The following is a 57,214-nucleotide window of genomic DNA, read 5'->3' on the forward strand; positions in this document are numbered from 1 at the left end:
GCACCATCACCGACGGCACGGAATGGGGCCGCGAATCGGAACTGGCCTACACCATACAAAGCGGCCCGTTGAAGAGCTTCAACGTCAAATGGCGCAACGCGAGCATCCGCAAGAGCTTCAGCACCAATGAGTTCGACGAGAACCGGGTGATCATCAACTATCCGATCAGTTTGTTGTAAGGGCATCCCACCACGAAAATCCAAAACACCAAGCCACATCGGAAGTGGCTTATTCAAAATCGTCGAACATGCTTTCGTTGCCGGATAATCTTATAACCAATCTAACGCCCTTCTATTATTAAAACGACTTAAAACCTGTTAGTTCTAACAGTAGATGGCCACCCACCAAATTTCTAATATCTGCCTAACGCAACATTCAGCAGATGACAACCATGGAAGGAAATACTATGAGCTGGTGGCAGATCGATACACTGATTATGTTTTCTTATGGCTTCGTCCACTCCTGCCTGACAACCCGGCCGGCGATGAAACTTTACGAAATATTTTTCCCGGAATGGAGTTGGAACATCGGTATGTGTGTGTTTTCTGCCGCCACACTGGCGCTCGGCATCATTTACTGGCAACCCTCTGGGCATTATATCTATGTCTTGATTCCTGGCAGCCCGCTGTTTCACTTTGCAGCGTTATCAATGGTGACTCTATTGGGCCTCACTATTTACTGCTTTCGTTATACCTCCACATTTTGGCAGTGGCTCGGTGCTCACCAATTAATTGCCAAATTAAGAGGTCAAAAAGCCCCTGCGCCTTACCGAATGAACGTACAAGGCATCAAACGATACATACGTTTCCCCCATCATACTTTTCTGATGTTGTTTTTCTGGGCCCACCCGATCATGACCTACGACACATTGCTTTTTTCGGTCGGCACCACGATCTATATGTATTTGGGTACATGGCACATGGACAAACGTCTCGAGTCCATTTTTGGAAATGAATGGCGAGCTTATAAAAAAGTGACTGGATTAATGCTGCCGTCACCTAAGGCATGGTCACGACTTTTTGCAGATCTTCGTCAACCGCGCAATGCCATTTAACGCTGTGCTGCACAGTGCTTTTAAATCTCTCTGCAAGGACGCAAGCCATGTTTGAAAAAGAGCTCAGGCCGTATCAGGATCGATTGGCCCAACACCCGATTTATGACTCTATTCGTTCGGTCGAACACGTCAGAATATTCATGAGTCGCCATGTATTTGCAGTATGGGACTTCATGAGCCTGGCCAAGCGCCTGCAACGCGACTTCACCTGTGTCGAACTACCCTGGATGCCGGTGCTGAATGAAGATAGCGCACGCCTCATCAATGAAATCATTACCGGCGAAGAATCGGACATTGGCCATGATGGCCAGCCGGCCAGTCATTTCCGTCTGTACCTCGATGCAATGGGCGAAGTCAGTGCGCCCACTGAAAAAATCGAGACGTTTATCAGTCAATTCTCCCGTTCTTATGCCCTAGGGAAGTCACTAAACCAAGCCCGCGTTCCCGCTTACGTACAGACGTTTGTTAAACACACTATTAAGACCGCACGCAACGCCTCGACTGCCGAAGTGGCCAGCAGCTTTCTTTTTGGCCGCGAAGACCCGATCCCCGAAATGTTCAAGACCTTAATGGAACGCTGGGGGCTAACGGCTCAACAAGCGCCCAAGTTGACTTTCTACCTGAATCGACACATCGAAGTGGACAGTGGCGACCACGGACCAGGTGCACAAAAAATGTTGTCTCGATCAATCATCACGCCGCAGGTGCGGGAAAAAGCACTGCGGGCGGCCATTGACGCTATCGAGCACCGAATCAGGTTATGGAACGGTATCTATCGTGAAATAAAAAAATCGGATGCATGTGCCTAACCACTCATGGACAGAGAGGAGCACCTCATGCCCACGCAACGAGAGCTTAAGGTTTCAGTAAGCACTACCGACTGGGACGCCAAGGCCTATCAGCAATTCTCCCGACTTCGACAACGACCGGTCAACGAATTGCTCGACCGTGTCGATATCAAAAACCCCAAACGCATCTACGACCTGGGGTGCGGCACAGGCATTGCGACGCAGGTTTTGGCCAAGCGCTGGCCCCGAGCGCACCTGTTGGGTATCGACAGTTCGGAGCAAATGCTTCAGGAGGCCAGGTGTTTGCCGATCAAGGCCCGGTGGAAGCAGTGCGACCTACAAAACTGGCAACCCGAACAACCCGCCGATCTGCTGTTTGCCGCCGCCGTGCTGCATTTCATCGACGATCATCCACAGCTGTTGCCTCGATTGCTCAAGCACTTGAACCCGGGCGGCTGTCTGGCGGCGCACATGCCCGATTGGCGCGATGCGGTGTGGTATCAGCTGATGCTCGACACCCTCGACAGCGGCGGCCACAACGGTCAACCGCTAGGGACACCGCAGCTACGTGAAAGCATGGCGCGGCGGCCGCTGTTGTCGCTGGAGGACTACTACCGTTTGCTGGCGCCGCTCTGCGCCACGCTGGATATCTGGGAAACCGAGCAGCTACAGGTCGTTGATGGCAAGTCGCCAATTTATGACTGGATCAAGGTGTCGGCGTTGCGGGCGGTGATGCAGGGGTTGGAGGATGACGAACAGGCCAGGTTCATCTATCACTTCACGATGCGGGTGCATGCGCATTACCCCCAGGAGGGAGATGGGCATACGTTGTTTCCGTTCAAGCGGGTTTTCATAGTTGCCACTGTGTAAGCCATGGCATTGCCATCGCGAGCAGGCTCACTCCCACATTAGACTGCATTTCAATGTGGGAGTGAGCCTGCTCGCGATGGCGTCAGCACATACACCAAAAAAAACTGGAGTGTTACTCCCGCGACTCAACCCCCAACTCATCCCAAACCGACTCCGCCAAGTGGAACGTCGCATTCGCTGCCGGGATGCCGCAGTAGATCGCGCTCTGCATGATCACTTCCTTGATCTCGCCACGGGTCACGCCGTTGTTGGCGGCGGCGCGCAGGTGCAGTTTGAGTTCTTCGTTGCGGTTCATGCCGATCAGCATGGAAATGGTGATCAGGCTACGGGTGTGGCGCGCCAGTCCCGGGCGGGTCCAGATGTCACCCCAGGCGTGGCGGGTGATCATCTCCTGAAATTCCGAGTTGAACTCGGTCAGCGCGTTCAGGCTGCGGTCGACGTGAGCGTCGCCGAGTACTGCGCGACGGACTTTCATGCCCTCGTCGTAACGTAGTTTCTCGTCCACAACAATCCCCTTAATGAGCGTTCAAAAACGCCAGGACCCGCTCGCTGAATGCGGCGCTGGCCTGGACGTTGGACAAGTGCGCAGCATAGAACTCGGCGTATTCGGCGCCCGGCACATGTTCTTGAATGAAGTGTCCGCCAGACGGCGGCGTGACCGCGTCTTCAGTGCCGGCGATCACCAGCAGCGGCGCCTTGATCGAAGACAACTGCTCACGGAAGTCGGCATCACGCACCGCCGCGCAATTAGCCGCGTAGCCTTGAGGCGAAGTGGCGGCCAGCATGTCAGTGATCTGCTTCGCAGCAGAAGGATTGGCGGCGGCAAAGTCCGGAGTAAACCAGCGCGCAATCGAAGCATCACGCAGCGCGACCATGGCGGCCGGACCGTCGCGCAGTACGGTTTCAATGCGCGGGTTCCAGATCGACGGATCGCCGATTTTCGCGGCGGTGTTGCACACCACCAGTTTATTCAATCGATCACCGGCATTGATCCCCAGCCATTGGCCGATCAAACCGCCCATCGACAGACCACAGAAATGCGCGCGTTCAATGTGCAACGCATCCAGCAGCGCCAAGACGTCGCGGCCCAGTTGCTCGATGCTGTACGGGCCCGGTGTCACCAGCGATTGGCCGTGGCCACGGGTGTCGAAACGCAACACCTGGAAGTGTTCGGTGAACGCTGCAATCTGTGCGTCCCACATGTGCAGGTCGGTGCCCAGCGAGTTGGACAGCACCAACACCGGTGCATCTTCAGGCCCATCGAGTTGCGGCCCTTGAATTTGGTAGTGCAGTTCGCCCTCGGCGAGTTGTACAAAAGCCACAGCAATCTCCTTCAGGCAGTCAACGCAGAATGTTCAGCCACCGCCCGCTCGACCCAGGTCTGGGCCTGGCCGAGGTAATGGGCGGGGTCCAGCAGACGATCAAGTTCAGCAGCAGAAAGCTCGGCAGTCACTTGCGGCTCGTCACCGAGGACGGCGCGCAGATGACGCTGTTCAGCCACCGCACGTTTGCAGCAGAGTTCCAATAGATGATGCGCGGTGTCGCGGCCGACTCGTTGGGCGAGCACGATGCTCACCGCTTCGGCCAGCACCAGGCCTTGGGTCAAATCAAGGTTGCGAGCCATGCGATTCGCGTCCACTTCCAGTCCCTGCGCCACCAGCAATGCTTGCTTTAGGCTGCCGGACACCAGGCAGCAAATCTCTGGCAGGGTTTCCCACTCGGCATGCCATAGACCGAGGCTGCGTTCGTGTTCCTGCGGCATCGCGCTGAAGAGTGTCGAGAGTAAGCCCGGCACACGCGTCGCCGCACCGATCAGCACTGCTGCACCGACCGGGTTGCGCTTGTGCGGCATGGTCGAGGAACCGCCCTTGCCCGGCGCCGAAGGTTCGAAGACTTCGCCCGCCTCGGTTTGCATCAACAGGCTGATGTCGCGGCCGAGTTTGCCCAGGCTGCCGGCGATCAATCCCAGCACCGAGCCAAACTCCACCAGACGATCACGCTGGGTGTGCCAAGGCTGATCCGGCAAGGTCAGTTGCAGTCCCTCGGCCAATGCTTCAGCAATCGGCATCGCCTTTGCACCCAGGGCCGCCAGGGTTCCGGAGGCGCCGCCGAATTGCAGCACCAACAGACGTGGCTTGAGCTCTTGCAAGCGTTGACGGCTGCGAGTGACCGCGCCCAGCCAACCGGCGATTTTCATGCCGAGGGTGACCGGTGTTGCATGCTGCAACCAAGTGCGGCCGGCCAAGGGTGTGGCGACATGACGTTCGGCTTGAGTTGCGAGGGTGTCGCCCAGTTGCGCCAGATCACTTTCGATCAGCGCCAGCGCCCCGCGCAATTGCAACACCAGCCCGGTGTCCATCACGTCCTGGCTGGTCGCGCCCAAATGCACATAGCGTTCGGCTTCGGCATCACTGGCCGCGATCTGCTTGCCCAACGCCTTGACCAATGGAATGGCGGAATTGCCCGCGGTGGCAATCGCCTCGCCGAGGGCGGCAAAGTCGTAAAGCCCGGCCTGACACGCGGCTTCAATGGGGGCGACAGCCGTTGGCGGAATCAGCCCGACACGCGCCTCGGCCCGGGCCAGCGCGACTTCGAAATCGAGCATGGCCTGTACGCGGCCTTGATCGCAAAACACCTCACGCATATCGCGCGCAGTGAAATAGGCATCGAACAATTGATTGCCCGGTCGCTCGTTCATAAACAGTCCCTGGAGGCGCGGGCCCGTCAGGCCCGCGCGTAAAGATCAAAGGTCGTGGTGCAAATACTTTGCCTGTTTCGGCAGACGCAAACTGAACAGGAACGCCACCGCCATCATCACCGTAACGTACCAGTAGAAGGAGTTTTCCATGCCCACGGCTTTCAGGCTCAAGGCAACGTATTCCGCCGAACCACCGAAGATCGCGTTCGCCACCGCGTACGCCAGGCCGACGCCCAGTGCGCGTACTTCCGGCGGGAACATTTCGGCTTTTACCAGGCCGCTGATCGAGGTGTAAAAACTCACGATCGCCAGCGCCACAGTAATCAGCACAAAGGCCATGAACGGACTGCTGACACTTTTCAGGCTCAACAGAATTGGCACGGTGCACAAGGTGCCGAGGGCGCCGAACCAGAGCATCGAGTTACGCCGGCCGATCTTGTCGGCGAGCATGCCGAACAACGGCTGCATGCACATATAAAGGAACAGTGCGCCGGTCATGATGTAACTGGCGGTCTTGGCCGGCATGCCAGCGGTGTTCACCAGGTACTTCTGCATGTACGTGGTGAACGTGTAGAAAATCAGCGAGCCGCCGGCGGTATAACCGAGCACGGTAATGAACGCGGCTTTATGGTCGCGGAACAACGCACTGATGCTGCCGGCGTCCTTGTTTTCGCGCATTTCCTTGCTGCTGGTTTCTTTCAGCGAACGACGCAGGTACAGCGAAATCAGCGCCGCGCACGCACCGACCACGAACGGAATCCGCCAGCCGTAGGCGCGCAATTCATCCTCGCTGAGAAACTGTTGCAGAATCACCACCAGCGACACCGCCAGCAACTGCCCACCAATCAGCGTCACGTACTGGAACGAGGCGAAGAAGCCGCGCTGGCCCTTGAGCGCGACTTCGCTCATATAGGTTGCGGTAGTGCCGTACTCCCCGCCTACCGATAAACCTTGAAGCAAACGCGCGAACAGCAACAGGATCGGCGCCCAGACTCCGATGCTGTTGTAGGTCGGCAGGCACGCGATGAGCAACGAACCGAAGCACATCATCAGAATCGAGATCAACATCGAATTCTTGCGCCCGTGCTTGTCCGCCAGCCGGCCGAAAATCCAGCCGCCGATAGGGCGCATCAGGAACCCGGCGGCGAATACGCCAGCGGTGTTGACCAACTGCACCGTAGGGTTGTCGGACGGAAAAAAGGCTGGTGCAAAATAGATCGCGCAAAAGGCGTAGACGTAGAAGTCGAACCATTCCACGAGGTTGCCGGACGAAGCGCCGACAATGGCAAAGATCCGCTTGCTGCGTTCTTCACCGGTGTAGTGAGCTGTAATAGCCGTGGGCGTTGTCATTGTTTTTCACTCAATGGGGACAGTGAGAGTCTAGACACACTTCGTAACAATCCCGTTCCCAAGTTGGCAATGCTGTCCCCTGTAGGAGTGAGCCTGCTCGCGATTGCGGTGTATCAGTGCCATCAATGCTGAATGACACTCCGCTATCGCGAGCAGGCTCACTCCTACAGGGCTTTGCGGTGTTCTCAGTAATCGAAGAACACCGTCTCCGCGTCAGTGCCCTGCAAAATCACATTCCACTGATAAACACCCGACGCATCCTGCTTCGCCAGCAATGTACTGCGGCGCTCGGCCGGTACACATTCCAGCAGTGGATCCGCCACGTTGGCCGGTTCGCCATCGAAGTAAATCCGCGTCAGCAAGTGCTTGACCAACCCGCGCGCAAACACCAACACCACCAAGTGCGGCGCCTGGGTCGAGCCTTTCAGGCCTTCAACCGTACCCGGCTTGATGGTGGTGAAACGAAAGCGCCCTTCGGCATCCACCGGCACCCGGCCAAAACCTTCGAAGTTCGGGTCCAGCGGTTTATCCTGATCATCTTCCGGATGGTCGTACTTGCCGGCGGCGTTGGCCTGCCAGACTTCCAGCATCGCGTCGTTGACGACATCGCCGTTGCCATCGATGACTTGCCCGGTGATCGCCACGCGCTCGCCGAGGGTTTTCTCCACGGTCAGGTCTTCGCGGTTCAGCCAGGTCAGGCCAATGTGGTAATACGGCCCGACGGTGTGGGACGTGGTCGCGTTCAGCGTCATCTTATTTCTCCATCGGCGTGGCATCGCGGCCGCGCAAGACGATGTCCCAGCGATAACCGAGGGCATAGGAAGGGATGGTTTTTTCCAGATCGAACGTGGCGATCAAACGCTCTTTGGCGCTGGTATCGGGCACGCAGTTGTAGATCGGGTCGTAGGCCAGCAGCGGGTCGCCCGGGAAATACATTTGGGTGACCAGGCGCGTCAGAATGCTCGGCCCGAACAGCGAGAAATGGATGTGCGCCGGGCGCCACGCGTTGTGGTGGTTGCCCCACGGATAGGCGCCGGGCTTGATGGTCTGGAACTGATACCAGCCATCGGCGTCGGTCACGGTGCGGCCGGTGCCGGTGAAGTTCGGGTCCAGCGGCGCGTCATGCAGGTCGCGGACGTGGTTGTAGCGACCGGCGGCGTTGGCCTGCCAGATTTCCACCAGAATCCCCGGCACCGGCAGACCGTTTTCATCCAGCACGCGACCGTGAATGATGATGCGTTCACCCAGTGGCTCGCCCTGGTGCTGAACGGTCAGGTCGTTGTCCGTCTCGTTAACGCGATCGGCGCCGATGGTCGGGCCGGTGATTTCCGACAGCGAGTGCGGCAAAAACACCAACGGCTTGGACGGCGAGCGCAGGTTGGTGGATTGATACGTCGGGTGCAGGTAGTCGGGCTGAGTGCCCTCCTGCGGGCGGCGGTAACCAGGCTTGTCAGTCATTTCGCTTTCCTCTGTTCTTATTTCTCGACGCGGCGTGTCAGACGCGTTCGATCGCCAGGGCCAGACCCTGACCCACACCGACGCACATGGTCGCCAGACCTTTCTTGCCACCGGTTTTTTCCAGATGATGCAGCGCAGTCAGCACCAGACGCGCACCGCTCATACCCAGCGGATGGCCCAAGGCAATGGCGCCACCGTTCGGGTTGACCTGCGCCGCGTCGTCCGCCAGCCCCAGTTCACGCAACACTGCCAGGCCCTGGCTGGCGAAGGCTTCGTTCAGTTCAATCACGTCGAAATCGCTGACCGCCAAGCCAAGACGCTCGGTCAGTTTGCGCACCGCCGGGACCGGGCCGATGCCCATCACCCGAGGCGCAACGCCGGCACTCGCCATACCCAGCACTTTGGCGCGGGCGGTCAGGCCGTGTTTTTTCACCGCTTCGGCGGACGCCAGAATCAACGCCGCCGCACCATCGTTCACGCCCGAAGCATTGCCCGCGGTGACGGTTTTGTCGGGGCCGTTGACCGGTTTGAGTTTGGCCAGCATTTCCAGTGTGGTGTCGGCGCGCGGATGTTCGTCCTGCGTGACGACTGTTTCACCCTTCTTGTGGGCAATTCGCACTTCAACGATTTCTTCGGCGAAAAATCCTGCGGCTTGCGCGGCGGCTGTGCGCTGCTGGCTGCGCAGTGCAAAAGCGTCCTGGTCTTCACGAGACACTTCGTAATCGTCGGCCACGTTATCGGCGGTCTGCGGCATAGCATCCACGCCGTACTGCGCTTTCATCAACGGGTTGATGAAACGCCAGCCGATGGTGGTGTCTTCCAGTTTCATGTTGCGCGAGAACGCCGCGTCGGCTTTGCCCATCACGAACGGTGCGCGGGACATCGACTCGACACCGCCGGCAATTGCCAACTCCATTTCGCCGCTGGCGATCGCGCGGAATGCGGTGCCGATGGCATCCATACCCGACGCGCAGAGGCGGTTGAGCGTGACGCCCGGAATGGTTTCCGGCAGCCCGGCCAGCAGCAACGCCATGCGGGCAACGTTACGGTTGTCTTCGCCGGCCTGGTTGGCGCAGCCGAAGAACACCTCGTCCACCGCGTTCCAGTCCACCGACGGGTTGCGTTCCATCAGCGCCTTGAGCGGCACAGCGGCCAGATCGTCAGCGCGAACCGCCGACATACCGCCGCCGAAACGGCCGATGGGGGTGCGAATGGCGTCGCAGATATAAACGTCACGCATCAGGCTTCTCCGGGTGCTTGGCCGTGGGCGGCAGCAGTGCGAGCTTCCAGATCCCTGAGAGCAGTGAGTTCGATCTCAGTGGGCTCGGCCGTGTTTTCAACCGTGTCGGCGAAGCGAATCGCCCAACCGGTGGCGGCGACCACTTGCTCACGGGTCACGCCTGGGTGCAGCGCGGTGACCACAAATTCATGGGTGCCGGCTTCCGGTTCCATGATGCACAGGTCGGTAATAATGCCCACCGGACCGGCGCCCGGCAGACCGAGACGCTTACGTGAATCACCGCCTTCGCCATGGCCGACCGATGTAATGAAGTCGAGTTTGTCGACAAACGAACGCGCCGACTGCTTGAGGATGATCAGTACGCTTTTGGCCGAACCGGCAATCTCCGGTGCGCCACCAGCACCCGGCAGACGAACTTTCGGCGCATGGTAATCGCCGACCACGGTGGTGTTGATGTTGCCGAAACGGTCGACTTGCGCAGCGCCGAGGAAGCCGACATCAATGCGCCCGCCCTGCAACCAATAGCGGAAAATCTCACCGGTCGGGACCACGGTGTCGGCGGTTTCCGCCAGCTCACCGTCACCAATCGACAGCGGCAATACGCTTGGCTTGGCGCCAATCGGACCCGATTCGTAGATCAGGACCACATCTGGCGAGGAGGTAAGACGCGCCAGGTTGGCCGCTTTCGACGGCAGGCCGATGCCGACGAAACACACCGAACCGTTCTTCAAACGGCGAGCAGCGGCAACAGTCATCATTTCATTGGTGGTGTAGGTCATTACTTGGCCTCCGAAGCAGCGGCCAGCTTGGCCTGGAACTCGCTGAAGTCAGCGCAGCCGTGGATGTATTCGTTGATCCACGCCGTGAAGGTTTCACGGTCGCGGGCAATCGGGTCCCAGGCTTGGTAGAAACGGTTGTCACGCTCGGTGTAACCATGAGCGTAGGAAGGATGCGCGCCGCCAGGTACATGGCAAACTGCGCTCAAGGCCCAGGTCGGCAGTACGCAAGCGTTCATCGGGGCATTGAGGTCGTCGACGATTTCTTCGACGGTGACGATGCAACGCTTGGCGGCCAGTGCGGCTTCTTTCTGCACACCGAGAATGCCCCACAGCAGCACGTTGCCTTTGCGGTCGGCTTTCTGCGCGTGAATGACCGTGATGTCCGGACGCACCGAAGGCACGGCTGCCAACACTTCACCGGTAAACGGGCAGGTGACGGTTTTGATCAGAGGATTGACCTTCGGCAGGTCAGAACCGGCATAGGCCCGCAGCACCGCGAACGGTAGGCCAGAGGCGCCAGCGACGTAGGCATTGGCCAGGTCGGCGTGGCTGTGTTCTTCGATCTCCAGCGCGTGCGGCCACTGCTTTTCGACGGCATCACGCAGACGGTGCAGCGATCCCACACCCGGGTTGCCGCCCCAGGAGAAAATCAACTTGCGAGCACAACCGGCGCCGATCAACTGGTCGTAGATCAGGTCCGGGGTCATGCGTACCAGTGTCAGGTCTTTCTTGCCCTGACGAATGATTTCATGACCCGCCGCCGTAGGGATCAAGTGAGTAAAGCCTTCGAGCGCGACTGTATCGCCGTCGTTTACGAATTGCTTCACCGCGTCGTGCAGCGAAAGGATTTCAGCCATGGGGCAGGCTCCCGTTTTGTTATGAACCGACAGTGGAAGAAAAAGGCGCGATGCGCAGCGCCGGAGTGCCTAGAGATTAAGCCCCTGAAAAACACCAAACAATCCGATAATCGACTATGTGTTCGTTTATCGAACATATTGTTGTCTCGCTATCGATAACATCAAAAGCATCGCGAGCAGGCTCACTCCCACAGTTGACCGCGTTCCCCTGTGGGAGCGAGCCTGCTCGCGATGAGGTCATCAAGCTCACCAAAAATCCTGGATCAGCCCCTCAAGTCGCATCCGCATGACTGACCATGCCCTTGATCACCACCGCCGTGGTCGCCAACGCCGCCGGAATCACCAGCGCCGTCAGCACTTGCTCGAAATTCCAGCCCAGCCCTAGCAATGTCGCGCCCATCCACGCACCGAGAATCGCGCCGAAACGGCCAATTCCCAGCATCCACGACACGCCAGTCGCCCGCCCTTGGGTCGGGTAAAAACGCGCCGCCAACGATGGCATCGCCGATTGCGCACCGTTGACACACATGCCCGCCACCAGCACCAACGTCGCCAACAGCGTAATGTTGCCCAGGCTCTGCCCCACCGCGTAGGCAAACACCCCGGCCAGCAGGTAGAAAATGCCGATGACTTTGTGCGGATTGAACCGGTCCATCGCCCAACCCACGCCCACCGCACTCAGCACACCGCCAAACTGGAACAGTGCACCAATGAACGCTGCCTGCTCCATGCTCGCGCCGCTGTCACGCATGAGCGTCGGCAGCCAACTGGTCAGCAGGTAAACGATCACCAGGCCCATGAAGTAGGTCAGCCACAGCAATAATGTGCCGGTGCTGTAAGTGCCCGAGAAGATCACCGCGAACACGTTGCGGGCTTTTACGGTTTTCTGTTCCGGCACGCTGAAACTCGAAGCCTGAGCGACAACGCTCGGGTCGATGGGCGCCAGGGTCTTGCGTACTTTGTCAGTGCCGCGATTACGAACGACCAGGTAGCGCGCCGATTCCGGCAGCCAGAACAACAGGACGACCGCGAGGATTAGCGGCAGAATCCCGCCGATCAGCAGCAGGCTGTGCCAGCCGAACGCAGGGATCAGCTTGGCCGAGATAAACCCGCCGCCGGCCATGCCGAGGTTGAAGCCGCAGAACATGCTGGTCACCAGCAGGGACTTTTTGCGCTCCGGGGTGTATTCCGACAGCAATGTCGTGGCGTTCGGCATGCCGGCACCAAGGCCCAAGCCGGTGAGAAAGCGCAGCACCAGCAATTGATCGACATTGGTGCTGTAGGCCGACGCCAGACTGAAGGCACCAAACAACAACACCGCGCCGACCAATACGACTTTACGCCCGAAACGGTCCGCCAACGGGCCAGAACCCAGTGCGCCGAAGACCATGCCGATCAACGCAGCACTCATGACAGGGCCAAGACTGGCGCGGTCGATGCCCCAATCCTGCGACAACGCAGGCGCAATAAAGCCCATGGCCGCCGTATCGAGGCCATCAAGGAAGACAATCAGGAAACACAGGATCACCACTCGCCACTGATAGCGCGAAATGGGTTGAGCATTGATGAAGGACTGCACGTCGAGGCAGTTACCTACAGCAGACTGGGGCTGGTTCATTATTTTTATTCCACACAAGAACGCAGTCGGACATTTGCCAGCCTGGGCCGGCGCTGCCGCGACAGTAATGATCCTGGGGAAAGACCGTCAATTCGATAAACGCAAGTCTGTGCGTTTATCGAACAGCTTAGACAGAGGGCTTGGAACGGGGGCTTAGGCGAAGAGCTGCGCGCTGAGGTCGCGGCTGGCACTGAGCAGTCCAGGCAGGAATCGTTGCTCCAGCTCATTGCGACTGACACGGCCGGCGTGGGTGCTGACGTTCAAGGCGGCCACCACCTGACCAGAAGCGTCGTACACCGGCACGGCAATCGAGCGCAGGCCCTGTTCCAGTTCCTGATCGACGATGCACCAGCCTTGTTGCCGCACTTCTTGCAGGCATTCGAGCAGCGCCTCGGGCGTGTGCAGGGTGCGGCTGGTCTTGGCTTGCAGCTCCGCATGATCGAGGTATTCGCGCAACGAGGTGTCATCCAGCGCGGCGAGAAGAATCCGCCCCATTGAAGTGCAATAGGCCGGCAAGCGGCCGCCCACTGAAAGGTCGACCGAAATCAGCCGTTGAGTCGTTGCCGAACGGGCGATGTACAAGATGTCATCGCCTTCCAGCGTGGCCATGTTGCACGCCTCATGAAGTTGCTCACTCATGCGGTCCAGGTACGGCTGGGCCGACACAGCCAAAGGCGTCGAAGACACGTAGGCATGGCCCAGGGTCAGCACTTTGGGCAGCAGCGAATAGGTACGACCGTCGGTGGTGGCGTAGCCGAGTTTGATCAAGGTATGCAGGCAACGTCGCACGGCCGCGCGGGGAATTTCTGTGCGATGACTGATCTGGGCAATGGTCAGATGCCGCTTGCGCTCTTGAAACGCTTGCACCACCGCCAGGCCACGAGCCAGAGAGGTCATGAAATCGGGGTCGCCGGTCAGGGCCTGAATTCGCTTGGCAGGTGAGGCGACAATCGGCGGCGCGACTGAAGTGAAGGAGTTGCGCATTTGATCGTTCATGACAGGTCCTTTCCGAGGCGGATCAGCAGTTATTACACGCGGCCCCTGCTTCATCAGACAAGACAGGGATCGCCGAGATTGGGCGATTATCGAACCAAAGACCGATAATCGCAATCAACCCTGCACCCGGCCCAGCCTGTTCACCGCTGATTTTCGCGCTGACCACTAGATGCTTTTAATTGTGTTCGATCACGGACTTGAAAAGTCATGTATTCGGCCTGACTTATCGACTTCATGGCACCAGAAAGACATCACTGCAAAGTGACATCATCGGCCACCTTATTAACGTAGAAAGTTGTGAGAAACAAAACCGTCACACACGAAGAACTACTTTTAACTCTCAAATGATAGTGTTCTTCGAATCGACCGCTATAATACACCTCAGTGGTAACCCGATTTTTATGTACTGGTTGCACCACTGGACAGCCCGGTATTCTACCGTTGCTGCCCGCAGCAAGCGCTTGGCGCTCATTCATATGCTCCGCCAACGTCCTCGCTGAAACAGGTAACTGATGCTACGTCAGCTGTTTTTCTCTGGTGCCGTGGCCGCCTGCAACAAGGAAGTATTGTTCGCATGCCGTAAAACGATGCTTTTGGCATTGTCCCTTCCGCGAGTGTGGTCAATAGATTCGATGCAGCGCGTTTCACCAGAATTAATCTCAACTCATACAGGTAGCACTGTGACGAAAGACGAACTGCGCGCGGAACTTGAGCGCCAGGAACAACGTTACAAGGAAGTTTACGGCGGGGAAGTCACCACCTACGCCGCCCAGCCCGAACCGGAACGTAAACCCTGGCGTAAACGCGCCACCGTTCAGGATCAGGCGTTCACTCAGGAATTGCAGAAGATGGAAAAGGAACTCAAAGCCGAAGAGCCTTGACCGCCTCGGTCCAAATCCTTTCAAGGGTCTGCGTCTGCTCCCGTTAAAAGCGGGTTGCATTGATGAAGCCTTTCGCGCCCGCTACACGCGGGCAGCGGCTACCTCACCCATCGGATGAGGTAAATGGCTCCTTTCTGACCCTCTTCTCAGATATTTCCCACAGGCGTTTAAACCTCTCGACTTCACGAGAGAAACCCTTGCGCCTGCTGTATTTCCCTATGAATTCAATGAGTTGCAAAACCCGGTAAAACGCTGGGAGATAGGCTATCGCCACAAATTAATTCGTTGAAGAATGTTACCGATGAGAAGCAAGTGCATTGATTAGCAGTCTTTTCTGGCATAATCGCGCCCCCTTACGACCGGGTCAGAAAACCTTCATGATCGATTTATTCAGCGGACTTGATGCTTGGGTGCTTGTGAGCCTCTTGCTCGCCCTGGCCTTTGTCCTCGCCTTCGAGTTCATCAACGGCTTTCATGACACCGCAAACGCGGTGGCTACTGTTATCTACACCAAAGCCATGCCGCCTCATCTGGCGGTGTTCTTTTCCGGTGTGTTCAACTTCCTCGGCGTGCTGCTGGGCGGTGTTGGCGTGGCGTACGCCATCGTCCACCTGCTGCCGGTAGAACTGCTGATCAATGTGAACACCGGTCACGGACTGGCCATGGTGTTCTCGCTGCTTGCTGCCGCCATCACCTGGAACCTGGGCACCTGGTACTTCGGTATCCCGGCGTCCAGCTCCCACACCTTGATCGGTTCGATCCTCGGTGTCGGCCTGGCCAACGCGTTGATCAACGACATTCCGCTGGCCGATGGCGTGAACTGGCAAAAGGCGATCGATATTGGTGCCTCCCTGGTGTTCTCGCCAATGGCCGGCTTCCTCGTCGCAGCACTGGTGTTGATCGGCCTTAAATGGTGGCGTCCACTGTCCAAGATGCACAAGACGCCGGACCAGCGCCGCAAGCTCGACGACAAGAAGCACCCACCGTTCTGGAACCGCCTGGTCCTGGTGATCTCGGCCATGGCCGTGAGCTTCGTGCACGGTTCCAACGATGGCCAGAAAGGTATCGGCCTGATCATGCTGGTATTGATCGGTATCGTGCCGGCGCAGTTCGTACTCGACCTGAGCAGCACGACTTACCAGATCGAACGGACTCGCGATGCGACCCTGCACCTGAGCCAGTTCTACAAGCGCAACGCCGACACCCTGGGTGAATACCTGGCGCTGGGCAAAAGCATAGAGGGTGATCTGCCGGAAAAATTCCGTTGCAACCCGCAACAGACCGAACCGACCATCACCGCCCTGCTCGGCACCCTCAAAGGTGTATCGGACTACCACTCGTTGTCGTCGGAAAGCCGCATCGAAGTACGTCGCTACCTGCTCTGCCTGGATGACACGGCAAAAAAAGTCGCCAAGTTGCCTACCCTCAATGCCCGTGAAAAGGCTGATCTGGACAAACTGCGCAAAGACTTGACCACCACCACCGAATACGCCCCGTTCTGGGTGATTCTGGCGGTTGCACTGGCGTTGGGCCTGGGCACAATGGTTGGCTGGAAGCGCGTGGTACTGACCATCGGCGAGAAGATCGGCAAGCAAGGCATGACTTACGCCCAAGGCATGTCGGCGCAGATCACCACCGCGTGCATGATCGGCCTGGCCAACATCTTCAGCCTGCCGGTGTCCACCACCCACGTGTTGTCCTCGGGCGTGGCCGGTACCATGGTCGCGAACAAAAGCGGCCTGCAAGGCGGCACGGTGAAAACCATTCTGCTGGCCTGGGTCCTGACCCTGCCTGCGACGGTGGCCCTGTCGGCCGGCCTGTTCTGGCTGGCGTCGAAGGCGCTGGGTAGCTGATCCATCGCTGAATCATGAAAAAGCCCGACCATTGAGTCGGGCTTTTTTGTGGGCGCAATTTCAAATTCAACGGAGAACCCTTGTAGGAGTGAGCCTGCTCGCGATGGCGGCGGCACATCCAGCATTAACGTGACTGACACACCGCTATCGCGAGCAGGCTCACTCCTACAAGGGTTTTGTATTGCCAGATATAAATTACAGGAAAAAAAAAGGGCAACCGAAGTTGCCCAAAATGCCTTGCGTGCTCATTACATCCGGAAAGAACTAAGATTTGCGCTTGTGCGAATCTTTCCAGATAAAAATTCCTAATCCTGCGAAAAACATAACCATGAGGCTGACAGTCAGCACTCCGGCGAACACCACGTTGTCGAAAAACATGACTGGCCTCCAGGACTTGCTCTGTTGCGATAGGGCTAAGTTAACTAAACAGGCAGATGAGAAAATTGACCTGGATCAATGTCGCCCGAGACCGGACGTAAAGGAGGGAAAATAACTGACCTGCATCAAAAGATGCAGGGTACTTCAACGCTTTTTCGGCTTGTTCTTCGGTTTCTTCTTGGTTTTACCCAATGGCATCGCCTGCTCAAACGCCTGACGAACTTCGTTCAGACGTTTTTCATTAAGGTCGTGAACCCGCTTGGCGCGTTCAGAATTGAGATCAATCAGCTTATCGTCTTGGCTCATGGTGCTCTGTGCATCGTTTGACAGGGTTGCCCTAATAATGCGGTCTGACGGCCGCGCTGACCAGCCGCAACCTCAAATCTGAATATCGACCCACAAGCCCTGACGCGGCTGATCTTCCATCAACGGCGCCACCGGTACCGTGTTGTCGGCATTCAGTTCGTCACCGGGAATCGCCAGATGTTCCTCCGGGTCTTCATCGGCCTCGCGACGGCGACGCTCGCGCTCCTGCTTGCGTCGCTGCTCCTCGCGCAGCTGAAAAGCGGCTTCCTCGGGATCGCGCTGTTGCAAGTCGATCGTGCTTTCGTTGGAACTCTCCTGCACCGGCACCACCGGCGGAATATCCGGGCGCTGACGAATCGGGTCCTGCTGTGAGGTGATCGGCACGGCACTCAAGGGGAGCATCGGTGGCAGCATGATTATTAGTCTCCTGTCAGCAGGCTGTCGGCCGCGAGGATGGCGACTTGAGCCATCGGTCGCAAACTGTGACCCGTTTGACACGAATGGGTGCCCTGGCCTGCGGGCATGGTTTCGTTGGGCTAACGTAAGACTGCGAGTTTTTATGAGAGTCCTTTGGCCCTGAAGGTCTCATTCCGTTAAGATAGCCCGCTTTTTCAAGGTGGGAGTCAGGCAGCATGGCGCAGCAGTATCAACCGGGGCAACGCTGGATCAGTGACAGCGAAGCCGAGCTGGGTTTAGGCACCGTTCTGGCACAGGACGGCCGCTTGTTGACCGTGCTCTACCCGGCCACTGGCGAAACTCGCCAGTACGCGCTAAGGAATGCGCCCCTCACCCGCGTGCGGTTTTCACCCGGTGACTCGATCACTCACTTCGAAGGCTGGAAACTGACCGTCCAGGAAGTCGACGATGTCGATGGCCTGTTGGTCTACCACGGCCTCAACGCGCAGAACGAAGGGGTCACCCTGCCGGAAACCCAGCTGTCGAACTTCATTCAGTTCCGTCTGGCCAGCGACCGTTTGTTCGCCGGGCAGATCGACCCGCTGGCCTGGTTCTCCCTGCGGTACAACACCCTGGAACACACCAGCCGCCAATTGCAGTCCGCTCTTTGGGGCCTCGGTGGCGTACGTGCGCAACCGATCGCGCACCAATTGCACATCGCCCGTGAAGTCGCCGACCGCATTGCGCCACGCGTTCTGCTGGCGGACGAAGTAGGCTTGGGTAAAACCATCGAAGCCGGTTTGGTGATCCATCGCCAACTGCTCTCGGGCCGCGCCAACCGCGTGCTGATCCTGGTTCCCGAGAACCTGCAGCACCAGTGGCTGGTCGAGATGCGCCGCCGCTTTAACCTGCAAGTCGCGCTGTTCGACGAAGAACGCTTCATCGAAAGCGATGCCGCCAACCCGTTCGAAGACACCCAGCTCGCGCTGGTCGCACTTGAGTGGCTGGTCGAAGACGAAAAGGCTCAGGATGCGCTGTTTGCTGCCGGCTGGGACCTGATGGTTGTCGACGAAGCCCACCACCTGGTGTGGCATGAAGACAACGCCAGCCCGGAATACACGTTGGTCGAGCAGCTCGCCGAGACCATTCCCGGCGTGCTGTTGCTGACTGCGACCCCGGAACAACTGGGTCAGGACAGCCACTTCGCCCGTCTGCGCCTGCTCGACCCGAACCGTTTCCATGACCTGGCCGCCTTCCGCGCCGAAAGCGAAAACTATCGCCCGGTAGCCGAAGCCGTTCAGGAGCTGCTGGACAAAGGGCGCCTGTCGCCTGAAGCACACAAGACCATTCACGGTTTCCTCGGCAACGAAGGCGAAGCCCTGCTGGCCGCCGTGAACGACGGCGACACCGAAGCCAGCGCCCGCCTCGTTCGCGAATTGCTGGATCGCCACGGCACCGGCCGCGTGCTGTTCCGTAACACCCGCGCCGCCGTGCAGGGATTCCCGGAGCGCAAACTGCACCCGTACCCGCTGCCATGCCCTGACGAATACCTCGAACTGCCACTGGGCGATCACGCCGAGTTGTACCCGGAAGTCAGCTTCCAGGCCCAGCCGGACGCCAGTGAAGAAGAACGCTGGTGGAAATTCGACCCGCGCGTCGAGTGGCTGATCGACACCCTGAAAATGCTCAAGCGCACCAAAGTACTGGTGATCTGCGCCCACGCCGAAACCGCCATGGACCTGGAAGACGCCCTGCGCGTACGTTCCGGGATTCCGGCCACGGTCTTCCACGAAGGCATGAACATCCTCGAACGTGACCGCGCCGCCGCGTACTTCGCCGATGAAGAATTCGGTGCACAGGTGCTGATCTGCTCGGAAATCGGCAGTGAAGGTCGCAACTTCCAGTTCTCGCACCACTTGGTGCTGTTCGATCTGCCGTCGCACCCGGATTTGCTGGAGCAGCGTATCGGTCGTCTGGACCGAATCGGCCAGAAGCACACCATTGAACTGCACGTGCCGTATCTGGAAACCAGCCCGCAAGAGCGCCTGTTCCAGTGGTATCACGAAGCGCTCAACGCGTTCCTCAACACCTGCCCGACCGGCAACGCCTTGCAGCATCAGTTCGGCCCGCGCCTGCTGCCGCTTCTGGAAGAGGCTGACGACGGCGAGTGGCAAGCACTGATCGACGAAGCCCGCACCGAGCGTGAGCGTCTGGAAGCTGACTTGCACACCGGCCGCGACCGCTTGCTGGAACTCAACTCCGGCGGTGCCGGTGAAGGTGACGCACTGGTTGAAGACATTCTTGAGCAGGACGATCAGTTTGCCCTGCCGATCTATATGGAAACCCTGTTCGATGCATTCGGCATCGACAGCGAAGACCATTCGGAAAACGCGCTGATCCTCAAGCCGAGCGAAAAAATGCTCGACGCCAGCTTCCCGCTCGGCGACGACGAAGGCGTGACCATCACTTACGACCGCAATCAGGCGCTGTCTCGCGAAGACATGCAGTTCATCACTTGGGAGCACCCGATGGTTCAGGGCGGCATGGACCTGGTCTTGTCCGGCTCGATGGGTAACACCGCCGTGGCGCTGATCAAGAACAAGGCGCTCAAACCTGGCACCGTGTTGCTGGAACTGCTCTACGTCAGCGAAGTGGTTGCCCCGCGTTCGCTGCAACTGGGCCGTTACCTGCCACCGGCCGCCCTGCGCTGCCTGCTCGATACCAATGGCAATGATCTCTCGGCCCGCGTGTCGTTCGAGACCTTGAACGATCAACTGGAAAGCGTACCGCGCGCCAGCGCCAACAAGTTCATCCAGGCTCAGCGTGATCAGTTGACGCCACGGATCAATGCTGGCGAAGAGAAGATCTTCCCGCGTCATGCCGAGCGTGTTGCCGAGGCGCAGCGTCGTCTGGCGGCTGACACCGAAGAAGAACTGGCGCGCCTGACAGCGTTGCAAGCCGTCAACCCGACCGTACGCGACAGCGAACTGGTTGCCCTGCGCAAACAGCGCGAGCAAGGGTTGGCCATGCTTGAAAAGGCTGCACTGCGACTGGAAGCGATTCGGGTGTTGGTAGCGGGTTAATCTTCCGCATCTACTCCGTCAATAAAAAAGGCCCGCAGCGATGCGGGCCTTTTTTATTGTACGAATTCTTGGTCTTGTCAGTTCAAGATTTCAAACTTCCAAGCAGAGCTTTCTAATAATTACGCAGGACGTTTCTGACAACCGAATAGGACAATTCGTTACAACCATAGAGCAGCAACAAATACATTTAACGCCGCCTCTTCTCCACGCCCAAAAAGAACTTTCCTACTCAACTCTCAGACCCATTCTTACTATTAACATACTAGTATAAAAACACAGACCGCCGCACCAGGCGCGAGCGATACACGTAGCACACGCTACTGACAACCATAAAATATTTTAGGATTTTACAATGAGTAATGGATTAACTCTCCCTCCCCTCAACATTACAGCTGCAGCACCAGGATATTCCCCACCACGAGGAGTCACTTGGCCCGCACCAAACCCTGCACTGATTTTTACCGCTCAACAACAAGAACGCAACGCTTTCTATGGCCAAGGTATGTGGCGGGAGATGATCATAAAGATCACCAACGAACAAAAGTCCTATATTAAAAATGGAGTTGCCACCAGCATAGTTCAATCCATAATCCGTGACATGCAAGCCATTCCATTTGCTGACAACTATATTTGCTTGAATCCGAATTTGTCGCCTGCTCAAGCGTTGCATTATGCAACTAACAACTTTAAAGCGGGATCTGTTCCGGAATCCGTAGGATTGTCTGCGGGACTTTTAACTCCATTGGCTGCCTTTGGCCATTTCCTTTTTGGAAAAGGAGCCACAGCCGAAACGAACATCAATAGCTTGAGCTTGAATCTCTCTAGCACGACAATTCCAATGCTGGAGTCCGCGTTTGCTTCTGCTCCAGTCGGCAAAACAGCAATCGCAATTGATAAAGTGCCTTTTGACACATTTCCAAATTCTTGGCTGACTGGCGCATGGCTTGGTAACATCACGCTAAAAATTGAAGGTACCATCACGAAAAATGAGAGTGGAAGGATAAACTTTAATGGTGGAGCCCGATCTTATCACGATGTATTTGACGGTAATTTAGGTACGTGGCGCTCATTGATAGGTGAAGCTTCTACCAGCGTGCTCGCTGTAGTTGAAAAATACTTAAATGCACAACCGTACCAAATAGCCATCAAGGGAACCCACGTAATCACCATTGATCGTTAGCTTCAACAATACTTAATTACAAAATAGATCCTCCGACCATTTAGCTGCATCAAAAACCAACACTCACTCAAATCGGTCGCGTGCAGGCTGCGCGACCGGCAACGCATTCTTAACAAGGATCTTTATGCGCCCGTATCAACGCTTACTGACGGCTATCGCTCTATTTATAGGAGCTTGGATCTGCTTATTATCAGTAGCGGTCCAAGTCCCCCCCAATATAAACGATTTATCGGACAAAGAAGGTTTGTCCGCGGCAATTATGCTTACGGTGGCACTCCAAGGCATCGGAATCCTAGCAATCGCCTGCGTAGTTGTAGGAATGCTTACTTCAATATTTATCAGACCCCGGTCATTTGGCCTGAGGCTGTTCGTTTATCTGGCATCAAATTTAATGATATTTATCTCATCATTGCTGGGCATACTGGTGATCGCCGGATTCGTATACGATACGATTGCTGGCATTGCGGGAATTATTCTTTATTTATGCGTAATCGGGCTGCTAGTGTCTGCCACCCCTAAGCGGGTAGCAGACAAAACCAAAAGTGAACCCCTTTAGGCAGTCGCCACAGCAACTCCAGGCTCAACTACCGCCACCAACCCTTCCTTCATCCGCTTCGCATCCCGCACAAAACACCGCGATGCCATAAACAGAAACACCATGGTGAAGAACAACGCCACCGGAATCAGGTACATCGCGTCATGCAGCCCGACCGCTTTGAACGCCTCGGTCATCTGCTCTGCACCGGCCGACAGCATCGCCGTGTGCGCAAAGTGGTCGGACAAACCACCCACCACCACCGGCCCCAAACCACCGCCCAGCAAATACAGGCCGGCAAAGAACAGCGCCATCGCCGTGGCCCGCAGGCGTGGCTCGACCACGTCCTGAATCGCGGTGTAGACGCAGGTATAGAAGTTATAGGCAAACAACCAGCCCACACTGAAGACCGCCACAAATACACCAATCTCGATTCGGCCGGAATGCAGCGCCCACGCCGTGCACAGGGTCGAGATAATCAGGCTGAACCCTGCAAACAACAGCCGCCCGTTGGCCACCCGCTGATGAATCTTGTCGGCGACCCAACCGCCGAGCGTCAGACCGAACAGGCCGGTGACGCCGACGATTACACCCGTTGCTACCGCAGCCTCCTGCAATGGCATCAGGAAGTAGCGCTGCAGCATCGGCACCAAAAATGAGTTGCAGGCGTAGGTCGCAAAGTTGAAACACAACCCCGCCATCACCAGCCACAGAAAAGTCGGCACCGCCAGCACCCGGCGGATCGGCCGGTCTATGCGTTCCTGGGACACCTGCACCGCTTCTGCTGCGCCGCGTTTCGGCTCCTTGATGAAGAACATGAAGATCGCCAGGATCAGCCCCGGCACCGCCGCGATAAAGAACGGCGCGCGCCAGCTGTCGAACGCCTTGACCATTGCGCCGATGGTGAAGAATGCCAGCAGCAACCCCAACGGCAAGCCCAGCATAAAGATGCCCATCGCCCGCGCCCGGCGATGCGCCGGAAACAAATCGCCGATCAGCGAGTTGGCGGCGGGGGCATAACTGGCTTCACCGATACCGACGCCCATGCGCACGATCAGGAAACTCCAGAAGCTGCCCACCAGCCCGTTGACCGCCGTCAACCCGCTCCAGACCGCCAGGCCCCAACCCATCAATTTGCTTCGCGAACCGGTATCGGCCATCCGCCCCAGAGGCAGGCCGGCTATTGCATAAACGAGGGTGAAAGCGGTGCCGACGATCCCCAACTGAAAGTCGCTGAGGTGCCATTCCATGCGGATCGGCTCGATAATGATGGCGGGGATGGTGCGATCGAAGAAGTTGAACAAGTTGGCCAGAAACAACAGGAACAGAATGCGCCAGGCATTCGCCGCTTGGGTCGAGTTCTGCATGGGTCCGTCTCTTTTATTGTTATTGGGGTCTCACTGTCCCCGGAACCGTCAATCTAGACAGGCCCGCCAACACTGTCTGTCATCATTCGCAAGGCTGATATCAGTCCATGGCATTCAAGCAGACCTGCTGACCGCCAAACCCAGGTTTCACGGGTATCCGGCCGGTGTTTTCACGGTGCCGCCCGTCGTTGAAAAATACCTTTCGCCCCCCCCTTCCAAAGCCCGTTGCGAAGCCTAGAATAGCGACCCTGCCCGCTCCCCTGCGCGCCCACTCCTCCTTAGATAAACGCCCATGTCCGAAATCAGTCCATGCCTGAATTGCGGTGCCTGCTGTTCTCATTTCCGTGTGTCTTTTTTCTGGGGTGAATGCACCTCGGCCGGTGGAACGGTGCCTGACGACCTGGTCGCGTCGATTAGCCCCAGTCGGGTGGCGATGCTCGGCACCGACTGCAAACCCACCCGATGTGTCAGCCTGGTGGGAGAAGTCGGCAGCGAGGTCAAATGCTCGATTTACAATGAACGTTCCAGCACCTGCCGTGAGTTCGAGGCCTCCTGGGAAAATGGCGAGGCTAACGTGGATTGCGACGCAGCCCGAGCAGCGTTCGGCCTTCCGGCCTTGCAACCGGAATTCGACATACCCTATGAACAAAGCGCCTGAGGCTTAGTCTGGCTCGCGGTACATTTGCACTAATGTCGATGGATCTTTTTCCAGGTAACCCTGGCTCCCATGCAATCGCATCAACTGTGCAGCCAATCCACTGAGCGGTGTGGCCGAACCCTGTTCGCGGGAAAACTTCACGGCGCTGTCGAGGTCCTTGAGCAGCGTGCGCACATGCCATTTCACCGGTTCAAATTGGCTGTGGGCCATTTGCGGAGCGAGGATCTGCAACGGTTTTGAATCGGCAAAACCACCGGCGAGAGCCTCGGCGATCAGTCGAGCATCAACCCCGGAACACTCGGCCAGCGCCACCACTTCGGCGATGACCAGCGCATTACACGCCACGATCATCTGATTGCACGCCTTGGTCACCTGCCCGGCCCCGACTCCGCCCATGTGGGTGACACGCTGGCCCAGTGTCAGCAAAAGCGGACGCACTCGCTGCAGATCCCCGGCCTCGCCACCCACCATGATCGCCAGGCTGCCGCCCTCGGCGCCGACCACGCCGCCGGACACCGGAGCATCCAGCCAACTCATCCCAGTGGTGTCGATCAACTGTTTGGCCATTTCTCGTGTGGCGCTGGGCTCCAGGCTGGAAAAATCCACCAGTAGCTGACCGCTTTTCGCCCCCACAGCCACCCCGGCCGGGCCAAAAACCACCTCACGCACCACTGCGGTGTCCGCCAGACACAGCATGACAATGTCGGCGTGCTGACACAGTTCAGCGGGTGTTGCCACTTGTCGGGCACCGGCTTCAACCAGCGGCACGCACTTGGCCGGATTGCGATTCCACACGGTCAACGGATAGCCCGCCGCCAACAGGCGCCGGCACATGGGCAGGCCCATCAGACCGATCCCGGCGAACCCCAACGAAGGTAGCGTTGACATCATTTAGCCTCCCTTTGATTAAAGAACGCCGAATATTGGCCGATTCATCATGATTAAGGAAAGGATTCCCCCACTGTTGCTCAGGCAAGTCCCTGAGACTTGGGCCAAATACGCGCAAAAAAAAGACGCGAGCCCCCCATTCCGTGAATGGTTTGACGACAGTTGTCGCTCAACCAACAAGTCCAGGTAGACGGCGCACAATGACTTCCAAAAATAACCCGGCCACTGCGGTCTCCGATCTGCTTCTGAGCCCTGCGGCGAACAGCCCCTCACCGTTGAAGCCATTGACCCCGGCGCGCCCGCTGGCCACTCAGCAATACCTGTATTTCACCGAAACCAATACCGACCGCATCCTCGATAACCTCGACGGTCTGCGCGACATGGTGTTCCCGCGCCCGCCCCATCTGGAAGGCGCCAGCGAGCAGCACAGCGACCAGGAATTCCCGTCGGTGTGCCTGATTGGTCTGGGCCGCTGCGGCTCGAACATCGCCCTGGACGTTGCGGAACTGGTGTACAACGCCCGCAAGTTTTATCTCAACGAATTCAATAACGAAGACCGTCTGTCGCCGGACAAACGCTATGCGGAAAAGGGCTACAGCCCGGCACAATGGATTCGTAACAACCTGCGCCTGGGTACCAACAAGGGCGCCAAACCGGTGTTCCTGGTGGAACCGCTGGTCATGCTTGGCGACCTCGACAAAGACATTGCCGGTCGCATCCGTTTCTCGCGCAAGGGCGAAAAAAGCGGCTTCCTGCGCGACTACAGCAAAATGAAAATCATGGACTTGTCGGAAGTCCACGCCGGTGGTGCCGGTAACGCGCCGATTCTCGGTCAGTACCTGGCCAAGATCATCCTGAACAAGGACACCCAGCGTTTCTCCAGCCCGGACTGGAAGATGATTCACTCGTACCTGATCGACAGTTGCGGGATCAAGGCCAACCAGTCGCGCCTGTATTTCTCGATTTTCAGCGCCGGCGGCGGTACCGGTTCGGGCATGGCTTCCGAATTCGGCCTGGCCCAGCAGCACTCGTACATGAACAAAACGTTCGACACCAAGCCGATGGACGAACATGACAGCAAGAGCGGTCATTCCTTCGTCTTCGAGCCGATCTTCACCAGCGGTATTTGCGTACTGCCGAACATTTCCGATCACCGCAGCGAAATGTCCGAGGCGCTGCACATCAATGCCGGTCGCCTGCTGTGTAAATACCTGTCTGAAGAGTGGGACTTCTCCTACAACTTCGCCAACGAAGACAGCAGCGAAGCCAGCGTCATGGGGCGTATCCGCCCATGGAACGCCATGATGCTGATCTCCAACGACATCATGCGTTATGCCGAAGAAAGCGATGACGGCAACATCCAGAACATTGACGTCAATGCCATGGAAAAACACGCCAACCAATACATCTCGCAGCAGATCTTCAACATCCTGACAGCACAAGCGGTCACGACGGACTACGACCAGAACTATTTCCGCCGCGCCGGCATCGACATCGGCGAAACCATTCGCCTCGACGCCAACGACTTGTTCATGAGCCTCGCCGGTCCGGTGGCGATTGCCTACGCCGAGTCCGTGGTGCCGGAAACACCGCCGCCAAGCAGCGACAAGTTCAAGGTCTTCGAGAAAGAACCACAGCGCCTGAACATAGACGATTTGTTCTTCCGCTCCATCGACCTGCCGCACTTCAACAAAGTGACCCAGGCGATCGAAGGCATCAGCCTGCTGCCGATCGAGTCCAAGCGCTATCGCGCCTCGCTGGAGCAATACAAAAATTCCGGTTACGACGCGGCGGCGTTGCACGACCTGCACTTCTTCAAGAACTGCTCGTCGGTGGTGTCGATTGTGTCCTTGCCGAAAGACTACAAGCTGTCCTACATGGACCTGAACCGGTTGAAGACCCACCTCAACAGCCTGTTCCCGAACACCACGCTCAAGCGTTACGCACTGGTAATCGGCGCATCGGCCAACTTGTCGCTGACCACCCTGATCGCCAAAAGCCCGTGCCTGTCGGACGACTTCCTGACGCTGATCGTGGCGTTCATCAAACGCTGCTTTGCGAAAAACCCGTACCGCTTCGACGAGACACTGGATAACTCGATCCTCGACTTCATCATTAATGAAGAGTTCGACGAAGACCGGATCGACGAGTTGCTCAATGAATTCGAGAACCCGGCGAAGATCCTCGATACCAACTGGTACGCGATCAAACCGATGTACGAGAAAAAGTACCGCGAACTGATCAACGACAAGGACAAGTTTGTCTCGATCAACGACATTCGCTTGTCACGCGATTGCGTGAAGAAGGCGATCAAGTACCTGCGTGAGATTTACCGTCACCGGATTGGCAAGACCAAGGTTATTTCCCTCAATAACCATACTGGCAAGACCGCTTAAGACTCGGCGCAATACCGCGTCGTGGCCAATCGCGAGCAAGCTCGGCTCCTACAGGGACGATGTCGATCACAAAATTTGTGAACGCCACCGCCCCCTGCAGGAGTCGAGCTTGCTCGCGATTGGCGGCATCAGATCCACCACAAATCCACAATCAAGAAACAATTAAGCAGCCCTTCGGCTGCTCACCGAACTGTTCCCGTTACGTTTACGTCACCGTGATGCTGGCCCACTTGTGGCCTTTCTCCACGGCAACATGCCATCTCGCTACTCACCTACACACTTTTGGCCGCCAACAGGGCGCATCAATGAAGTGCGCAGACTCAGCTCGTCGCCCTTTCCTGGATCAGAATCCACGGCGAAACCACCACGGCCCACAGCTCCGGATCGCGTTCAAAAAGATCCAGCGCCCGCGTTTCAGACAGCTTGGCGACTTGGTCGGCGGCCAGCCAGGCAGCCACTTTCTCGCCTTCGTCAGTAGCGACTGCCTCGGCGGCGGCGATCAAATCCAGACCAGGGTCGACCCACAATAGGGCACCCCTGGCAAAGAACGGCTCCAGCTCTTTCCAGGTAATAGATGCGGTTTCACCAAGCAGCTTGGCATAGAGGGTGCTAGGTTCTTGAGTCATGGGTCCTGTCCGGAAAAGAAATCGACGCGAATGATAACGTTGGTGGTCCGCCAGAAAAACCCGGATGCAATTTAGTCACCGATTGAATAAACGCAGGAAAGCCAAGGAATGCTGCTGAATCAAGCAATTAGCCAGCTAACATCCGCCGTGATTCTGTCTTTTTCTTTCAAAAAAGCGACACCCGCAGAATTTGCCCCCTTGCGCCAGCTTCCCAGGCTAACAATTGGCGCTCTACACTGTACCGGTACAGTTGTCGGGGGCATTTTCCGGAAGGTATCGAAGATATCTGACCCGGTTCTGCTGCTTCGGCGCCAGGACTATAAAAACTACAACAGTAAGAGTGGAGCACTATGACTAAGGCTACTAAGCAGATTTCCAAACTGTTTGCCGCTATGGTTCTGGCCGGGGTTGCCAGCCATTCGTTCGCAGCTGACACCATCAAGATCGGCATCGCTGGCCCTAAAACCGGCCCTGTAGCCCAATACGGCGACATGCAGTTCAGTGGCGCCAAAATGGCCATCGAACAGATCAACGCCAAAGGCGGCGTAGACGGCAAGAAACTCGTAGCCGTTGAATACGATGACGCCTGTGATCCGAAACAAGCGGTAGCGGTCGCGAACAAAGTCGTCAACGACGGCGTCAAGTTCGTGGTTGGCCACCTGTGCTCCAGCTCCACTCAACCGGCTTCGGACATTTACGAAGACGAAGGCGTGATCATGATCACCCCGGCTGCCACCAGCCCGGACATCACCTCTCGTGGTTACAAAATGGTGTTCCGCACCATCGGTCTGGACAGCGCCCAGGGCCCTGCCGCCGGTAACTACATTGCCGATCACGTGAAACCGAAAATCGTTGCTGTGCTGCACGACAAACAGCAATACGGTGAAGGCATTGCCACCGCCGTGAAGAAAACCCTGGAAGGCAAAGGCGTCAAGGTTGCCGTGTTCGAAGGCGTCAACGCCGGCGACAAAGACTTCTCGTCGATGATCGCCAAGCTCAAGCAAGCCAACGTCGACTTCGTCTACTACGGCGGCTACCACCCAGAGCTGGGTCTGATCCTGCGTCAATCCCAGGAAAAAGGCCTGAAAGCCAAGTTCATGGGTCCGGAAGGCGTGGGTAACGACTCCATTTCGCAGATTGCCAAGGACGCTTCCGAAGGTCTGCTGGTAACCCTGCCGAAATCCTTCGACCAGGATCCAGCCAACGTTGCCCTGGCTGACGCGTTCAAAGCCAAGAAAGAAGACCCGAGCGGTCCGTTCGTGTTCCCATCCTACTCGGCTGTTGAAGTGATCGCCGAAGGCATCAAGACTGCCAAGTCCGAAGACCCTGCCAAAGTGGCTGAAGCCATCCACGCCGGCACTTTCAAAACCCCGACTGGCGACTTGTCTTTCGACGCGAAAGGCGACTTGAAAGACTTCAAATTTGTGGTTTACGAGTGGCACTTCGGCAAACCAAAAACTGAAGCTTCGCCTCAGTAAGGCTTTGCCATACTGACTGCCAATAAAGCCCACGGCGTGCCGCGGGCTTTGTTTTACGAACGTTTTGGGCCGCGCTGGCGTGATCCGCCAGTCTCCCCACCTGAAAATCTCAAAACCGTCATCAGCGGTTCGCTGGCCAACCTCGAATTCGAAGTGGATGCAGATCCACGGGGCTCGAGCGGGAAAATGACTCCACCAGTGAAATGCGTATCAGGTTTTTAGGAGCGCTGTAATGCCTGACATCTATCACTTTTTCCAACAGCTGGTTAATGGTCTGACCATTGGCAGCACGTATGCCCTGATCGCCATCGGCTATACGATGGTTTACGGCATCATTGGAATGATCAACTTCGCCCACGGCGAGGTGTACATGATTGGTTCCTATGTGGCGTTCATCGCCATTGCCGGGCTGACCATGATGGGACTCGACAGCGTTCCGCTGTTGATGACTGCCGCTTTTCTCGCGACCATCGTCGTGACCAGTGCCTACGGCTACAGCATCGAACGGATCGCCTACCGCCCCTTGCGCGGCAGCAACCGTCTGATCCCGCTGATTTCCGCCATCGGCATGTCGATCTTCCTGCAGAACACGGTTCTGTTGGCGCAAGACTCCAAGGACAAATCCATCCCCAACCTGATTCCGGGCAACTTTGCCTTCGGGCCAGGTGGCGCACATGAAGTGCTGATCTCCTACATGCAAATCGTGGTGTTCGTGGTGACCTTCGTCGCCATGCTCGGCCTGACGCTGTTCATCTCCCGCTCTCGCCTGGGTCGCGCCTGCCGTGCCTGTGCCGAAGACATCAAGATGGCCAACCTGCTGGGTATCAACACCAACAACATCATCGCCCTGACCTTTGTCATCGGTGCTGCTCTGGCGGCCATCGCGGCTGTGCTGTTGAGCATGCAATATGGCGTGATCAACCCGAACGCCGGTTTCCTCGTCGGCCTCAAGGCCTTCACCGCTGCAGTACTGGGCGGTATCGGCAGCATCCCCGGCGCCATGCTCGGCGGGATCGTGCTGGGGGTAGCGGAAGCCTTTGGTGCCGATATTTTCGGCGACCAGTACAAGGACGTCGTGGCTTTCGGTCTATTGGTTCTGGTGTTGTTGTTCCGGCCAACCGGCCTGTTGGGCCGTCCGGAGGTTGAAAAAGTATGACTAGGAATCTTAAACAGGCGTTGTTCAGCGCCTTGCTGGTGTGGGCCGTTGCCTACCCGGTACTCGGTCTGAAACTGACCATTGTCGGCATCAACCTCGAAGTCCATGGCACCAGCAACGCAACGCTGATCACCATCGCCGTGTGCTCGGTGCTGATGTTCCTGCGGGTGTTGTTCGACCACCAAATCAGCGCAGCCTGGAAAGCCTCGCCGAACATGCCGGTAATGCCGGCCAAGGCCAGTAACTTCCTGACCCTGCCGAGCACCCAGCGCTGGATCATCATTGCGCTGATCATCGGTGCGCTGGTCTGGCCGTTCTTCGGCTCGCGCGGCGCGGTAGACATCGCCACTCTGGTGCTGATCTACGTGATGTTGGGCCTTGGCCTGAACATCGTGGTCGGTCTGGCCGGCCTGCTCGACCTCGGTTATGTCGGTTTCTATGCCGTCGGCGCCTACAGTTATGCGTTGCTGTCGCATTACTACGGTCTGAGCTTCTGGATCTGCCTGCCAATCGCCGGCATGATGGCGGCGACGTTCGGCTTCTTGCTGGGCTTCCCGGTATTGCGTTTGCGCGGTGACTACTTGGCGATCGTGACCCTGGGCTTCGGTGAAATCATCCGTCTGTTCCTGCGTAACCTGACCGACCTCACCGGTGGCCCGAACGGCATCAGCAACATTCCCAAGCCAACGCTTTTCGGACTGACCTTCGATAAAACGGCCGCAGAGGGACTGCAGACGTTCCACGAGTACTTCGGCCTGGAGTACAACTCGATCAACAAGGTGATCTTCCTTTACCTGATCGCGGTGTTGTTGTCGCTGTTCGCCCTGTTCGTCATCAACCGCTTGCTGCGCATGCCTCTGGGCCGTGCCTGGGAAGCGCTGCGTGAAGATGAAATCGCCTGCCGTGCGCTGGGTCTGAACCCGACCATCATCAAGCTTTCGGCCTTCACCCTGGGTGCGTGCTTCGCCGGTTTCGCCGGTAGCTTCTTCGCCGCGCGTCAGGGCCTGGTGACACCGGAGTCCTTCACCTTCATCGAGTCGGCGACCATCCTTGCCATCGTGGTGCTGGGCGGCATGGGTTCGCAACTGGGCGTCGTGCTGGCGGCCACGGTGATGATCCTGTTGCCGGAAATGATGCGTGAGTTCAGTGAATACCGCATGTTGATGTTCGGCGCCTTGATGGTGCTGATGATGATCTGGCGCCCTCAAGGCCTGCTGCCCATGCAACGTCCTCACATGGAGCTGCGCAAATGAGCCGCGAGATCCTTAAAGTAGAAAATCTGAGCATGCGCTTCGGCGGCTTGCTGGCGGTCAACGGCGTCGCCCTGTCCGTGAAGGAAAAACAGGTCGTGGCATTGATCGGCCCCAACGGCGCCGGCAAGACCACGGTGTTCAACTGCCTGACCGGTTTCTACAAGCCGAGCGGCGGCAGCATCCTGCTGGACGGCGAGCCCATCGAAGGCCTGCCGGGCCACAAGATCGCCCTCAAAGGCGTGGTGCGCACCTTCCAGAACGTACGATTGTTCAAGGACATGACCGCGGTCGAGAACCTCTTGATCGCCCAGCACCGTCACCTGAACACCAACTTCCTGGCCGGGCTGTTCAAGACCCCGGGCTTTCGCAAAAGCGAACGCGAAGCCATGGAGTTCGCCGCGTACTGGCTGGACAAGGTCAACCTCACGCAGTTCGCCAACCGTCCGGCCGGCACCCTGGCCTACGGTCAGCAACGTCGCCTGGAAATCGCTCGTTGCATGATGACCCGCCCGCGGATCCTTATGCTCGACGAACCGGCTGCCGGTCTGAACCCGAAGGAAACCGAAGACCTCAAGGCGCTGATCAGCGTGCTGCGTGAAGAGCACAACGTCACCGTGCTGTTGATCGAACACGACATGAAACTGGTCATGAGCATTTCCGACCACATCGTCGTGATCAACCAGGGCACGCCTCTGGCCAACGGTACGCCGGAACAGATCCGCGACAATCCCGAAGTGATCAAAGCCTACCTGGGGGAAGCGTAAATGCTGCAATTCGAAAACGTTTCCACCTTCTACGGCAAGATCCAGGCCCTGCACAGCGTCAACGTGGAAGTCCGCCAGGGCGAAATCGTGACCCTGATCGGCGCCAACGGTGCCGGCAAGTCGACCCTGCTGATGACGCTCTGCGGTTCGCCGCAAGCCCACAGCGGCAGCATCCGCTACATGGGTGAGGAACTGGTCGGCCAGAGCTCGTCGCAGATCATGCGCAAAAGCATCGCCGTGGTCCCGGAAGGTCGTCGAGTGTTCTCGCGCCTGACCGTGGAAGAAAACCTCGCCATGGGCGGCTTCTTCACCGACAAGGGCGACTATCAGGAACAGATGGACAAGGTTCTCGAACTTTTCCCACGCCTGAAAGAACGATTCGCCCAACGCGGCGGCACCATGTCCGGCGGCGAACAGCAAATGCTCGCCATCGGCCGTGCGCTGATGAGCAAGCCCAAGCTGCTGCTGCTCGACGAACCTTCGTTGGGCCTGGCGCCGATCATCATCCAGCAGATCTTCGACATCATCGAACAACTGCGCAAGGATGGCGTGACCGTGTTTCTGGTTGAGCAGAACGCCAACCAGGCACTGAAAATTGCTGACCGCGCGTACGTTCTGGAGAACGGCCGGGTGGTGATGCAAGGCACCGGTGAAGCACTGCTGACTGATCCGAAAGTGCGTGAAGCGTATCTGGGTGGTTGAGTCTTTGCGGTAAACAAAAACGGCCTTCGGGCCGTTTTTTTGTGCCTGCCACAAACCTTCCAGACAACGGAGATCCCCTGTAGGAGCCGAGCTTGCTCGCGATAGCGGTGGATCAGACAACAATGATGTCGAATGACAAACCGCTATCGCGAGCAAGCTCGGCTCCTACAAGGGATTGGTGGTGACTTGAAGTTTTGTAGAAAAATTTTGGGATGGGCTGTAACGCATCGCCATGACCTTTCTCTAGAGCGGTAAGCAAGCACAAACGCTTTCTTACCCAACCTCAAAAACCGGAGAAACATCATGACTGCTACCACCCGCACCCTGTCCGCCACCGCCCTGGTTCTGGCCCTCGGTTCTGCACTGAGTATGGCCGCTGTCTCCACCGTCCACGCGGCCGACGACATGGAAAAATGCTTCGGCGTGGCCATGAAAGGTCACAACGATTGCGCAGCAGGCGCCGGCACCACTTGCGCCGGCACCTCGAAAACAGACTTCCAGACTAATGCTTGGAAGTCTGTCCCTAAAGGCACCTGCGCCACCACCGAAAGCAAGACCTCGTCGACCGGTTTCGGTCAGATGGAAGCCTTCAAAGCCAAAGCCTGATCCGGACCCCGCCCGAGTGTCGACCATGAACCATTCACCGTTCGGGTTCCCGCCCCGCGCCGGGCTGGGGCTCAAGACCGAGCACTTTCGTGAAGTGCTCGGTTCACCACCGGACATCGGCTTTTTCGAAGTCCACGCCGAAAACTACATGGTGGCCGGCGGCCCGTTTCATCATTACCTGGGGTTGATTCGCGAGCAGTATCCGCTGTCGCTGCATGGCGTGGGCTTGTCGATTGGTGCCGAAGGTCCGCTGGACACTCAGCACCTCAAACGCCTCGCCGCACTCATCGAGCGCTATCAACCCCACGCCTTTTCCGAACACCTGGCCTGGTCCAGCCACGGCCCGGTGTTCCTGAATGACCTGTTGCCTCTGGCCTATGACAACGCAACGCTGAACCGCGTTTGCGAACACATAGACCAGGTACAAAGCACCCTCAAACGCCCGATGTTGCTGGAGAACCCGGCCACCTACCTGGCGTTCGAGCGCTCGACAATTGATGAAGCAGGCTTCATCAGCGAAATCATCCACCGCACAGGCTGCGGGCTGTTGCTTGATGTGAACAACGTCTACGTATCGTGCATCAATCATCGTCGCGATCCAGTGGCCTACATCGACGCCCTGCCCCTTCATGCCGTCGGCGAGATTCATCTGGCAGGCTTTGCCGAAGACACCGACAGCCTCGGCGACCGTCTGCTGATTGATGATCACGGCGCCCCCATCGATACCGCTGTCTGGTCGTTGTACCAGCACGTGCTGGAGCGGACAGGCCCGATAGCCACCCTGATCGAACGCGACAATCAGTTGCCGGCCTTCAGTGTCTTGCAGGCCGAGGCGCGTCAGGCCGATGAGTTGTTGCTGTTCTCGGGAGGTCGGCCTTGAGCACGCAAGCCGTTTTTGCCGCAGCCTTGCTTGATCCCCAACAGGCCTGCCCTGAGGGCTTTTTCAGTGCCAATGGTGCCGACCCCGCCAGCCGTTTCGCGGTGTATCGTAACAATGTGCAGAGCTCGTTGATCAACGCCTTGGCGCACAGTTACCCCGTCGTAATGCAATTGGTAGGTGATGAATTCTTCCGTGCCATGGCCGGGATTTATCTGCTCAGCAACGCGCCCCAGAGTCCGTTGATCAATGATTACGGCAACCATTTTGCGCAGTTCATCAACGGCTTCGATCCGGCGAGCAGCGTGCCGTACCTGGCCGATGTCGCCAGACTCGAACGGTTGCGCACCACCGCTTATCACGCGGCCGACGCCCAGCCGTTGAGCCATGAACAGATCGGCGCAGCGCTCGCTGATCCGCAAACCCTGAGCGAGCTGACCGTCGAACTTCACCCCTCCCTCAACTTGCTGACCTCTGCCTTCGCCGTGGTCTCGATCTGGGCGGCCCATCAGCAAGACGCAACGTTGGCCGGGATTGACCTGCACCACGGGCAACACGCACTGATCCTGCGCAATGGCCTGGACGTTGAAGTCTTCGTCATCGAGCCCGGCGCCAGCGCCTTCATCCACAACCTGCAAAGCGGCCAGCCGCTGATTCAGGCAGCAGAAACCGCACCCGCGTTCGATCTCAGCCAGACCCTGGCCCTATTGATCGGCCACAACGCCATAACTCACTTACACCACAACAAGGTATCGCCATGAACACACAGAACCCGATCAGCCGCGCCATCGCGCTGCTGGCGTTGACTCCACTGAGCCTGATCGCTTTTATTGCGCGGGTCTCCATCGCGGCGGTGTTCTGGAAGTCCGGGCAAACCAAAGTCGAAGGCCTCGCCATCGACCTGATCGAGGGCACGTTCGAGTTCGGCTGGCCACACCTGGCCGACTCAACCATCCCGCTATTCAAGAGTGAGTACCCCGTGCCGTTGCTGTCACCAGAGATCGCTGCACACATGGCGGCGTTCGCCGAACACTTTTTCCCGGTGCTGATCCTGATAGGCTTTGCCACGCGTTTTTCGGCGCTGGCCTTGCTGGGCATGACCCTGACCATTCAACTGTTCGTGTACCCCGATGCTTATCCAACCCACGGCACTTGGGCGGCGGTGTTGCTGTATTTGATGGCGACCGGGCCGGGGAAATTGTCGATTGATCACCTGATCGCCCGGCGTTACTCCAACTAATACCATCTCCAAAACTTCAGGCGATGAAGAACCAATGTGGGAGCGAGACCGGCTTGCCGGCGATGACGGATCAACATTCAACAAAGATGTTGACTGATCTATCGCTTTCGCGAGCAGGCTCGCTCCCACATTAGGTTTGTGGTGTGCATTCAAAATCTAGCGCTGAAGGCGATCCAGCGCCTCACCGCTGCGCTTGAACCAGCCGATCAGGTAATCCGCCAACACTTGCGTGCGTTTCGGCAGGCCGCCCTGATAAGGATGAACCAGGTACATCGGCATGCGCCGCGTCTGATAATCGCGCAGGAGCCAGCGCAAGCGTCCATCCGCCAATTCCGCTTGCAGCAGGTACGACGGTAAACGGGCGATACCGGCACCCGCCAATGCGGCTTTTTTCAGCAAGCTGTAGTGATTGCTGGCAAACGGCCCCGACACCCGCACCCGTAGCAACTCGTGTTGCTGGTGATAGAGCCATTCTTCGCGACCACTGTAATGGCTGTTGAGCAAGCAACGGTGTTCAGCCAACGCCTGGGGCGTCAGCGGTTCGCCGAACCGTTCAAGATACGCAGGACTGGCGCAGGTCATTTCGTGCCAAGCCAGCAATGGTCGCGCCACCAGACGCTCGTCCTTGCCCACCTCGGAGCGAATCGCCAGATCGAAGCCATCCCGTGACAGGTCGTGAAACTGGTTGTTGAGGTCGAGTTCGATCTGTACCTCAGGGTATTTGCCGGAAAACTCCAGCAACAAACCGTCGAAGAAAGTTTCCCCCAGCGACACCGGCACTGTCATGCGCACCGGCCCGGCCATGTCGTCCTTCAACCGCGCCAATGCCTGACGCGCTCTCTCGACTTGCACTACCAGCGCTTGAGCTTGGGGCAACAGCGCTGCACCTGCCGCCGTCAGACTTAAACGGCGGGTGGTGCGTTGCAGCAGGACCACGGAAAACCGCGTCTCCAGCAAGCTGATGCGCTTGGATAGCTGCCCCTTGCTGCAACCCAGTTGCTGCGCTGCCAAGGTAAAACTCCCCGCTTCGATCAATACCGCAAACGCCGCCAGGTCATCCATCTCGCTCATGGATTGTTTCCATTTGAAAACCAAAGGTTGCCTATTAGTGCGCTTATCAGCAGAAAAAACCACTCTAGACTGAGACCTCATTCAACCACTCGAGGAACAGCACGATGAAAATTCTATTGATAGGCGCAGGCGGCACCATCGGTTCGGCGGTCGACAAGGAGCTGTCCCAGCGTCACGACATCATCCGCATCGGCCGCAACAGTGGCGACTTTCAGGTGGATATCAGCGACAGCGCCTCGATCCGCAAGCTGTTCGAACAGACCGGCAAGTTCGATGCGCTGATCTGCGCGGCGGGTAACGTGACTTTCGCGCCACTGGATGAAATGACCGAAGCCAGCTTCGCGCTGGGTCTGAAAGATAAGCTGATGGGCCAGGTCAACTTGCTGCTGATCGGCCGCGAGTTCGCCAACGACGGCGCCTCGTTCACCTTCACCACGGGCGTGCTCAGCCATGACCCGATTCGCAGTGGCGCCTCGGCAGCGCTGGTCAATGGTGCACTGGACAGTTTCGTGCGCGCCGCCGCCATCGAACTGCCTCGCGGCCTGCGCGTGAACTCGATCAGCCCGAATGTGCTGGTGGAAGCCATGGGCAAATACGCGCCTTACTTCCGTGGTTTCAAACCGGTTCTGGCAGCCGATGTGGCATTGGCCTACGCCAAAAGTGTTGAAGGCTTGCAAACCGGTCAGACCTTTCACGTCGGCTGACCGCCCTTTCTGGCAGGCGTGTTACTGGCGAGCGATCACGCCGCTCGCCAGGCGCTCGCGCCCGAACTGCCGCAGCCACTGCTGCATCGGCCGTTCGAACCAGCGATGGCAAATCAGGCTGACACCGATCAACACAACAAAGAACAGCAGCAACGTCCACGGCTGATAAAAGACGCTACGCCCCGGGAAGAATTTATCCGCCAGCAGCGCGGCGAAAATTTGCAGCGGGAAGTGCAGCAAATAGGAGGCGTAGCTGATATCACCCAGCCACGCCAGGTGCCGGGCGAGCGGCTCCAGCAACTGATGACACGCCGCAATGGCCATGATCGTCAGCGGAAACAACAGCGCAAACTTGATCAACGGCTGATCAGCGCCGAGCAGCCACCAACCCGCCGCACAACCTATCGTCAAACCCATCCCCACCCAACGTGCCGGCGCCCGTTGCAGCAGCCACGCCACCAGGATATAGCCAACGCCACCGCAGAAAAAACTGAACACACCAAGAGTGATTTTGTACTGCGCTGGAAAGACACACGCAGCCACAGTGATCAAAAAAACACTGATCAGCGTTGGAAAAGGCGAATAGCGCCACAGCAGGAAAAACGCTGCGTAGAGCAGCACCTCAACAGAGATCGACCAGGCCGGGCCATTGAAAGACCAGCCCTGTTCCAATCCCCACGCAGGGGCGAGAAAAACGTTCAACACGCCGTGATAGATATCATTGAGCGGATAAACAAAAGCGTTCCCCGTATACCGTGAGTAGACCATCTGTAACAGCGCAACAGCGGCGAAGGTTGCCAGATGCAATGGATAGATGCGGCTGAAACGCTCGATGAAAAACTGTTTCCCGGTCAGATCCCCTCGCGCCACGGTTTGACCGAACAACCAGAAAAAGATGAACCCGGACAAGCTGAAGAACAACGCGACCGCATCGCCACCGTGTCGATAAAACAATGCAAACACGCTGTAGAAAGGTTGCTGTTCGGTTTGCAGCGGACCCGGCAACGCCCCTTGAAAAAAGAAGTGCTGCCAATGCCAGAACACCACCGCCAACGCAGCGATACCGCGCAGCGCATCCAATGCGTACAACCGTTTGGGGAAAACAGACTGGTGTTGGTTCATGCCGAAGTGGGCCCGATCCTGGACAAGTGCGCCACTATGCTGGGACGCACCCGGCAACTCAATCCCTGGCACACAAGCCTTGTGATCGCAGGCTTGCCTGAGTAACGTGGCAGCACTTGTCTGGAGAGCCAAAGATGCGTGTTGCCCGTTCCTTAGTCGTTGTTACCTTGCTGCCGCTTTTTGCCGCCTGTCAGTTGTTCGATGGCCAGCGTGAAAACGCCTCCCACGTGGGCCAGACCCGCATGCAAGGCCAGTTGACGGCGGTGGACGGCAAATTGCAGTTCCAGCCGTGCAATGAAACACGCAGCTTTGTGGTCAACGACACCGGCAACACCAGCGTGCTGCAACAGGCCGCGTCACTGGCCGATACCAAGGGCAAGTTGTTCGCCGACGTGCGCGGGCGCATCGTCGACAGCCGTCTCGATCTTGAGCAGCTGTACCGCGTCGAGCGCTCGGGCACGGCATGCGACGATCCCAATTTCAAACTGCAGACTCTGCGCGCGGCCGGTCACTCGCCTGAGTGGAACGTCAAGGTCACCGGCAAAGGCATGGTGATTGATCGCGCCGGTCAACCGCCTCTGGCCCTGCCTTACGTGGAAGAGCAACTGGGCGATGGCCGTTTCAACCTCGGCACCGAAGCCAATAACCAGCACATCGAACTGTGGGTCACGCCGCAACGTTGCGTCGACAGCACCACCGGCAGCGTCCAGCACATGAGCGCCGAACTGCGCATCAATGGCCAGGTACAACGCGGTTGCGGGTATTTCGGCGGTTCGCGTGACGACTGATCGTTTAAGCCTCACGGGAATCCTCCTTTGGGGCTTATAATCGCCGGTTTCAAACGCCTTGGCGCAGTTGTGCGCCCCGCGAACCGGGTCCTGCCATGTTACGAATCACTGAACTCAAGTTGCCGATCGACCATCCCGAAGAAGACCTGCGCCCTGCCATCGTGCAGCGCCTGGGCATCGCCAGCGATGACCTGCTCGATTTCACCTTGTTCAAGCGCAGCTACGATGCGCGCAAAAAGTCCTCCGAACTGTGCTTCATCTACACCATCGACCTCACCGCCAAGGACGAGGTCGCGTTGCTGCACACATTCGCCGATGACCGTAACGTCAACGTGGCGCCGGATGTCAGCTACAAAGTGGTCGGCCACGCGCCGGCCGATCTGCAGCAACGTCCTGTGGTTGTGGGTTTCGGGCCGTGCGGGATTTTCGCCGGATTGCTGCTCGCGCAAATGGGCTTCAAGCCCATCATCCTCGAGCGCGGCACCGAAGTGCGCCAGCGCACCAAGGACACCTGGGGCCTGTGGCGCAAAAGCGTGCTCAACCCCGAATCCAACGTGCAGTTCGGGGAAGGCGGCGCGGGGACATTCTCCGACGGCAAGCTCTACAGCCAGATCAAGGACCCGAAATTCATCGGCCGCAAAGTCCTGCACGAGTTCGTCAAAGCCGGTGCCCCGGATGAAATCCTCTATGTCAGCAAGCCCCACATCGGTACGTTCCGTCTGACCGGTGTGGTGGAAAACATGCGTGAACAGATTCGCGCCTTGGGTGGCGAAGTACGCTTCCAGCAACGCGTCACCGATGTGCTGATCGAGGACGGCCAACTGGTTGGCGTAGAACTCAATGGCGGCGAGCAGATCCATTCTAAACATGTGATTCTGGCCCTCGGCCACAGCGCCCGGGACACCTTCCGCATGCTCCACGGTCGTGGCGTTTTCATGGAAGCCAAGCCGTTTTCCGTGGGTTTCCGCATTGAACACCCGCAGTCGCTGATCGACCGCGCGCGGTTGGGCAAGTACGCCGGCCACCCGAAACTCGGGGCTGCCGACTACAAACTGGTGCACCACGCCAAGAACGGTCGTTCGGTCTACAGCTTCTGCATGTGCCCGGGTGGCACCGTGGTCGCGGCGACGTCAGAGCCGAACCGCGTGGTCACCAACGGCATGAGCCAGTACTCGCGTAACGAGCGCAACGCCAACTCCGGGATCGTCGTCGGCATCACCCCGGAAGTCGATTACCCGGGCGGCCCGCTGGCCGGTATCGAATTGCAGGAACGCCTGGAATCCCATGCCTTTGTGCTGGGCGGCAGCAACTACGAAGCACCGGCGCAACTGGTCGGCGACTTCATTGCCGGCAAGCCGTCGACTGAACTGGGCAGCGTTGAACCGTCCTACAAACCAGGCGTTGCATTGGGTGATCTGGCGTTGGCCTTGCCGGCGTTCGCCATCGAAGCGATTCGTGAAGCGTTGCCAGCGTTCGAGAAGCAGATTCGCGGTTACTCGCTGCATGACGCCGTGTTGACCGGGATCGAGACACGCACCTCGTCACCGCTGCGCATTACCCGTAACGAGTCGATGCAGAGCCTGAACGTGAAGGGCTTGTTCCCGGCGGGTGAAGGCGCGGGTTATGCGGGCGGGATTTTGTCGGCGGGTGTGGATGGTATTCGGATTGCCGAAGCCGTGGCCCGCGACATCCTGGGCCTGGAAGCCTGACCGAGATCCTGTAGGAGCGAGGCTTGCCCGCGAAGAAATTGACGCGGTCTTTCTGAAAGACCGCATTATCGTTCTTCGCGGGCAAGCCTCGCTCCTACGGGGGGCGAAGTTTGGTATTAGATATTAGCGCGCAGCACGCTGGCCGGAAGCGCCTCACCGCGCTCGACACTCGCCGCCACGGCATCCATCAGACCACTCAACTCATACCCCTGGTCCTTGAGCCAATCCTGATCGTAATAGGTGGCGGCATAACGTTCGCCGCCATCACACAGAATCGCCACGATAGACCCCGACTCCCCCGCCGCCGCCATCTGCTGAGCCGCCATCAAGGCGCCGATCAGGTTGGTCCCGCTCGATCCGCCAACCCGTCGCCCCAGACGCTGTGCCAAGTAGTGCATGGCCGCCAGGGACAACGCGTCCGGCACTTTGACCATGGCATCAATCACCTTGGGCAGGAACGACGCTTCCACCCGTGGCCGACCGATGCCTTCAATCCGCGATCCATAGTCCAGGCGCAGGCTGGCATCGCCGGTCTGGTAGTAATCGAAAAACACCGAACGTTCGGCATCGGCGCACAGCACACGGGTGCGATGCTGGCGATAACGCACGTAACGGCCCAGCGTTGCGGTGGTGCCGCCAGTACCAGGGCTGGAGATCAACCAGCTCGGCTCCGGGTGCTGCTCGAAACGCATTTGATGGAAGATCGATTCGGCGATGTTGTTGTTCGCCCGCCAGTCCGTGGCGCGTTCGGCGTAGGTGAACTGGTCGATGAAATGACCATCATGCTCGCGCGCCAGCCGTTCGGACTCGGCGTAGATCTGGGTCGGATCATCGACCAGATGGCTCTTGCCGCCATAGAACGCAATTTGCGCGATCTTCTCTTTGGAGGTGGTCGCCGGCATCACCGCAATGAACGGCAAACCCAGCAAGCTGGCGAAATAAGCTTCGGAAATCGCCGTCGAACCGCTGGACGCCTCGATCACTGGCGCACCGGGTTTCAACCAGCCATTACACAAGGCGTAGAGGAACAAGGAGCGCGCAAGGCGGTGCTTCAGGCTGCCGGTGGGGTGACTGGATTCATCCTTGAAGTACAACTCGATGCCCGGAAAACCCGGCAGCGGCAAGGGGATCAGGTGGGTATCGGCGCTGCGCTGGAAGTCCGCTTCGATGATCCGGATGGCTTCGCGGGCCCACTGTCGGTTGTCGCTCATGATGGTTTTCTCGTTGAGTCGGCCTTAATTGCAAGGCTCAGGTATCAAGCTTAGGAAAAAACCTACAGCACGCACAGGTACAGCTGACGCTCAATACGGCCGGCAACTGCTAGGCTCAAACCCGGCCCCGTCCTTCACGTTGTTACGGTATATAACAAAAAAGAATATAACTTTTGTTTTAACAACTAACGGTACGGGTTAGGGTGTGCCACCTTTTGAATTATCGATGGAGAGCGACCTTGCCTCTGCGTAGCACTTTCACGCGTTTCTTTCAGTTGGAAGCTGCCAGCGGTCTGTTATTGATCGCCGCTGCAGCCCTGGCTTTAATCATCAACAACTCTTCCCTGTCGTGGCTCTATAGCGGGCTGCTGGACACCCCTGTCGTCGCTCAGATCGGCGCGCTGAAAATCGCCAAGCCGTTGCTGCTGTGGATCAACGACGGCCTGATGGCGATGTTCTTCCTGCTGATCGGCCTGGAAGTGAAGCGCGAAGTCCTCGACGGCCAATTGTCGAAACCCTCGCAAATCGTCCTGCCCGGCGCCGCGGCGATTGGCGGCATGGTCGTGCCGGCGCTGGTCTACTGGTTTTTGAACCGAGACGACCCGGCAGCCCTGGGTGGCTGGGCCATCCCGATGGCCACCGACATTGCCTTTGCCCTCGGCGTACTCGCCTTGCTGGGCAAACGGGTGCCGGTGTCGCTGAAGCTGTTTCTGATGACTTTGGCGATCATTGACGACCTGGGTGCGATCATCGTCATCGCCGTCTTCTATTCCGGGACGTTGTCGACGCTGTCGCTGGCACTGGCGGCCGCCTGCATCATCGCGCTGATTGCCATGAACCGGCTCGGCGTGGTGAAGCTCGGGCCGTACATGATCATTGGCTTGATCCTCTGGGTGTGTGTGCTCAAGAGCGGCGTCCACGCGACCCTCGCCGGTGTGACGTTGGCCTTCTGCATACCGCTGCGCACCAAAAACGCCGAGACCTCGCCACTGCTGACCCTTGAACACGCCCTTCATCCGTGGGTGGCTTACGGCATCCTGCCGCTGTTCGCCTTCGCCAACGCCGGTCTGTCCCTGAGCGGTGTCACCGTTGAAAGCTTCACCCATCACGTACCGATGGGCATTGCGACTGGCCTGTTGCTGGGTAAAACCGTTGGCGTGTTCGGCCTGACCTGGCTGGCCGTGAAAATCGGCATCGCCGCCCTGCCCCAAGGCGCCAACTGGGGCCATGTGCTGGGTGTATCGATCCTCTGCGGGATTGGCTTCACCATGAGCCTGTTTGTCGGCTCCCTGGCTTTCGAGCCAGGTGTCAGCGACTACGCCGGAATGGACCGGATGGGGATCTTGACCGGTTCGATTATCGCGGCGCTGCTCGGTTACGCAGTGACGGCAATGGCCAGTCGCAAAGGCGCCGTGCTGAAATCCTGAGCGATAGAGAAGTCTCTTAGCAGCATTCAGGATTCGTCCTACAGCCACGATTAACCTCGTTCGTGAACGTCGCATAGCTCCTCTTCGGGAGCTGTCGACGGACGAACGCAAGGAAGATCAGTGGCTGGCAACAAGGACGTTCCTCGGGTTAAAAACCCACCCTCCGGTGACGGTCATCACGTCACCCACCGCTTCATGACCGCTACCGAACTGGCCGAGCGCGAGGCGCGACAACGCGCTTACGACGCCATGCTCGCCCGGCAGCAGGCTTTTGAAGATCGTCTTCAGGTCTCGGCGAAAAAGGCCGAAATCGCTCGCGCGGGATGCGTCTTCGCCAAGTCCTGCAAACTTCCCGACGCCATCATTGATTACTCGAATCCTTCAGGCGTCGTTCCGACTGACAGTCTCAAGCACTATGGCGAAATCGCCTGGCTCGGTGCTCGCAAAGCAGATGACGCCGGGCTGCTGAATCTTGAAACCATAAGTGGCAGTACCGTCTCGCTCGGTATTGGCCGGCTTGCGCTTAGTGCCCCGACGCTCGCTGCTCCGGCCTTGTCGCTTGGCGCTGCGGGAGCTGCTGCGCTGGCCGGTGTCGTCGCCTTGTTCTGGACGCCGAGTCTCGCCGACAGCGCGCTCTATACCGAAGACCAATTGCGCGCCCTCAAGCAGGCCAGAACGCGCGTTCGTTTGCAGGTCGAGCAACAGGCGGATGGCAGTCTCAAGGGCTACGGCTTTTACACCGGCAAGAATCGCGATTGGGAAATGGTGGATGTCGTGCAGTTCACACTGCGCGGCAGTCAGCAGGTGGCGGATCTGGGAGAGGGTGTTGAACTGATCTGGACACCGGCGGTGGATGGCTCGGACATCCTCGGCATTCCAGCACTGGAGGCGGCACCGCAAGCGCCGCATATCTGGGTGTATCCGCCGATGCCGGCGGCGGACAGCATTATCGTGAACCCGGTGTATCCGCCTGAGTACAAGGATTTCATTCTTGTGTTTCCGGCGGACTCTGGGGTGAAGCCTTTATACGTGGTAGTGGCGAGGCCTATCAGTGGTGACCACAGTTATCATCCTCCGCCAAAGACTCTACCGGCATTCCCTGATGCGATCCTGTTCAGACAAAAGGAAATCGAAAACGCTGGGAAAGTAAGAAGCGCATTTATGAGTGGGATTACCAACATGGAGCTGTCGAAGTGTACAACTGGGCGGGCGATCATTTAGGGAAATTTGATGCAAAAACTGGCGAACAGACCGGAAAAGCAAAACCAGAAAGACGGACATCTACAAAGTAATAATGAGGGAAAAGAATGATATTTATCTCAATCACCGGATTTTACCCGGAGCCGAATCCCGATAATTCATTGCAATATGAAAAGGATGTGCCACAAGCCTTGGAGACGGCAGTGTTAAAAGTCATGGGCTGGTCAACCTTGTGGGATGTACCTATGGGTGAGCACACACTCTCTCCCGACCAAGCCAGTGTGATTATGGACTTGGTCGGCGACCCCATCAGAGAAGATCTGATGTACTACATGGGACTCTGTAGCAACGACTAAGATATTGAATCTGACATAGCTGACGACACCAGACACAAAAAACCCCGACCAGTCACCTGATCAGGGTTTTCCTTTACCCATTCCCGCTTAGTGCGAAACGCGGCTAGTCCCATCAACAGTAGCAATCCGCACCCGCTCGCCAACGCGGAATACTTCATTCTCCTGAACCTGCTGAACATAGGCGCGCATGCTGCCGTCGTCTTCGCGAACGGTGATTTCTACGCCTTGGGTGCGGGTCAGGCCTTCTTCGGCCGCAGAGCCCACCAGGCCGCCGGCGACTGCGCCGATGACAGCCGCGACAATGCTGCCTTTGCCGCCACCAATGGAACTACCGCCTACACCACCCACGACTGCGCCAGCGGCGCTGCCGATTGGGGTTTTGGTGCCTTCGATTTTCACCGGGCGCAGCGCTTCGATGGTGCCCATGCGAATCGTTTGTACACGACGCGCTTCATCACGGGAGTAGGAGTCACCGGTCAGGCTCGATTGGCAGCCAGTGAGCAACATCGCCATCGTGGAAAAGGAAGCAACCAACAAAACAGACTTACGCATAGCATCAACTCCAAAGGACAGGTGTTCATTAAACCCCGCAGCTTGACGTGTGTCACGGCATCGCCCGGATAAAAGTGGTTTGATTCAGGACCGGTACAGGCGTCCCGAAAACTCACCAACCGGTTAGCGGCAATTTCCGCAATCCACGCCGCCCCAAGGATTTTCATGGACTACTTCATCATTGTCGTCACGACTGTCGCGGGTCTGTACTTCCACGGGTGGCTGTACCTGCGGATAAAACGCTGGATGGATCGCGACCTGGCGTTGGCCCTGGCTGGGGAAGACGAGCAGAAGAAAGCGTTCATGCTCCAGCAACTGGCAAACGCTCAAGCACAGAAAATCAAGCGTCGGGACCTGCAGCAGTGGCTTGACGCCGCTGCTGCACGGTATCCCGAACGGTAGACTGCCTAAGGTGCCAGACGTTCAAGAATCCAGTCGGCGCCCTGTAAGCGGTAGTTGAGGCGATCATGCAGGCGGCTCGCGCGACCTTGCCAGAATTCGATGCGCTCCGGCAGCAAGCGGTAACCGCCCCAGTGATCTGGGCAGTGTGGCGCAGTGTCGCTGAAACGTTGTTCGGTGTTCTTGAGCAGAGCTTCCAGTTCCGCACGATCCGCAATCACCTGGCTCTGCGGTGAAGCCCAGGCACCAAGTCGGCTGCCCAACGGACGAACCTGGAAATAGGCGTCGGACTCTTCAGGCGTGACCTTCACCACCCGACCTTCGATGCGCACTTGGCGCTCCAGGGCCGGCCAGAAAAAGGTCATGGCTGCGAACGGATTCGCCGCCAGATGCTGTCCCTTGGCACTTTCGTAATTGGTGAAGAACGTAAAGCCCTGTGCGTCCAAACCTTTGAGCAACAGAATGCGGCAATGTGGCCGACCATCCTGATCGACCGTCGCCAAGGTCATGGCGTTAGCCTCCACCGGCGCTTGCTCGGTTTTCACCGCATCGGCAAACCACTGGTGGAACAGCCCGAACGGCTCAGCCGGGGCTTGAGCCTCGGTCAGGCCATCACGGGTGTAGTCACGACGCATATCAGCCAGGCGCTGGGTCATGGCGCATTCCTTTTGGTTAACGAATCACTTTTTGGTGGCGTCAGCGGCGACGTCGGCTTTCTTGGTGTCGGCAGCCGCTTTGGCCGGAGTCGTTTTCTTCGCCGGCGTTGCGGTTTTAGCCGGCGCTTTCTTGGCGGTGGCTTTGCTGGCCGGGGCCTTTTTCGTGGCAGGTACAGCCGCTTTCTTCGCGGCAGGCGCCGGGGTGACCGGTTTGGCCGGGGTGGCCACTGGCTTGATGTCCTTGGCTGCGACCGTGGACACTGGCGCCGGGGCCGGCATGTTGTACTTGGCTAGCAGCGCCACCATGGTGTTTTGCGGAGTCACCAGCAATTCCACGCGACGGTTCAAGGCACGACCTTCGACACTGTCGTTAGCCGCACGCGGGGCGTCACCGCCCATGCCGCGGAGCATCAGGCGATCACGCTGCAAACCGCTGAGGCGGAAAATCGCGGCCACTGCTTGAGCACGTTCCTGGCTCAGTTTCACGTTGGCCGGTGCGGCGCCCGACGTATCACTGTGGCCCAGGACCAGAACGGCCGTTTTCGGGTCGACTTCGAGGATTTTCGCAACACGGGTGAACGGGCCGAGGGTGACCGGCAGCAGCATGGCCGGACGATCCGGGTTGAACGAGCCTTCTACCGGCGCGATGACCACCAATACGTTTTCACGGCGCTCAAGTTTCAGGTTGCTGTCCTTGATCGCTTCGCGCAGGCGCGGCTCGTACTCATCGAGCCAGGCCTGGGTGACTTTTGGGTCTGGCATCGGCACGGCTTTGGCGGCGCTCTTCTCGCTGCCGCCGAACGGCCAATACCAAGGGCTGGTGCTTTCGGTTTTTGCAACCGGGGCAGTAGCAGCAGGCTTCAGTGGGACCGGGGCCGGGGTGGGTTCTTTAGCGGCGACTTTGTCGGAGGAGCCGAACGGCCACCAGCTGCCGCCATCGGAATCACTTTGTGGGGTCTGTGCGCAACCGGTGATTGCGAAGCACAGGGCCAGGGCGAGAGTTGGTTTGGATGACATTGGATATCCACAAAGTTGAAGTAATGAAAAGTCAGACCAGATCGGCCCGCACAAACTGACGCTTTGAAACAGAAAAGGCTGCCGGGTTCCGTTCTGGAACCCGGCAGCCGGTTTTACAGACAAGTGGCCAGTACTCGCGCAAGGTTTTGCGCGCGTGGATCCATCAAGACGTACGGCCCCAGGGTATTTGTCACAAAACCGAAGGCCACATCGCGTTCCGGGTCAGCAAAACCGATGGAGCCGCCAGCGCCCGGATGACCGAACGCACGTGGGCCGAGGCCGTAAGTGGCATTAGGTACGTCCGGTTGATCGAGCATGCAACCCAGACCGAATCGGGTCCGGGTCAATAAAGTCTTGTCGTCGCCGAGACTGTGTTCGCGGGTCAGCTCATCGAGCATTTCGCTTTCCAGCAGGCTGCCATCGAGCAGGCCGGCGTAGAAACCTGCCAGGCTGCGCGCATTGCCATGGCCGTTGGCGGCGGGTTGCTGCATGCGCCGCCACTCGGGCTTGTTGGTACTGGTCATGATCGACGGCGGATTGGTAAAGGCGCGGGTGGTCATTGCAGTTGGCTCGCGCATGGTTACTTGCAACAAGCGCTGGGCGGCGGCATCGCCGACGTTACCCTTGCCACGGGCGATGTGCGCCACGCGATGGAACTCTTCATCGGCCAGGCCGACGTGAAAATCCAGCCCCAATGGCTTCGCAATCCGCGCCACGATGGACTCGCCCGGCCCACGACCGTCGGCGCGGCGCAGCAACTCGCCCACCAGCCAGCCGTATGTGATCGCGGCATAGCCGTGGCCTTGACCCGGCGTCCACCACGGTGCTTCGGCCGCCAGGGCATCGACCATGGTTTGCCAATCGTAAAGCGCTTCCGGCGCCAGCAATTCGCGCAACGCCGGCAAGCCTGCCTGATGGCAGAGCAACTGACGCAGGGTCACGGATTCTTTGCCAGCCGCGGCAAATTCGGGCCAGTAGCGGGCAACCGGTGCGTCCAGTTGCAACTTGCCTTCAGCGACCAATTGCAGGGCCGTAACGGCGGTGAACGTCTTGGTGCAGGAGAACAGGTTGGCGATGGTGTCGCTGTGCCAGGCTTCGCTGCCGTCCTTGTCGCAGGTGCCGGACCAGAGGTCGAGGACGGTTTCGCCACCGATCTGGATGCACAAGGCTGCGCCACGTTCCTGAGGATCGTCGAACAGCGCCGCGAAAGCTTCGCGCACCGCTTCGAACTTAAGCTCGTAATGACCCTGAATCTGCACCCGCATTGCTCCCGGATAATCGCTATACAAAGTGGCCCGCATTGTTCCAGCCCTTGAGGGTTTTGGGAACAGGGCTGGGCCGGGCGGTCGGTTGACCATGGATTGGATCAGAAATGTTTGGCGACTTGGCGGACGTCATCGCGAGCAGGTCGAATCGTCGCACCGTCGCTCCCACACTGGATCTCAGTCACACCAAAGCCCCCCTGTGGGAGCGAGCCTGCTCGCGATGAACGATGACTCGGTTTCAGTTCTTAATGACCATTACCCGAATGCCCACCCGCATGCCCGACGCCCTTCCCCGGGCCTTTGCCGGCCTCGGCCTTTCTGCCACCTTCGGCATCGTGGCTGGCTTTGTCGGCCTCGGCCGCCGCTTTCTCGGCTGCTTTGCCCAACTGGTCGACAGTCGCCAGGTTGCTCTTGCGCACAGACTCGACAAACCCCTGGAACGGCAGATCGGTGATGCCCACCAGACCAAAGTGACCATTCTCACCATCCAGCAAACGCCCGGTCACGGGTTGGTCCAGGTACTGGAACCAGTGCACACCGACAATCGAAGGTTCGCTCAGCGCTTGTTTAAGGAAGTTCGCGTAGGCCGGCCCACGGTCTTCTTCCTTCGCCAGTTGTGTCACACCGCCCCAGAACGGGCCGCGATCCGTCGAGCCGAAGTTGAATTCGGTGATCAGCACCGGTTTGTCGAGGCTGCGTAACTTGGCGAAGTCGTAACCGTCCTGCGGTTTCAGGGTGTACATGTTAAAGCTCAACACGTCGCAATACTGGGCGCAGGAGGCCACGGCTTCCGGGGTGCTGATGGCGAAGCGGCCGCCCAGCAACAGCTGGTTCGGCGCATGCCACTTGAGCGAATCGGAGATGGTTTTGAAATAGGTGTCGGCGAAGACCTTCTGGAAGTATTTGAAGTCGGCCTCGATTTCCGGGTGTTCAGCGCTGGGCAGCGGCGGCACGAAGCCCGGGTCTTCCATCAATTCCCACGCCGGCAAGTCAATGCCCCACGCTTTGGACAGCCCCGCCTGATTGCGATATTTGTCCCGCAGTTGCTTGAGAAACGCACGTTTGGCCGGCACGTCGGTGGTCATTTTCAAGGTGCCGTAAGCCAAGGCGTAACGGGCTTTCGGGTCATCACCGGGACCGGCCCAGGCCAATTCGTTGTCGGCGTAGTAGCCGATCAGCCACGGATCGTCGCGGTGGTCGCGGGCGGCAATGGCCACGGCACGTTCGGTGGCCATTGCGAAACGCGGATCGAACGGGTCGGGCATGCCGCCCCACCAGTCGGTGCCGGTGCTGATGCTCGCGTAATCGCCGACGATCGACAGCGGCAAGGTGTAGGGCACTCGATCAGCATTGCCTAGCGCCGCAGCGCTCCAATTGCCAATGGTGTTGAACCCCCAGGCTTGCAGGCGATCCAGGGTGTGGCCGGTCCAGCGTTGTTCATCCACCACCGCTTTGCAGGGTTCGGCCGGTTTGTTCTCAGCCGCTTTCGCCTCAGTCGCGTCGACGGCGCCAGTCTTGGCGGCTTCGGCAACACCGGCTTCGGCGGTCGACGGGATCACAGCTGGCTCGGCGGCCTTCTCGACCGTCGCTTCGACCGCGTCAGCCTTGGCCGCTGCGGCGACGCCAGCCTTGGTGTCGCTTCCCAATGCACAGGGTTCGCCATACAGACGTTGCAAGTTGGCGCCGTAAAAGTCGTACCAGCGACCGGCGTCGTAGCTACGGCCCTGATCGGCACCATTGCCCCCGCGGTTGCTACCTTCACCAAAATGATTGGCCAGCGCTTCGTCGGGTTTCGGCAGGGACTCGAACATCCACTCGCGACCGGCGACGTAAGTCTGGTTAACGTCCGGGGTCACAGTGTTGACCCCAAGCGAATAGAACGGATGCCCTTGCGGGGTCACCAGATACCAGCGACCGTCGCGCTTTTCGGTGCGGAAGAAACCGCTGGCCTTGAACGTCGGGCCTTTGGTCCAGCCACCGAAGGTGTCCAGGGATGATTTTTCGCGCTCGGTCAGCCAGGTTTTCAGTTGTTGCTGTTCCTTGGCTGCGGCGTTTTTGAGTTGTTCATCGCTGCTGACCTTTTCCGGCCATTTGGCCCGGGTCGACTGACCGTAAGCGTCCACCAATCCACCATAAACAGCCTGGATCACGGCCTCGCCGTCCTGTACGCCAAAACGTTCCAGCAAAATGTTCTGGGCGACTTTCGGTTGATCCATCGACAAGGTCACCGACACCACCTGACCACGATCCAGTTGCCCGGCGCTGCTGGCCAGCAAAATGCGCTGCCCGTCGACCGTCATCGGCATGGGGGGCCCGGCTTTCATGCCTTGGCTCAAGGGTGAGCTTGCCACCAGCGGCACCAGCAAGGTTTGCGCAGGGCCGGCCGGTAAATCGACACGACTGAACAGTGTCTTGCCGTCATTGCTCTGGATTTTTACGTAAAGGGTCACGGCCCAGTCCATCGCACTCTGAATCCGCAGGCTCATGACGCCCGACTGCGACCAGTCCCAGGCACCGCTTTGCGGCGTCAGTCGCAAACTCGGCTGCGCCACCGGGTTGAAAGTGACACGGCGCAAGACTTCGCCTTCGGCTGTTTGCTCCGCATTGGATTGCGGCAGGCTGGCATCCTGAGTCGTCACCTGGACCACATCGGCAGGGCGTACAAAGTTGAACAGCGTCTGTTGGCCGGCGGGGGCCGCCAGCAAAGGGGCTGTGAACATCAGGGCAAATACAGCGGGCAACGAACGGCGAATCATAGGAACGTGGATCTCCCTAACGACCTTCAATGGTCAGTGGAAAAGCGATGGTAGAGAGATAGACAACGCGGTGGGCAAATGTGCCCACCGGTGTATCAGGAAATTTCGCGACGGAATGGCGGCAACGCATTGAGGATGGCTTTGCCGTAGCGCTGGGTGACCAGACGTCGATCCAGCAAGGTGATGGTGCCGCGGTCTTCTTCGGTGCGCAGTAAGCGACCGCAGGCCTGGACCAGTTTCAGCGAGGCATCGGGCACGGAAATTTCCATGAACGGATTGCCGCCTCGGGCTTCGATCCATTCCGCCAGAGCCGCTTCGACGGGATCGTCCGGCACCGAGAACGGGATCTTCGCAATCACCACGTGCTCACAGTACGCGCCCGGCAAGTCGACCCCTTCGGCGAAACTCGCGAGGCCGAACAGCACACTGGAGTCCCCGCCATCGACGCGTGCCTTGTGCTTGTTCAATGTTTCCTGCTTCGACAGGTTGCCTTGAATGAACACTTGCTTGCGCCAGTCGCGGTCGAGGCCGTCGAACACGTCCTGCATTTGCTTGCGGGAAGAGAACAACACCAGCGTACCCCGCGAGCCCTCAACCAGTTGCGGCAGATCACGAATGATCGCGGCCGTGTGAGCCGGTGCATCCCGCGGATCGGCTTTCAGATCCGGTACTCGCAGCACGCCGGCATCGGCGTGGTGGAACGGGCTTGGAACCACGGCGGTCACGGCTTTTTTCGGCAGGCCGGCGCGCATGCGGAAACGGTCGAAGGTGCCGAGGGCCGTCAGCGTTGCCGAGGTCACCAAGGCACCGTAAGCCACGTTCCACAGATTACGCCGGAGCATTTCCGCCGCGAGGATCGGGCTGGCGTTAACTTCGATGTCGAACAGCGAACCGCTTTCGGCCAACGTCAGCCAACGGGCCATGGGCGGGTTGTCTTCCGGGTCTTCAGCGGTGAACGCCACCCACAATTCCCAATTGCCCGAGGAACGGGACAACAGGCTGCCAAACAGCGGATACCACTCTTCGGCCTGATTGCTGGCGATGCCGATGTTGACCTCGCCGTCCATGCCTTCCTTGAGCAACTCGGTGAGCCGGGTGAACAGGTCGGTCAGACGGGCAAAGCCCTTCTTCAACTCGATGCCCATCTCGCGCATGTGCTCGGGAATCACCCCGCCAACGAATCGGTGACGCGGCCGCTCGCGACCTTCGACGTCTTCGCCGGGTTTGAAATCGGCGGCCTGTTCACAGGCGGTGAACATGAATTGCTGCTGGGTCTTGATCTCGCGGGCCAGTTCCGGCACTTGCTCGATCAGCTTGCCCAAGTCGCCGGGCAGCGGGTGCTGGGCGAGCAATTTGGTGAGGTTTTTCGCGGTGGTTTCCAGCCAGTCGGCGGTGGAACGCAGGCGCGTGTAATGGGCGAAGTGGCCGATGGCCTTGTCCGGCAGGTGGTGGCCTTCGTCGAAAACGTAGATGGTATCGCGCGGGTCCGGCAGAACGGCACCGCCGCCCAAGGCCAGGTCGGCCAGCACCATGTCGTGGTTGGTGACAATGACGTCGACCTTGCCCATGCCTTCGCGGGCCTTATAGAAGGCGCACTGGCCGAAGTTCGGACAATGACGGTTGGTGCATTGGCTGTGATCGGTGGTCAGACGCGCCCAGTCGGCGTCTTCCAGGGCCGTGGACCAACTGTCGCGGTCGCCGTCCCATTTATTGCCGGCGAGTTTTTCGATCATGCTGGTGAACAGCTTCTGACTGGCCTCGTCGACCTCGATCTTGAAGCCTTCTTCTTCGAACAACTGCGCGGTAGCGGTTTGTGCGTGGCCTTCCTGCAGCAGCATGTCGAGCTTGGACAGGCACATGTAACGCCCACGTCCCTTGGCCAACGCGAAGCTGAAATTCAGCCCGCTGTTGCGCATCAGGTCAGGCAAATCCTTGTAGACGATCTGCTCTTGCAGGGCCACGGTGGCCGTGGCAATCACCAGGCGTTTGCCGGCAGCCTTGGCGGTCGGGATCGCCGCCAGGCTGTAGGCCACGGTTTTACCGGTACCGGTGCCGGCTTCCACCGCAACAATCGCGGGGTCGCCACTGCGCCGGCCTTCGTCGTCGGTGTCGATGTCACCGAGGACTTTGGCGATTTCGGCGATCATCAGGCGTTGGCCGTAGCGCGGCTTGAGGCTCTTGGCTTCGAGAAAACGCGAGTAGGCGCCCTGGATCGTGGTTTTGAGTTCGGTGCTGATCATGGATTGTCGGGCGCAAAAAACGCTGGATAAATTTTCAGTGGTTTGGGGGGCGTTCTCAATTAGTTTCCACGCCGCGTTGTCGCCTTAAAGCGGGCCAGGCAAGGCGCAGGCCGCTGGTAATGGTTGTTCCCTTTCCAAGGCCTGCAACGCAGGCTGGCCCGCTTTAAGGCACAACCCGAAGGGCCGGGTCTGCTGTTGTGCAGGGCTGCGTTGCTCGAAGCTTATTTGGAATGACCAAACCACGCTTCTCGCGCCTTGCCCTGCACAACAACAGACCCGGCGCGGCGCGGAAACTAACTGAGAACGCCCCCCGAATGGGCAGCTATCATACCCCGCTAATTAATCCCGCGCAGAACGGAGTACCCCAATGACACCTTTTGGCATCGTTTATACCCTGCATGTCCTGTCCGCCCTGGTGTGGGTGGGGGGCATGTTTTTCGCCTGGATGGTCTTGCGCCCCGCCGCAATGAAGACGCTGGAGGGCCCCGCCCGGTTGAAGCTGTGGGTGGAAGTGTTTCAAGGGTTTTTCCGCTGGGTCTGGGTCGCGGTGGTGCTGTTGCCGATCAGCGGTGTCGGCATGATTCATCTGCAACACATCGGGTTCGAGACCGCGCCGCGCTATGTGCAGGTGATGATGGGGTTATACGTGGTGATGACCGCGCTGTTTATCCGGATTCAGGCATTGATGTTGCCGGAGTTGCGCACGGCGGTGACGGCACAGGATTGGCCGGCAGGGGCGGCGGTGCTAGGGAGAATCCGGCGGTTGGTGGGGATTAATCTGCTGGTGGGTTTGTTGCTGGTGGCGATTGCTGCGGCGCGACCTATCTTCTAAAAAAGTATTGTCTGATCGAATGCCATCGCGAGCAGGCTCGCTCCCACAGGGATCACACTATCCATTGTGGGAGCGAGCCTGCTCGCGATGGGTATCGTTCAGTCGGCAAACCTTTCGGAAACTGCTTACAACCGTTGAACCGTCACCGAACCCGCCGCACCGGTAGGGCCTGGCTGACCATCAGCACCCGGCCGGCCACTCTTGCCACCCTCGGTGGTGTACACGAGACAGCCCTTGGCCTTGCCACCGGCCCCTGGTTTACCGCCAGGACCTGCAAGTCCACCGGCACCTCCCGCCACCTGCACCTTGATTTTATCCGCCGGGTATTCGCGCGGCACTTCCAGCCTTACCTGCGCACCGGAAGCACCCGGCTGACCATCACTGCCATCGTTGCCATCGGCACCGCGACCAGCCTGCCCCCAGGTGCAACCCGGTGCCTGGCCATTGCCGCCATCAAGTCCAAAAAAACCCGGTGCGCCCGCGCCGCCGCGAGCATCTACCGACAGTTGCGGTGCTTTCAGTGCCTTGATCTGCAAGTTCAGGTTACGCCCCGACCGTGCCGCTTTCTGGAAGCTGCCTGGCGCGCCCCTCGCGGTAATCTGACTGCCTTCCGACAACTCGGCGCGCAGGACTTTCAATTCCAGCGCCTGCTCACTCGGCACGATGGCAATTCGCGCCTCACGCCCCAGATGCAACTCGCCCACCGTCACTTCGGTTACATTCGAAGGGATAAGCAACGTGCCGTAATCGGCGACTACCAGCCGTTCAAGTTGCAAGGTGCTGGCCGTGTTGGGCAGGCGCATCAGCGAGTTGGTTTCGACACTGACAACCTGAGCGCAAGCCAGTGGACTGATAAAAGCGGCGAGCAGACAGAGATTACGCATGGGAAGCCTTCGATGCGGAGGGAGCCGGGAGGGTTTGCAGGTGAAACACGCCGAAAATGGCAATCTGAAGGCGATCACGCCAAGGATGGGCGCGGCCTTTGAGGCTGCGGTTGCAGAACACCAGTTCCAGAAGATGGAACAGTGCCAGCACGCCACCGGCCAGATCGACCAACGAGTGCAGCGGATAGATAAATGGCGTGAGCAGATTGACCAGCACCACCAACCAGAACAGCAGGGTCAATAACTTCCCCAGCCCCCAAAACACCTTCATACGCTCCCCCGCTGATCATTATTCTTTGCGAGCACAGTAACGGCTTCCACGAGGAATACGCCAGAGGACAACAGAAAAATCTTGATGCAGACCGCCCAATGGCCGTCGTTCCGCCGCACGGGTGGTCGACGGCTGTATTTCGTGGCTCAGGTCAAATTGATGTGCAAATCCACGCGGCGGTTTTTCGCGCGCCCTTCTTCTGTATCGTTATCAGCTACAGGCTCACTTTCGCCCTTGCCTTCACTGGTAACTTTGTTCGGCGCCACGCCCTGACTCAGCAGGTAGTCCGCCACGCTGGCGGCGCGACGTTCCGAAAGCGCCTGATTGTAGGCATCGGAGCCGACGTTGTCGGTATGGCCGACCACCTTGATACTCAACACATCGGCGCCTTGCAACCTGGACATCAAGGCATCCAGCTGACTC

55 protein-coding genes and 1 pseudogene (1 of these 56 cut by a window edge) are annotated in these 57,214 nt (G+C 58.4%); 27 read left to right on the forward strand and 29 right to left on the reverse strand.

The features are described from left to right. From KGB06_RS04880 to KGB06_RS04895, 4 genes are all read left to right on the forward strand, one after another. Positions 1 to 179 (forward strand): OprD family outer membrane porin (locus tag KGB06_RS04880; protein ID WP_223512356.1); only part of this gene is annotated, 179 nt, incomplete at its 5' end. Positions 180 to 406: 227 nt separating this feature from the next. Then, positions 407 to 1,054 carry a hypothetical protein gene (locus KGB06_RS04885; protein ID WP_223512206.1) on the forward strand — a complete coding sequence of 216 codons (648 nt, stop codon included), beginning with the start codon at positions 407 to 409 and terminating at the stop codon, positions 1,052 to 1,054. Positions 1,055 to 1,101: 47 nt separating this feature from the next. After that, positions 1,102 to 1,863 (forward strand): DUF3050 domain-containing protein, encoded by a 762-nt coding sequence (locus KGB06_RS04890; protein ID WP_223512207.1) that lies wholly within the window; start codon positions 1,102 to 1,104, stop codon positions 1,861 to 1,863. A gap of 27 nt (positions 1,864 to 1,890) precedes the next feature. Further along, entirely contained in the window at positions 1,891 to 2,712 is an 822-nt protein-coding gene (locus KGB06_RS04895) for a methyltransferase domain-containing protein (RefSeq protein ID WP_223512208.1), read from the forward strand. A gap of 112 nt (positions 2,713 to 2,824) precedes the next feature. On the opposite strand, the gene pcaC is transcribed toward KGB06_RS04895, so the two are convergent. The 11 genes from pcaC to pcaR all read right to left on the reverse strand — a co-directional run bounded on the left by pcaC (position 2,825) and on the right by pcaR (position 13,708). Continuing rightward, a complete protein-coding gene (gene pcaC, locus KGB06_RS04900; protein ID WP_223512209.1) occupies positions 2,825 to 3,217 on the reverse strand; it encodes a 4-carboxymuconolactone decarboxylase in 393 nt (130 codons plus the stop codon). A gap of 10 nt (positions 3,218 to 3,227) precedes the next feature. Next, positions 3,228 to 4,034, reverse strand: a complete 807-nt coding sequence (gene pcaD / locus KGB06_RS04905; RefSeq protein WP_223512210.1) for a 3-oxoadipate enol-lactonase — start codon at positions 4,032 to 4,034, stop codon at positions 3,228 to 3,230. Between the two features lie 11 nt (positions 4,035 to 4,045). Then, positions 4,046 to 5,410 (reverse strand): 3-carboxy-cis,cis-muconate cycloisomerase, encoded by a 1,365-nt coding sequence (locus KGB06_RS04910; protein ID WP_223512211.1) that lies wholly within the window; start codon positions 5,408 to 5,410, stop codon positions 4,046 to 4,048. A gap of 45 nt (positions 5,411 to 5,455) precedes the next feature. Then, positions 5,456 to 6,760, reverse strand: coding sequence for an MFS family transporter (locus tag KGB06_RS04915; RefSeq protein ID WP_223512212.1), 1,305 nt, complete (start codon positions 6,758 to 6,760; stop codon positions 5,456 to 5,458). A 185-nt stretch (positions 6,761 to 6,945) separates the two neighbouring features. Then, a complete protein-coding gene (gene pcaG / locus KGB06_RS04920) occupies positions 6,946 to 7,512 on the reverse strand; it encodes a protocatechuate 3,4-dioxygenase subunit alpha (protein ID WP_223512214.1) in 567 nt (188 codons plus the stop codon). 1 nt (position 7,513) lies between these two features. Next, the gene (gene pcaH, locus KGB06_RS04925) at positions 7,514 to 8,218 is read right to left on the reverse strand and encodes a protocatechuate 3,4-dioxygenase subunit beta (protein ID WP_223512216.1); all 705 of its coding nucleotides are present in this window, start codon (positions 8,216 to 8,218) and stop codon (positions 7,514 to 7,516) included. A gap of 37 nt (positions 8,219 to 8,255) precedes the next feature. Beyond that, positions 8,256 to 9,461: a 3-oxoadipyl-CoA thiolase gene (pcaF, locus tag KGB06_RS04930; RefSeq protein ID WP_223512359.1), complete on the reverse strand. Its 1,206-nt coding sequence runs from the start codon at positions 9,459 to 9,461 to the stop codon at positions 8,256 to 8,258. After that, positions 9,458 to 10,237 carry a CoA-transferase subunit beta gene (locus KGB06_RS04935; RefSeq protein ID WP_223512218.1) on the reverse strand — a complete coding sequence of 260 codons (780 nt, stop codon included), beginning with the start codon at positions 10,235 to 10,237 and terminating at the stop codon, positions 9,458 to 9,460. Before KGB06_RS04935 ends, pcaF begins: the two co-directional genes overlap by 4 nt. Further along, positions 10,237 to 11,094 carry a CoA transferase subunit A gene (locus KGB06_RS04940; protein ID WP_223512219.1) on the reverse strand — a complete coding sequence of 286 codons (858 nt, stop codon included), beginning with the start codon at positions 11,092 to 11,094 and terminating at the stop codon, positions 10,237 to 10,239. The genes KGB06_RS04935 and KGB06_RS04940 overlap by 1 nt, the downstream gene beginning before the upstream one ends. Before the next feature lie 271 nt (positions 11,095 to 11,365). Beyond that, complete coding sequence (locus KGB06_RS04945) at positions 11,366 to 12,712, reverse strand: MFS transporter (RefSeq protein WP_223512220.1); 1,347 nt, start codon at positions 12,710 to 12,712, stop codon at positions 11,366 to 11,368. A gap of 153 nt (positions 12,713 to 12,865) precedes the next feature. Beyond that, positions 12,866 to 13,708 carry a pca regulon transcriptional regulator PcaR gene (gene pcaR / locus KGB06_RS04950; protein ID WP_007947281.1) on the reverse strand — a complete coding sequence of 281 codons (843 nt, stop codon included), beginning with the start codon at positions 13,706 to 13,708 and terminating at the stop codon, positions 12,866 to 12,868. A 680-nt stretch (positions 13,709 to 14,388) separates the two neighbouring features. On the opposite strand from pcaR, the gene KGB06_RS04955 reads away from it, so the two are divergent. After that, positions 14,389 to 14,589 (forward strand): hypothetical protein, encoded by a 201-nt coding sequence (locus KGB06_RS04955; protein WP_007935837.1) that lies wholly within the window; start codon positions 14,389 to 14,391, stop codon positions 14,587 to 14,589. 377 nt (positions 14,590 to 14,966) lie between these two features. Beyond that, a complete protein-coding gene (locus KGB06_RS04960) occupies positions 14,967 to 16,442 on the forward strand; it encodes an inorganic phosphate transporter (protein ID WP_223512221.1) in 1,476 nt (491 codons plus the stop codon). Positions 16,443 to 16,706: 264 nt separating this feature from the next. Here the strand turns inward: KGB06_RS04960 and ccoM are convergent, their stop codons facing one another. The 3 genes from ccoM to KGB06_RS04970 form a co-directional block, all read right to left on the reverse strand. Beyond that, positions 16,707 to 16,820 (reverse strand): cytochrome c oxidase subunit CcoM, encoded by a 114-nt coding sequence (gene ccoM, locus KGB06_RS29970; protein WP_317849332.1) that lies wholly within the window; start codon positions 16,818 to 16,820, stop codon positions 16,707 to 16,709. A gap of 144 nt (positions 16,821 to 16,964) precedes the next feature. Then, on the reverse strand, positions 16,965 to 17,126 hold the full coding sequence (locus tag KGB06_RS04965) for a hypothetical protein (RefSeq protein ID WP_223512222.1): 162 nt from the start codon (positions 17,124 to 17,126) through the stop codon (positions 16,965 to 16,967). A gap of 72 nt (positions 17,127 to 17,198) precedes the next feature. Further along, positions 17,199 to 17,540: an aspartate-semialdehyde dehydrogenase gene (locus KGB06_RS04970; protein ID WP_219096872.1), complete on the reverse strand. Its 342-nt coding sequence runs from the start codon at positions 17,538 to 17,540 to the stop codon at positions 17,199 to 17,201. A 218-nt stretch (positions 17,541 to 17,758) separates the two neighbouring features. On the opposite strand from KGB06_RS04970, the gene rapA reads away from it, so the two are divergent. Together rapA and KGB06_RS04980 are read left to right on the forward strand one after the other, a co-directional pair. Further along, positions 17,759 to 20,605 carry an RNA polymerase-associated protein RapA gene (gene rapA, locus KGB06_RS04975; RefSeq protein ID WP_223512223.1) on the forward strand — a complete coding sequence of 949 codons (2,847 nt, stop codon included), beginning with the start codon at positions 17,759 to 17,761 and terminating at the stop codon, positions 20,603 to 20,605. Positions 20,606 to 20,957: 352 nt separating this feature from the next. Next, the gene (locus KGB06_RS04980) at positions 20,958 to 21,785 is read left to right on the forward strand and encodes a lipid II-degrading bacteriocin (RefSeq protein WP_223512224.1); all 828 of its coding nucleotides are present in this window, start codon (positions 20,958 to 20,960) and stop codon (positions 21,783 to 21,785) included. Positions 21,786 to 22,337: 552 nt separating this feature from the next. Here the strand turns inward: KGB06_RS04980 and KGB06_RS04985 are convergent. Then, positions 22,338 to 23,687 carry a spinster family MFS transporter gene (locus KGB06_RS04985; protein WP_223512226.1) on the reverse strand — a complete coding sequence of 450 codons (1,350 nt, stop codon included), beginning with the start codon at positions 23,685 to 23,687 and terminating at the stop codon, positions 22,338 to 22,340. 292 nt (positions 23,688 to 23,979) lie between these two features. On the opposite strand from KGB06_RS04985, the gene KGB06_RS04990 reads away from it, so the two are divergent. Beyond that, on the forward strand, positions 23,980 to 24,345 hold the full coding sequence (locus KGB06_RS04990) for a YkgJ family cysteine cluster protein (RefSeq protein WP_223512228.1): 366 nt from the start codon (positions 23,980 to 23,982) through the stop codon (positions 24,343 to 24,345). Positions 24,346 to 24,348: 3 nt separating this feature from the next. On the opposite strand, the gene KGB06_RS04995 is transcribed toward KGB06_RS04990, so the two are convergent. Beyond that, positions 24,349 to 25,236: an NAD(P)-dependent oxidoreductase gene (locus KGB06_RS04995; protein ID WP_223512230.1), complete on the reverse strand. Its 888-nt coding sequence runs from the start codon at positions 25,234 to 25,236 to the stop codon at positions 24,349 to 24,351. Positions 25,237 to 25,433: 197 nt separating this feature from the next. Here KGB06_RS04995 and KGB06_RS05000 point away from each other — a divergent pair, with 197 nt between their 5' ends. Then, positions 25,434 to 27,629: a hypothetical protein gene (locus KGB06_RS05000; RefSeq protein ID WP_223512232.1), complete on the forward strand. Its 2,196-nt coding sequence runs from the start codon at positions 25,434 to 25,436 to the stop codon at positions 27,627 to 27,629. 320 nt (positions 27,630 to 27,949) lie between these two features. Here KGB06_RS05000 and KGB06_RS05005 read toward each other — a convergent pair whose 3' ends face one another. Then, positions 27,950 to 28,255, reverse strand: a complete 306-nt coding sequence (locus KGB06_RS05005; protein ID WP_223512233.1) for a DUF2288 domain-containing protein — start codon at positions 28,253 to 28,255, stop codon at positions 27,950 to 27,952. Between the two features lie 350 nt (positions 28,256 to 28,605). Between KGB06_RS05005 and KGB06_RS05010 the strand changes: the two genes are divergently transcribed. The 9 genes from KGB06_RS05010 (at position 28,606) to KGB06_RS05050 (ending at position 36,331) form a co-directional block, all read left to right on the forward strand. Next, positions 28,606 to 29,733, forward strand: a complete 1,128-nt coding sequence (locus KGB06_RS05010; protein ID WP_223512234.1) for a branched-chain amino acid ABC transporter substrate-binding protein — start codon at positions 28,606 to 28,608, stop codon at positions 29,731 to 29,733. A 232-nt stretch (positions 29,734 to 29,965) separates the two neighbouring features. Further along, on the forward strand, positions 29,966 to 30,889 hold the full coding sequence (gene livH, locus KGB06_RS05015) for a high-affinity branched-chain amino acid ABC transporter permease LivH (protein ID WP_223512235.1): 924 nt from the start codon (positions 29,966 to 29,968) through the stop codon (positions 30,887 to 30,889). Then, a complete protein-coding gene (locus KGB06_RS05020; RefSeq protein ID WP_223512236.1) occupies positions 30,886 to 32,142 on the forward strand; it encodes a high-affinity branched-chain amino acid ABC transporter permease LivM in 1,257 nt (418 codons plus the stop codon). The genes livH and KGB06_RS05020 overlap by 4 nt, the downstream gene beginning before the upstream one ends. After that, positions 32,139 to 32,906: a high-affinity branched-chain amino acid ABC transporter ATP-binding protein LivG gene (gene livG, locus KGB06_RS05025; RefSeq protein ID WP_223512237.1), complete on the forward strand. Its 768-nt coding sequence runs from the start codon at positions 32,139 to 32,141 to the stop codon at positions 32,904 to 32,906. The genes KGB06_RS05020 and livG overlap by 4 nt, the downstream gene beginning before the upstream one ends. Then, positions 32,907 to 33,608, forward strand: coding sequence for an ABC transporter ATP-binding protein (locus tag KGB06_RS05030; RefSeq protein WP_123433777.1), 702 nt, complete (start codon positions 32,907 to 32,909; stop codon positions 33,606 to 33,608). 303 nt (positions 33,609 to 33,911) lie between these two features. Further along, a complete protein-coding gene (locus tag KGB06_RS05035) occupies positions 33,912 to 34,214 on the forward strand; it encodes a DUF2282 domain-containing protein (RefSeq protein ID WP_223512238.1) in 303 nt (100 codons plus the stop codon). Positions 34,215 to 34,239: 25 nt separating this feature from the next. Further along, complete coding sequence (locus KGB06_RS05040; protein WP_223512240.1) at positions 34,240 to 35,094, forward strand: DUF692 domain-containing protein; 855 nt, start codon at positions 34,240 to 34,242, stop codon at positions 35,092 to 35,094. Beyond that, complete coding sequence (locus KGB06_RS05045) at positions 35,091 to 35,852, forward strand: DUF2063 domain-containing protein (RefSeq protein ID WP_223512242.1); 762 nt, start codon at positions 35,091 to 35,093, stop codon at positions 35,850 to 35,852. The genes KGB06_RS05040 and KGB06_RS05045 overlap by 4 nt, the downstream gene beginning before the upstream one ends. Next, positions 35,849 to 36,331 (forward strand): DoxX family protein, encoded by a 483-nt coding sequence (locus KGB06_RS05050; RefSeq protein ID WP_223512243.1) that lies wholly within the window; start codon positions 35,849 to 35,851, stop codon positions 36,329 to 36,331. The genes KGB06_RS05045 and KGB06_RS05050 overlap by 4 nt, the downstream gene beginning before the upstream one ends. Before the next feature lie 156 nt (positions 36,332 to 36,487). Here the strand turns inward: KGB06_RS05050 and KGB06_RS05055 are convergent, their stop codons facing one another. Continuing rightward, positions 36,488 to 37,402, reverse strand: coding sequence for a LysR family transcriptional regulator (locus KGB06_RS05055; RefSeq protein ID WP_223512245.1), 915 nt, complete (start codon positions 37,400 to 37,402; stop codon positions 36,488 to 36,490). Between the two features lie 104 nt (positions 37,403 to 37,506). Here KGB06_RS05055 and KGB06_RS05060 point away from each other — a divergent pair, with 104 nt between their 5' ends. Further along, on the forward strand, positions 37,507 to 38,106 hold the full coding sequence (locus KGB06_RS05060) for a short chain dehydrogenase (protein ID WP_223512247.1): 600 nt from the start codon (positions 37,507 to 37,509) through the stop codon (positions 38,104 to 38,106). A gap of 21 nt (positions 38,107 to 38,127) precedes the next feature. Here the strand turns inward: KGB06_RS05060 and KGB06_RS05065 are convergent, their stop codons facing one another. Beyond that, positions 38,128 to 39,228, reverse strand: a complete 1,101-nt coding sequence (locus KGB06_RS05065) for an acyltransferase family protein (RefSeq protein WP_223512249.1) — start codon at positions 39,226 to 39,228, stop codon at positions 38,128 to 38,130. Positions 39,229 to 39,362: 134 nt separating this feature from the next. Here KGB06_RS05065 and KGB06_RS05070 point away from each other — a divergent pair, with 134 nt between their 5' ends. After that, a complete protein-coding gene (locus KGB06_RS05070) occupies positions 39,363 to 40,016 on the forward strand; it encodes a COG3650 family protein (RefSeq protein WP_223512251.1) in 654 nt (217 codons plus the stop codon). A gap of 95 nt (positions 40,017 to 40,111) precedes the next feature. Beyond that, on the forward strand, positions 40,112 to 41,725 hold the full coding sequence (locus tag KGB06_RS05075; protein ID WP_223512253.1) for an NAD(P)/FAD-dependent oxidoreductase: 1,614 nt from the start codon (positions 40,112 to 40,114) through the stop codon (positions 41,723 to 41,725). A gap of 116 nt (positions 41,726 to 41,841) precedes the next feature. On the opposite strand, the gene KGB06_RS05080 is transcribed toward KGB06_RS05075, so the two are convergent. Beyond that, positions 41,842 to 42,939, reverse strand: coding sequence for a PLP-dependent cysteine synthase family protein (locus tag KGB06_RS05080; protein WP_223512362.1), 1,098 nt, complete (start codon positions 42,937 to 42,939; stop codon positions 41,842 to 41,844). A gap of 236 nt (positions 42,940 to 43,175) precedes the next feature. Between KGB06_RS05080 and nhaA the strand changes: the two genes are divergently transcribed. The 3 genes and pseudogenes from nhaA (at position 43,176) to KGB06_RS05095 (ending at position 45,919) form a co-directional block, all read left to right on the forward strand. Then, positions 43,176 to 44,363, forward strand: coding sequence for a Na+/H+ antiporter NhaA (gene nhaA, locus KGB06_RS05085; RefSeq protein ID WP_223512255.1), 1,188 nt, complete (start codon positions 43,176 to 43,178; stop codon positions 44,361 to 44,363). A gap of 120 nt (positions 44,364 to 44,483) precedes the next feature. Next, a pseudogene (locus KGB06_RS05090) lies at positions 44,484 to 45,655 on the forward strand (S-type pyocin domain-containing protein). 15 nt (positions 45,656 to 45,670) lie between these two features. Further along, entirely contained in the window at positions 45,671 to 45,919 is a 249-nt protein-coding gene (locus KGB06_RS05095; protein WP_223512257.1) for a pyocin S6 family toxin immunity protein, read from the forward strand. 87 nt (positions 45,920 to 46,006) lie between these two features. Here the strand turns inward: KGB06_RS05095 and KGB06_RS05100 are convergent, their stop codons facing one another. Continuing rightward, entirely contained in the window at positions 46,007 to 46,471 is a 465-nt protein-coding gene (locus tag KGB06_RS05100) for a glycine zipper 2TM domain-containing protein (RefSeq protein ID WP_223512259.1), read from the reverse strand. A gap of 165 nt (positions 46,472 to 46,636) precedes the next feature. Between KGB06_RS05100 and KGB06_RS05105 the strand changes: the two genes are divergently transcribed. After that, positions 46,637 to 46,873, forward strand: coding sequence for a hypothetical protein (locus KGB06_RS05105; protein WP_223512261.1), 237 nt, complete (start codon positions 46,637 to 46,639; stop codon positions 46,871 to 46,873). A 5-nt stretch (positions 46,874 to 46,878) separates the two neighbouring features. On the opposite strand, the gene pdxH is transcribed toward KGB06_RS05105, so the two are convergent. The 5 genes from pdxH to dinG form a co-directional block, all read right to left on the reverse strand. After that, positions 46,879 to 47,526 (reverse strand): pyridoxamine 5'-phosphate oxidase, encoded by a 648-nt coding sequence (gene pdxH / locus KGB06_RS05110; RefSeq protein WP_223512263.1) that lies wholly within the window; start codon positions 47,524 to 47,526, stop codon positions 46,879 to 46,881. A gap of 24 nt (positions 47,527 to 47,550) precedes the next feature. Next, entirely contained in the window at positions 47,551 to 48,543 is a 993-nt protein-coding gene (locus KGB06_RS05115) for an OmpA family protein (protein ID WP_223512265.1), read from the reverse strand. A gap of 113 nt (positions 48,544 to 48,656) precedes the next feature. Further along, complete coding sequence (locus tag KGB06_RS05120) at positions 48,657 to 49,802, reverse strand: serine hydrolase domain-containing protein (RefSeq protein WP_223512365.1); 1,146 nt, start codon at positions 49,800 to 49,802, stop codon at positions 48,657 to 48,659. 251 nt (positions 49,803 to 50,053) lie between these two features. Then, the gene (locus tag KGB06_RS05125) at positions 50,054 to 52,564 is read right to left on the reverse strand and encodes a beta-galactosidase (RefSeq protein WP_223512267.1); all 2,511 of its coding nucleotides are present in this window, start codon (positions 52,562 to 52,564) and stop codon (positions 50,054 to 50,056) included. A gap of 95 nt (positions 52,565 to 52,659) precedes the next feature. Next, complete coding sequence (gene dinG, locus KGB06_RS05130) at positions 52,660 to 54,804, reverse strand: ATP-dependent DNA helicase DinG (protein ID WP_223512269.1); 2,145 nt, start codon at positions 54,802 to 54,804, stop codon at positions 52,660 to 52,662. A 367-nt stretch (positions 54,805 to 55,171) separates the two neighbouring features. Between dinG and KGB06_RS05135 the strand changes: the two genes are divergently transcribed. Continuing rightward, positions 55,172 to 55,636 (forward strand): CopD family protein, encoded by a 465-nt coding sequence (locus tag KGB06_RS05135; RefSeq protein ID WP_223512271.1) that lies wholly within the window; start codon positions 55,172 to 55,174, stop codon positions 55,634 to 55,636. Between the two features lie 125 nt (positions 55,637 to 55,761). Here the strand turns inward: KGB06_RS05135 and KGB06_RS05140 are convergent, their stop codons facing one another. The 3 genes from KGB06_RS05140 to KGB06_RS05150 form a co-directional block, all read right to left on the reverse strand. After that, positions 55,762 to 56,520: a collagen-like protein gene (locus KGB06_RS05140; RefSeq protein ID WP_223512272.1), complete on the reverse strand. Its 759-nt coding sequence runs from the start codon at positions 56,518 to 56,520 to the stop codon at positions 55,762 to 55,764. Next, entirely contained in the window at positions 56,513 to 56,791 is a 279-nt protein-coding gene (locus KGB06_RS05145; protein WP_223512273.1) for a DUF1145 domain-containing protein, read from the reverse strand. The genes KGB06_RS05140 and KGB06_RS05145 overlap by 8 nt, the downstream gene beginning before the upstream one ends. A 146-nt stretch (positions 56,792 to 56,937) precedes the next feature. After that, positions 56,938 to 57,214, reverse strand: the final stretch of a protein-coding gene (locus KGB06_RS05150) for an OmpA family protein (RefSeq protein WP_223512274.1). 443 nt of this gene lie beyond the right edge of the window; the window shows 277 of its 720 coding nt (coding positions 444–720); the start codon falls outside the window, past its right edge; it ends in the stop codon at positions 56,938 to 56,940.

The sequence above is a fragment of the Pseudomonas sp. GL-B-19 genome (assembly GCF_019956415.1).
Classification (GTDB): domain Bacteria; phylum Pseudomonadota; class Gammaproteobacteria; order Pseudomonadales; family Pseudomonadaceae; genus Aquipseudomonas.

Coding starts and splice junctions, on each gene's coding strand:
- KGB06_RS05115 (WP_223512265.1), bottom strand. CDS start 48,543: ATGTCATCCAAACCAACTCTCGCCCTGGCCCTGTGCTTCGCAATCACC.
- KGB06_RS05000 (WP_223512232.1), top strand. CDS start 25,434: ATGACTTCCAAAAATAACCCGGCCACTGCGGTCTCCGATCTGCTTCTG.
- KGB06_RS04995 (WP_223512230.1), bottom strand. CDS start 25,236: ATGATGTCAACGCTACCTTCGTTGGGGTTCGCCGGGATCGGTCTGATG.
- KGB06_RS05035 (WP_223512238.1), top strand. CDS start 33,912: ATGACTGCTACCACCCGCACCCTGTCCGCCACCGCCCTGGTTCTGGCC.
- pdxH (WP_223512263.1), bottom strand. CDS start 47,526: ATGACCCAGCGCCTGGCTGATATGCGTCGTGACTACACCCGTGATGGC.
- KGB06_RS05055 (WP_223512245.1), bottom strand. CDS start 37,402: ATGAGCGAGATGGATGACCTGGCGGCGTTTGCGGTATTGATCGAAGCG.
- KGB06_RS05140 (WP_223512272.1), bottom strand. CDS start 56,520: ATGCGTAATCTCTGTCTGCTCGCCGCTTTTATCAGTCCACTGGCTTGC.
- KGB06_RS05065 (WP_223512249.1), bottom strand. CDS start 39,228: ATGAACCAACACCAGTCTGTTTTCCCCAAACGGTTGTACGCATTGGAT.
- KGB06_RS05135 (WP_223512271.1), top strand. CDS start 55,172: ATGACACCTTTTGGCATCGTTTATACCCTGCATGTCCTGTCCGCCCTG.
- pcaG (WP_223512214.1), bottom strand. CDS start 7,512: ATGACGCTGAACGCGACCACGTCCCACACCGTCGGGCCGTATTACCAC.
- KGB06_RS05145 (WP_223512273.1), bottom strand. CDS start 56,791: ATGAAGGTGTTTTGGGGGCTGGGGAAGTTATTGACCCTGCTGTTCTGG.
- KGB06_RS04910 (WP_223512211.1), bottom strand. CDS start 5,410: ATGAACGAGCGACCGGGCAATCAATTGTTCGATGCCTATTTCACTGCG.
- ccoM (WP_317849332.1), bottom strand. CDS start 16,820: ATGTTTTTCGACAACGTGGTGTTCGCCGGAGTGCTGACTGTCAGCCTC.
- dinG (WP_223512269.1), bottom strand. CDS start 54,804: ATGATCAGCACCGAACTCAAAACCACGATCCAGGGCGCCTACTCGCGT.
- pcaH (WP_223512216.1), bottom strand. CDS start 8,218: ATGACTGACAAGCCTGGTTACCGCCGCCCGCAGGAGGGCACTCAGCCC.
- KGB06_RS05050 (WP_223512243.1), top strand. CDS start 35,849: ATGAACACACAGAACCCGATCAGCCGCGCCATCGCGCTGCTGGCGTTG.
- KGB06_RS05030 (WP_123433777.1), top strand. CDS start 32,907: ATGCTGCAATTCGAAAACGTTTCCACCTTCTACGGCAAGATCCAGGCC.
- KGB06_RS04980 (WP_223512224.1), top strand. CDS start 20,958: ATGAGTAATGGATTAACTCTCCCTCCCCTCAACATTACAGCTGCAGCA.
- KGB06_RS05020 (WP_223512236.1), top strand. CDS start 30,886: ATGACTAGGAATCTTAAACAGGCGTTGTTCAGCGCCTTGCTGGTGTGG.
- KGB06_RS04965 (WP_223512222.1), bottom strand. CDS start 17,126: ATGAGCCAAGACGATAAGCTGATTGATCTCAATTCTGAACGCGCCAAG.
- KGB06_RS04985 (WP_223512226.1), bottom strand. CDS start 23,687: ATGCAGAACTCGACCCAAGCGGCGAATGCCTGGCGCATTCTGTTCCTG.
- KGB06_RS05060 (WP_223512247.1), top strand. CDS start 37,507: ATGAAAATTCTATTGATAGGCGCAGGCGGCACCATCGGTTCGGCGGTC.
- KGB06_RS04915 (WP_223512212.1), bottom strand. CDS start 6,760: ATGACAACGCCCACGGCTATTACAGCTCACTACACCGGTGAAGAACGC.
- KGB06_RS04885 (WP_223512206.1), top strand. CDS start 407: ATGAGCTGGTGGCAGATCGATACACTGATTATGTTTTCTTATGGCTTC.
- KGB06_RS04895 (WP_223512208.1), top strand. CDS start 1,891: ATGCCCACGCAACGAGAGCTTAAGGTTTCAGTAAGCACTACCGACTGG.
- KGB06_RS05075 (WP_223512253.1), top strand. CDS start 40,112: ATGTTACGAATCACTGAACTCAAGTTGCCGATCGACCATCCCGAAGAA.
- KGB06_RS05105 (WP_223512261.1), top strand. CDS start 46,637: ATGGACTACTTCATCATTGTCGTCACGACTGTCGCGGGTCTGTACTTC.
- KGB06_RS05095 (WP_223512257.1), top strand. CDS start 45,671: ATGATATTTATCTCAATCACCGGATTTTACCCGGAGCCGAATCCCGAT.
- KGB06_RS05070 (WP_223512251.1), top strand. CDS start 39,363: ATGCGTGTTGCCCGTTCCTTAGTCGTTGTTACCTTGCTGCCGCTTTTT.
- rapA (WP_223512223.1), top strand. CDS start 17,759: ATGGCGCAGCAGTATCAACCGGGGCAACGCTGGATCAGTGACAGCGAA.
- KGB06_RS04990 (WP_223512228.1), top strand. CDS start 23,980: ATGTCCGAAATCAGTCCATGCCTGAATTGCGGTGCCTGCTGTTCTCAT.
- KGB06_RS04970 (WP_219096872.1), bottom strand. CDS start 17,540: ATGCTGCCACCGATGCTCCCCTTGAGTGCCGTGCCGATCACCTCACAG.
- KGB06_RS04890 (WP_223512207.1), top strand. CDS start 1,102: ATGTTTGAAAAAGAGCTCAGGCCGTATCAGGATCGATTGGCCCAACAC.
- KGB06_RS04935 (WP_223512218.1), bottom strand. CDS start 10,237: ATGACCTACACCACCAATGAAATGATGACTGTTGCCGCTGCTCGCCGT.
- KGB06_RS05010 (WP_223512234.1), top strand. CDS start 28,606: ATGACTAAGGCTACTAAGCAGATTTCCAAACTGTTTGCCGCTATGGTT.
- pcaR (WP_007947281.1), bottom strand. CDS start 13,708: ATGAACGATCAAATGCGCAACTCCTTCACTTCAGTCGCGCCGCCGATT.
- livH (WP_223512235.1), top strand. CDS start 29,966: ATGCCTGACATCTATCACTTTTTCCAACAGCTGGTTAATGGTCTGACC.
- KGB06_RS05005 (WP_223512233.1), bottom strand. CDS start 28,255: ATGACTCAAGAACCTAGCACCCTCTATGCCAAGCTGCTTGGTGAAACC.
- KGB06_RS04945 (WP_223512220.1), bottom strand. CDS start 12,712: ATGAACCAGCCCCAGTCTGCTGTAGGTAACTGCCTCGACGTGCAGTCC.
- KGB06_RS04940 (WP_223512219.1), bottom strand. CDS start 11,094: ATGGCTGAAATCCTTTCGCTGCACGACGCGGTGAAGCAATTCGTAAAC.
- KGB06_RS05125 (WP_223512267.1), bottom strand. CDS start 52,564: ATGATTCGCCGTTCGTTGCCCGCTGTATTTGCCCTGATGTTCACAGCC.
- KGB06_RS05100 (WP_223512259.1), bottom strand. CDS start 46,471: ATGCGTAAGTCTGTTTTGTTGGTTGCTTCCTTTTCCACGATGGCGATG.
- KGB06_RS05040 (WP_223512240.1), top strand. CDS start 34,240: ATGAACCATTCACCGTTCGGGTTCCCGCCCCGCGCCGGGCTGGGGCTC.
- KGB06_RS04960 (WP_223512221.1), top strand. CDS start 14,967: ATGATCGATTTATTCAGCGGACTTGATGCTTGGGTGCTTGTGAGCCTC.
- livG (WP_223512237.1), top strand. CDS start 32,139: ATGAGCCGCGAGATCCTTAAAGTAGAAAATCTGAGCATGCGCTTCGGC.